This window comes from Serratia sp. DD3, assembly GCF_000496755.2.
Window position 1 is genome coordinate 1 of record NZ_AYKS02000091.1, and the last position, 57426, is coordinate 57426.

The following is a 57426-nucleotide window of genomic DNA, read 5'->3' on the forward strand; positions in this document are numbered from 1 at the left end:
ATTGTTAACAGCCAAAACTATCGTTTTTTCCATTACTTCGTAACTCCATTTGATACTTTAATGATGTTTTAACCTTTGCTCCGTGATGGTTCTCTGGCATCCCTTGGTGGAAACAGATATCGCACGCCATGTGGAGAGTTGGTCAAAATATAGACATCGGACTAGTGAGATTACCGCTATTATTGATGAAAAAAGAAACATAGTGAATAAGAATATTCCTAATAGCTTAGGGGCTATTGATCTTTAGTGGTGGATTATTAGGCGGCATGACGGACTGGTATAATTACTTTCGCCAAAAACTAACCATGACAGTACAATATGCCAATAACGATATCAACAGATGAATACTGGTCAACGCTAATCCACTTGGTGCTGAGAACAGGTCGCGTCTATAGCAAGCCAGAACCCAGAAATACGGTGGAAGGTATTTTGTATCGAATGCAGGTTGGCTGCCCTTGGCGTGATGTCCCAGACGCTTTTGGACATTGGCGTGCCATCTATCAGCGGTTTAACTTGTGGTCAAAGAAAGGCGTTCTTAATGCAGTTCTTTATCGAGCTTAGGCAATTGGCTGATTTAGAAGACGGTAGCGTCGTTAAAGCCCATCAGCATACTCCCCCAAAAACCAGACAACACCACCTGTTTGCTCAATGTTTTTCACTCTCCCCTCCATTCTCTCTCTGATTGGGTTCTCAACCTGAAAAAACATTGCGTAATCACTGCAGCTTAAGGTTAACTGAGTTTCCTAACCTCTTTCATCCTATCGAATTAAGCCGTATGTTGAGCAAAAAAAATCGTCATCTCCTGCCGTTAATCGGTGCTCTATTCACGTTATATATTGTTTGGGGATCAACCTATTTTGCCATACGGGTTGGGGTTGAAGGGTGGCCACCGTTGATGATGGCCGGTGTTCGCTTTCTGGTCGCCGGTTTTTTGCTGTTCGTTTTGCTGTTGCTGCGCGGTTACCCGTTGCCGACGCTGAAACAGTGGATGGCAGCGGCGGTTATCGGCATCCTGTTGCTGGCGGTAGGCAACGGGCTGGTCACCATTGCTCAGCACCAACAGGTTCCTTCAGGTATAGCTGCCGTAATGGTAGCAACGGTTCCGCTATTTACCCTGGGATTCAGTCTATTTTGGGGAATGCGTAATAGCAGACTCGAGTGGACCGGTATCGCGCTGGGTCTGCTGGGCATTGTACTGCTTAATACCGGGAACAATTTGGTGGGTAACCCTATGGGAGCGCTGTTGATCTTGCTGGCTTCCGCCAGTTGGGCCTTTGGTTCGCTGCTCAGCGCAAAAGTTTCTTTGCCCGCTGGCCCAATGGCGGGGGCTGCAGAGATGCTGGTTGCCGGGGTGGTACTGACCATTATCAGTCAATTGAGTGGTGAGCATCTGGATAAGATGCCCAGTTTCAGCGCTTTTATGGCTCTCAGCTATCTGATTGTTTTTGGTTCGATGCTGGCGATCAGCGCCTATATGTTTCTACTAAAAAACGTGCGCCCGGTGGTGGCCACCAGCTATGCCTATGTCAACCCGGTGGTCGCCGTGTTACTGGGTGTCGGTTTTGCTGGCGAATCGCTAACCCTTCGTGAATGGGTCGCCTTGGTCATCATTGTTGCAGCGGTGGTTTTGGTGACGCTGGGTAAATATCTGTTTCCCAAACCGGCAAAAACAGGACGAGTCAGTGAATAGTCTGGCTGTTGTTTGCCGGGGGAAATCGCTTATACTCAGTTTCGTTTATAGGGCCGCGGCTCAAATTATTTCCGGCGAAACAACCATGGCGAAACAACCATTATGTTGAAAAAAGTGTTGGTCATCGTTATCACTTTATGTGCCTTGGGTTCTCTAGGCGGCGTTTTCCTAGCTGGGTTGAATATATATACCCGCTCCACCGTACCACAGGAAAAAGTGGTAACCACTAGCGATCAGGCAAATACGGCTAACGGGAATACCGCGCACTGATGTTCCCGCTTGCTTGAATAATCAAGGCGAACAATTAATTAGGTTAGGGATATGAAAAAAACCATTTTGGCATTAACGTTACTGATATCTGTACCTGCTTTAGCTGAAGACGCTGCCACTATTAAGGATGGCGTAAAAGGTTTTGTCTCCGGTTTGGTATCTACGGGCAAAGACACATTAAGTGGTGTCAAAAGCGGCATTGATGATGGGCGAAAAACTGGTGAAAGCGTTGATAGTGCAACCATTATTACCGAAAAAGAAGGGTTGAATAAATTTATTGAGGCCTCGGTGCTCTCTGCAACCAAAGTCGGCGAAAAGGAGAGTAAAGAATACGAAGTGACCTTGGCGTTGCGTAATAAATCAGACAAACCAGTACGGCTGACTAACCTTAATGAAGCTAATTCATTAGTGTTACTCGATGCTAGTGGTTTTGCTTCGCTATTGAAAACGTCATTATCACCGAGTGCGGCTGAAGTAATGGTCCCTGCCAGTGCCGCGGTAAAAGTACGTTATACCTTCACTAATGTTGAAGATGCACCTGCTTTATTACGTCTTTATGGTGTCAATATCACAGTCCCTCAAGCTGATAAAAAGTAGTCGCTGGTGATTTAATTAGCGCAGAGCAGTTAACCCTCTACCTTGCCTTTTCAAGTTGCAGGGGCCACTGCAACTTGAACTCTGACTGGTATATGATGACACTCTCCTACTGCTTACTCATAGGCGCACACTAACCATGAACTCACCTTTTTTAGTCTCTGCACAATGGCTTGAGCAACATATTGACGATGAAAATCTGGCGATAGTGGATGTACGGATGTCTCCGGTAGGTCAGGTCCCCAAGAAGGATATGCTGGCTGAGTTTGAACGAGGCCATATTCCTGGTGCGGTTTATTTTGATATTGATGATGTGGCAGATAAAAACACCACCCTGCCACATATGCTCCCCAGCGCCGAGGATTTCAGTGCTGCGGTGAGCAAGCTGGGCATCAATGAACAACATACCATTGTGTTCTATGACGAAGGCAATCTGTTCTCTGCCCCACGTGGCTGGTGGACCTTCCGTAATTTTGGTGCGCCGAATGTTTTGGTGCTTGATGAAGGTTTGCAGGGGTGGCGCTCACGGGGTTATGCCCTGGAAACAGGTCCAGCACAGCCGGTACCCGCGCACTTTCATGCCCACTTTAACCCGGAAGCCGTAGTGAATATGCCGCAGGTGGAACAGGCAATAAATAGCGAATGGCAAATTCTGGATGCCCGCTCGGCTGCACGTTTTCACGCCCAAGCACCGGAACCGCGCCCCGGTCTGCACTCAGGTCATATTCCTGGCAGTATTAACGTTCCTTATGACGAACTGTTGGAAAAGGGGTGTTTTAAATCATTAGCAGCACTAGAAGCCACATTCCGCGCTAAAGGTGTTGATCTCCAGCGGCCAACCATCGTCAGTTGTGGCTCAGGTGTCACCGCAGCGGTATTGGCGCTGGGGTTGCAATCTCTGGGGACCAAGCAAGTCAAGTTGTACGATGGTGCCTGGAGCGAATGGGGCCAGTTAAGTGGCAAACAACCTATAGCCCAAGATTAACCGTGAGGGGCTAACGGCCCCTTCGAATCATTGCGGAGTTCGTGCCCACAAGACGCCCTCGGTTTAAGCGCCGCGAATACGCAAGGCTAACCCTTTCAGAAAGTAACGTAACATCTGATCACCGCACGGGCGGTAGTTTTTGTTATCCGGCTTGCGGAATAACGCACTCAATTCCGGTTTGGAGATCCGGAAATCAACGGCAGTAAAAATCTGGTGCAAATCAATATCTTTCAGTTCAAAGGCGACACGTAATTTTTTCAGTACCAGGTTATTGGTAATCGGCAGTTCTAATGCCGGCGCTGGAAATTTATCATCCTTGCCGCGTTTAAAAAACACCAAACCATTCAGGAAATGGGCCATGACTTCGTCCGGGCATTTTTCGAACCCCTCTTCACCCTCTTTAACCGTATAAGCCTTCATGGCTGCGGCGTCGACGTCAAAATCGTCCAGTTTGACGATTGCCGCCATTTTTACGTCATTCAACGCCAGTATGTAACGCACACTGCGCAGCACATCATTATTAATCATGGAATTACCTTTGGTGTTTCAATCAGGGAAGACATATCGCGTTGATAATATCCTTAACACAATACAAACTGCAAAATGGGTAGGGGCAAAGCAGTACATTTTGCTGGCACCGCAAGTATAGGGTGCCCGGAAGGGGTTCTCAATCTAATTTGCATGGACCAACCCACGTTGGTCCACCAGCATCAGCAATAAGTCGTTATACGATTATTTGTCGATCTGTTGCAGTGCAGCACGCATTCCGTGCTGCAGAATAGCCTGCAAGTCCTGCGTTATCGCAGCAGTAAGCCCAGGTACCTCATTCAGATCCTGCCCCCAGTGTGCTTTATCGGCCAGCACACTTTCCACTAACTGCACGAGTGTCAGTTTATGGCTGTTTACCCCACTCCACAGCGTTTCAAACTGTGTTAACCAATGGGCATCATCCTGCAACGGATAACTTCCCGCTGGCCGCTCACCACGATAAAAGGCAATCAGTGCCGCCAGGGCAAAAGTCAGGCGTTTTGGTAACTGCTCACTCTTGTGCTGACCGGCCAGTAACTGCGGCAGAATACGCGTGCGGAATTTGGTCATGCCATTAAGTGCGATGGATAACAGTTGGTGTTGAATAAACGGGTTACGGAAGCGGTTTTGTACGGCCTCAGCAAAAGGTTTCAGTTCCTCTTGTGGCAGGTCAAGCACCGGAACAATTTCCTCTGCAATCGTGCGTGCTACATAGCCACCTATTTGCTCATCGCTCATGGCCTCACCCACCGTATTCAAGCCGGCAAGAAATGCCACTGGCACCAATGCGGTATGCGCGCCATTAAGAATAGCGACCTTGCGCTCTTTATAGGGTTTGATGTCATCGACAATGTGAACATTAAGCGCCAATTGATCCAGATGTAGCTCTTTTGCCAACCATTGTGGGCCCTGAATCACGAACAGGTAGAAGTGCTCCGCAGTATCCAGGAAACTATCACGGTAGCCCAACTGCTGCTGCAACTGTTCTTCTTCACCGCGCGGGTAACCGGTAACAATGCGGTCAACTAGTGTGGAACAGAAGGTATTGCAGTTATTTAACCAATCGATGAATGAGTGCGGTAGCTGCCACTGCTGCGCATAACGCAGAACATACTCTTTCAGGGTTTCGCCGTTGTAGTCAATCAGCTCGCAAGGCAACACTACCCAGCCCTTATCTGCGGCACCGGAGAAATGGGTAAAGCGTTCAAACAGTAGACGTGTCAGCTTAGCCGGGAAACTGGTGGCGGGGGCATCGGTTAATTTATCTTCTGGCAGATACGTGATACCCGCTTCGGTGGTGTTGGAGAAGACAAAACGCATCGCCGGATCATGGGCTAACGCCAGAAAATCTTCGTATTGGCGATACACGTTCACTTCGCGATTAACCGAACGAATCAGGCGTGGTTCACAAACCGCCTCGCCACTCTCATTCAACCCACGAATAATCGTGGTATAGAGCCCATCCTGGGTATTTAAAGATGGCGGTTGATCACTGTCTATGGGGCGCACCACCACCACGCCTGCATTTAAGCCGGTATGCTGGTTTAACAAGTCAATTTGCCAATCGATAAAAGCGCGCAGGAAGTTACCTTCACCAAACTGGATAATACGATCAGGATATTGTGCCCCAGGGAATTCGCTACGGTTTAATGTTTTCATCTTTTGTCTTACTCCTTGCATCTGGTGGTGCCCATCGCGTTTGAAAGCGCAAACTGGGACTAAAGGTTCTTGGCTGTTGTTATCCGGTATAAAAGCAATTGGGGTTGAGCTCACGCAGGAATTTTGTGATGCAGCGCAAAATAAATGACTTTAAATGGGTTTTAAATAGATAAAAAGGCATAACAGCGGAAAAGAACCATGAGTCGAACGCAGAACCTGCGGCAAAATGTAGTGAATCAAATGATTGATAGCATCATCAATGGTCACCTCCACTCACCACTGCCCTCGCAGGCTACTCTGGCGGAAATGTATAACATCAGCCGTACCACGGTGCGTCACACCTTGGCCCATTTGCATCAGCGTGGCGTATTAGAAAAGGTCAATGGTGATTATGTGATCCTGCGGCGCCCCCTCGCGGAAGATGGCTTTGACTGCATCACCCACTCGCTGGATGAACAGACCCAACGCTTTGAACAGGCGTTTTACCAAATGATTAATCAAAGACAGTTACGTGCTGGGGACTCATTCACTGAATTGCAACTGGCTCGTCAGATTAACGTCAGCCCAGTGGTGGTGAGGGAATTTCTGCTGCGGTTCAGCCGTTATGACCTGATTGATAATGTCCGACGCGGGCAGTGGCGGATGAAAAAACTCGATCAACACTATGCCGAGCAACTGTTCGAACTGCGGCAAATGCTGGAAACCCACGCGCTATCGCGTTTTATCAATTTGCCGGTAGAGGATCCCCGTTGGTTACAGGCCAAAGAGCTGCTGATCCAACATCGGCAATTGCGTGACACCATCGCCACCGATTATCGCCAGTTCTCTCAATTGGACCGCAATTTCCACAGTCTGCTGCTCTCCGCTGCCAACAACCGATTTTTCAATCAGGCGATGGAGGTCATTTCGGTTATTTTTCATTTCCACTATCAATGGGATGAAACCGACCTCAAGCAACAGAATATCGTCTCGATGGAAGAGCATATGGCGATTCTCAGTGCGCTACTCTGCCGCAATGATCAAGTGGCAGCGCGAGAACTACTCCGCCATCTTGAAACCGCCAAACAGGCGATGATCCGCTCACTCAAGCTGGACCTCGCTTAAATGAGACCTGCTTTTTATCAATAAAAACCACTTGATTGCCGCATTTAATCCAACGCAAAAAAGTGTAACCCTAATGCGGCGTTAACTTGCCCCAAAGTGGCCAGTGTTACTTGATGGGCACGCAAGGTGCCGGCCTGCAGGATGCGCAGCAACTCAAATTATTTTGAGTCTATTTGGGGAAATACTTATCTGGTTAGGCTACTGCCAGCGACTATCAGTGTTGAACATCACAATCTGCTTCAAACTGGATCTCTGCGCTCGGCAGCGCGCTGATTAGTACGCCAAAGCTTCGGATATTCGATAATGTGGCATTATGATGAGCGCGGATCTGTAAACCACTGGCGTGCGGTTTATCATGGCTGGTATGCGCATCGGCTGCCAGCACCACCGGATAACCCAATCCGGCCGCCCGGCGGGTGGTGGTATCAACACAAAACTCGCTTGAATAGCCACAAATCACCAATTGACTTATTCCCCCAGCGATCAGCAATTTACCCAAATTAGTCGACAGAAAACTGTCCGGGGTGGTTTTATCTACCCGATAATCGCCCTTTGCTACGCTTAAATCGGCATGAATTTGCCAACCATGGCTACCGTAAGCCAGTTCCTGCTGAGGCGTTTGATGCTGAATAAAAATCACCGGTGCCTCTGCCTGCCGAGCGCGCTCAGTCAGTTGATTAATCCGTTCAATCACCTCAACCGCCTCTGCTGGCGGTGGCGTAAACAGGCCTTGCTGTACATCAATCACTAACAATGCTGATTTCATCACCACTCCATCTGATCCCTGAGGGTTGAATACTGGGCCCCTACCTTGAGTAAGGCGTTCATTCAGTAACTAAAACAGATATACTATACCCAAAATCATTCGAGTTGCGGATAGATGGCAACCTGAGTGACCACCGAGACAACGTAAAGTCGCAAACACAAACAGAACATTTACACCAGAGCCGAATTAGGATACAAGGCTGCATGAAAATTCCAAAACGACTCCAGCCATTGGTAGATGATGGCTTAATCGATGATGTCATCCGCCGTTTAAAAAGTGGCAAAGAAGCCGACGTATTTATCGTGCGTTGCGGTAATGAGATCCGCTGCGCCAAAGTGTACAAAGAAGCGGATAAACGTAACTTCAAACAAGCAGTAAACTATCAGGAAGGGCGTAAAGTACGAAACAGCCGTGACGCCCGCGCGATGAAAAAGGGCTCCAAATTTGGTCGCCAACAACAAGAAGAGTCCTGGCAGAATACCGAGGTAGATGCCTTGCACCTGTTGGCTAAAGCGGGCGTTCGTGTGCCACAGCCGGATATCTGTCTGGATGGGGTACTGCTGATGGAGTTGATCACCGACGAAGAGGGCCTGGTGGCACCGCGTCTCAGTGATGTTACGCTGACACCTGAGCAGGCACTGCATGACCATGCTTTAATGATGAACTACGCAGTACGGATGCTTTGTGCCGGTTTGGTACACGGGGATTTATCCGAATTCAACGTATTAATGGATAAAGACGGGCCGGTTATCATCGATCTACCGCAGGTGGTCGATGCCGCAGCCAACAACCATGCCCAAAGCATGTTCGCCCGTGATATCAACAATATGACGCAATATTATGGTCAGTATGCACCACAACTGCTTGGTACCCAGTACGCCAAAGAGATTTGGGCGCTCTATCAGGAAGGTAACCTGACACCAGCCTGTGTGCTGACAGGCAAATTCAGTGAAAGCAATAAACGCGCTGATGTCGGTTCCGTGCTGGAAGAGATCCAAGCCGCCAGCGATGAACATCAGCGGCAGTTACAAGCACGTCAAGAGGACTAATCTACCCGCCCCCCGATCTGCCACATCGGGGCCATAATTTAAAGCCAGCGCCTTACCCGCTGGCAATATGCCGGGTACTCTGCGCTAAAGCGCTGGGTGAGAAAACGCTCTTCTCGCGGAACCTGTACGTAGTCGAGATAAACAAAAAACAGCAACCACCCGAGCCAGACCAGCCAACTCCCCAAAACCAAGGCCCACGCCGCCAATAATAGTAGTTGCCCCAGATAGATTGGATTACGGCTAAAGCGGAAAATACCGTTAACTATCAGTACATTAACCTGCTGAAATTTTTGCGGATGTACGGTGGTATTGGCACGGTGAAAAGCCAAACTGGTGCTGAGCATCATGGCAAAGGAAAGCACAACCAACACCGTGGCCAAACTGAAAATAAAGGTGTTCCCCTGCCATCCCCCGCCGGACAACCAATGAATAATCCACATTCCTACTCCGCAAACCGCCAACACCACCGGTGGCAAAAGTAACCCGTTTAAGGACTTTGTTATTTTTAGTTTTGGCGTAACCATGATGATATTCTCGAAGTGGTTTGAAATCGTTTAATGGCTGTAATCTGAACAAATTTGAGTATATATTCAACATTGGCAACCAGGAAAAAATAATGAACAAGGATATTCCACAGTTTTGGCGTGACGAACGCCTGCCGTTTGTTGAAGCCCGAGCCATTGAAGATGGTCGTCGCATACATTATGCCATGCACAGCCATGAGTTTTTCTCTATTGGCGCGATTACTGCGGGCCATAGCCATTATCTCAACGGCGATCAACAACTGCAGGTTAAGACTGGCGATATGGTTATCATCAACCCGCAACAAGCTCATGGTTGTAACCCAATTAGCAATCAATGCTGGTCCTACATCATGTTTTATATCGACCCGCAATGGTTGGCAAAATTACAGCAAGAAAACAGTGAGGACAAAAGCCCGGGTTTTAGGCCTTTTGCTGATATTGTGAGCCATGATGCCACACTGTTTAATGGTCTGAATCAGTTATATCGCATTTTAACCACCCCAAGCTGTTGTCATCTGGAGAAACAAATTGCGCTAGTCGATTACTTTAGCAACTTGCTGCAACAATTAGGGGTTACGTCCCCTTCCCTGTTTGACCACTCGCCGAAGTTAGCAACAGCAGCCAGGTTTATCCGTCATCACTGTACAGAACCCCTGACACTGGAAGCCATCTGCCAGGCATCGGCGCTTTCCCCCTCTTACCTGATCCGCTCATTTAAAAAGCACTATGGTATGACCCCCCATGCTTATCTGGTTAATCAGCGTATTCAGTATGGTCATCGCTTACTGAAACATGGCTTGCCCATCGCAGCCGCAGCGCACAAAAGTGGTTTTGCCGATCAAGCGCACTTTCAACGAACGTTTAAACAGTTGTTAGCCGCCACACCCGGTCAATATCAAACCCCTTCAACCACCAAATAGCTGGCACTGAGTACCAACAACAGCGCCATCAGCCGGTTGAAGTACCGCACAATATGTGCACGCTGCAAGAAACGACTCAGCATGCTGCCTGCGCAAACCCAAATGGCAACTGAGGCATAACAAATCACAAAGTAGATCAGAGCAAACTGCCATAACAGGCCCTCGCCGCTATCACCAACAAATGCGCCCATACCTGCCGTTGCAGCCAACCAGGCTTTCGGGTTCAACCATTGCAACCCGGCACCATACCAATAAGACGGTCTCTTGGTGTGTTGGTCCTGTTGCCATTGCCCACTATCAACAGCAAGCTGGTAAGCCATATACAGCAAGAAAAGCACGCCAGCCCACAAAATCGCCGCAGTCAGCCCCGGCCACCGTATCAGTATCTGATTGAGCCCCAAGCCAACCAGTATCAGTAATAAGGTGAAACCCACTGTCGCACCGGTAACATGCCGCAAGCTGGCGTAAAAACCAACCTGGGCACCATTGGCGAAAGCCACAATATTAACTGGCCCTGGTGTAATGGACGTTGCCAAGGCAAAGGCGGCCATAGAGAAGTAAATTGTCATTGCTAAGTCCCTATATAATATTTTGTGAATCAAGTGACTGGAGGAAGGCTGATTGATAAGACGTTCCTCACGAATCAGCTCTACCTGTCGTTGGCTGATTGGATGGCCGGTGACAAATTTGAATAAACTGGGATACAGGGACTAGCCTGCCTGAGGAACAACCGCGCGTATTGAATAAAATTACCCAATATCAGTCACTTTTTACGCACCGAGGATAATGGAATAGGGGCTAGGTAAGAGGTCTGCTGACAGGATACTGAGACTACTGCAGTGCACAGTTTTCACGAAAGTTATGGTATTATTCTGCGCGATATTATTCTAATTTCGTAGGCATACCATGGCATACATTCCTAAAAACTATGCAAAACTCGAAGTCGGTTATCGTGAGAAAGCGCTGAAACTTTTCCCGTGGGTATGCGGGCGCTGTTCACGGGAGTTTGTTTATTCCAACCTGCGTGAGCTCACCGTGCATCACATCGATCATGACCACAGTAATAACCCAGAAGATGGCAGCAACTGGGAAATGTTGTGCCTGTACTGCCATGATCATGAGCATTCAAAATACACCGAAGCCGACCAGTATGGCTCTACGGTCATTGCCGGTGAGGATGCCCAGAAAGACATCGGCGTGGCAACCCACAATCCGTTCGCCAACCTCAAGGCAATGCTGAAAAAATAGTCTATTTTGGTTACTGGGGCAGAGCCGCCACTGACGTGGATTTGCCCCTGAATAACCACATGGCAAAAATCATCCGGCGCCGCATCACTATTGGCTGTTTTTGCGTAACTCCGTTACCGGTACCCCGCCAATTCCCCAGTTATCAGTATCGACCTCATCAATCACTACCACGGTGGTTTTCGGGTTTTTATTTAGCACATCAACCAGTAACTGGGTGACGCCGGCAATCAACTGCTGTTTCTGCTCGGCGGTAGCGCCTTCACGGGTAATTTTAATATTAACGTATGGCATATCGCCCTCTGGTTACGAATAAATTGAGCTGAATATTAGCGGTTAATGGATCTGGCCATGCGGGTATAAGTATGGCGTACCCCACGGATCGCTACACTGTAGGCAAAAATATTTTCCGGTAACGCCAAACCAAGATAGCCGGTATCGCCAATATGGTGCAGATCGGCACCAGCCATTTTACTCATCAGCGCAATTTGACGGATGGTTTGTACATCGGCCCCTTCCTGAGAGGTACCAATCGCGGTCATGGCCAATGCCCCTTGTTGCTGTGTAAAAGCAATCAATGCGGCTACCTTTTCCTGCGACATCCCAGGAATAGTACCCGGTGCAGGCAACAATACGATATCTGCACCGTTTTCAATAAACAGAGCAATATCATGCTCATTAATCAACTGGCTACCACTTTCCCGTACAATACCCGCCCCGTGCATCTTGCCGGTCACCAACAGCAGTTTATCGCCGACCTCATCATGGATCTGTTTCAACGCTTCCGCAATCGCCTGGTTACTGACCCCATTATTAGGATTACCAGTCAGCACCACCATGCGTGCACCAAGCTGATAGAGTTTACGTGCATTTTCCGCGGTAGCCGCCCGCCCCGCCGTCACCTGCCAGAATTCATTATGTGTACTGGCAAACGCCGGGTCGACTGCTTCCAGGTTGACACCAATCACCCGTCCCGTCAGACGCTGTAACTCACGCAACACCTCTTCTGGTGCCACTTCTTCAGGCAAACCGGCAATCTGTGGCTGGTTAACATCAAAAAGATTCAATAGCAGTATATCCGCCCCCTGGCTGGCTGCCAGTTCGGCATTGGTAATGCTACTCAACAACGGTTGAGTCACCGCAATGGCTTCACTCACCAGGATCCGCCCCTCGCTAGCGCGAATGGCATACAGCAGTTCCGCTTTGCTCATATTGGCCAATTCACTGGCGCTACAATCCAGATATCGTTTCATAATGTCTTTCCCAATAACCAACCCATTGAGTTCCAAATTTATATACTGCACTCAAATGAGGGTAAAGAAATCCCCCCGGTTAAAAAGAATACCTTCGAGCGCATATCATAAAGATATTCTAACCAAACCCATATTCAGCAACATTTCTGACGCCATTGAGAAAAAAGTGCGATAGGTTTCGAGAAGACCATCAAATTACCCAATAAGATAAGGAATAACCCAAGAACAATATTCCACCCCCACTGATATCCCTCATAAATCGTCGAAATAATCAACGCAACCAGTGGAAACAATAAAGTCGTGTAAGCGGCTGCACTGGCACCGATACGGCCAAGCAAACTGAAATAAGCAGCAAAAGCAATCACCGAACCAAAGATAGCCAAGTAAAAGAGTGAACCAAGATAACGAACCGAGAATTCCACCTGAAATGAAGCGCCTTGTAGCAGTGCGATTGCAGCCATCAGCAATGCGCCATAGGTCATGGCATAGGCATTGGTTGACAGGATATCCAACCCACGGCGTTGATGACGCACACTGATCATATTACCGAGTGAAAAGCCGTATGTGCCTAACGCACTCAAACCAATCCCGGTGAATAATTCTGGTGCCATCTGTGTGGACACCAGATCCTGCCAGGAGAGTGCGACAATTCCCATCATCCCCAATATTGCTGCGGGCAACAAGGTCGGACTTGGGCGCTGACGAAAGAAAAGTATACTGTTAAGCGCATTATACAAAACAGCCATGGAGAAGATGACTGACTCCAGTCCGCTACTGATATAAGCGGCGGCACGATAAAAACAGTAAAAATTTAAGCCAAACACACAAGCGCCTTGCAACAAACAAAACAGGTGGTCACGTAAACTAATAGCATGCAAACGACGCATCACCAGTAAAATTATCAGCATCACCGCAGCAGAAAGCTGAAAGCGGTAACTGATCGAAACAGGAATAGCGACCACACTTTGCTGTTGAAGGGTGATTGCAATCCATGTTGTTCCCCATATCAGTACCACCACAAGATATAACAGCGTATTCATCATTAACTCCGATTAATCATCCTGAGTCACAGTATTCACTTTTTACGATGTTGATACTTTCACCACCTTGCTGACGATGACATATTCTTGCGCTTTTTTTCGCAAAACAGTGAGGAAAGGTTGATAGCAGAGATGGCGATTCTTTAAACTGGAATCGTTTTTCTAGCAAGATGGAACGCCTATGGCTTATCAGGCATTTGAAACTCTGCGGCGACACAGAGCTCAGTTACATAACAGTGTTCAATTAGGGTCAGGTGTACAATTAGCCGCCTGGTCTAATCGTAATGATTGTGTTACCCAGGAAAGCGCTGATCACCACACGCTCAGTCTGTATGTCGCTGACGGTTATGAGTGCTATCAGAAAGTGCTCGGCGGCTGGCAAAATGGTGGTGGGCCTGATCATTTCTGTATCATGCCGCGACAGTATGAATCCACTTGGGATGTGCGCAGTGAGCTCTCTTTTGTGCACCTGTATTGTACTGACCTGCATTTGCGTCATTTGCTTGAGCAAACTTGGGATCGCAGCCCCGCATCCATCAATCTCGAACAGCGATCATTTGGTGAAGATGCGCGGATTACGTCACTGTTTCGTCAGTTTCTACTCAGTTATGACTGGCAGGATAACGCTAATCAACTGGTTCTGAGCAGCACCACCACCTTGTTGATGTCACATCTGCTCCAGCATTATAGCCACCTGCAGTGGGGTTTACCTGCAGTACGCGGGGGCTTGGCACCGATAGGCTTGAAACGTGTACATGAATATATCGATAACCATCTTGATCAACCCTTGTTGTTGGCAGATTTAGCCCAGCAGGCTGGGTTAAGTGAATTCCATTTTGCCCGCATGTTTAAACACAGTACCGGCTTGGCTCCACACCAATATGTAATGCGTAGGCGTTTACAGCAAGCAGAGAGATTACTACGCGAGACATCCATTTCACTGACACTGATTGCACAGGCGTGTGGTTTCAGTTCAGCCAGCCATTTCAGCCACCGATTTAAGGTGGCCTATGGTTATGCTCCGATGCAATTACGACAACAAGCACGTTAAATATTGCCGATTAAGCGCCCCACGGTGACTCATTAAACCTAACCATCGACAAACTTTTCGAAGCCTATAGCCAGTTCATTTAAGTTGCGGATAGGTCGTGGCATAACAAAGCCCCAGAAACCGGATCAACCCAGTGACTGGGACAGTTCAGATAGAGCAAAAATCCATCACATGACTTGATCTAGCCACACTTATCTTAGCCGGGATTGAGCTTCGCCAACCCCGACACGGCCATTTCCAGATAAGCACGTGGACAACCCAGATTGATACGGATAAACCCTTTGCCTTGTTCACCAAAGCCATAGCCCATGGAAGGTGCAATCCTCGCTTGCTGCCGAACCGCTAATTGTAAAGCCGTATCATCCAGGCCCAGGGCGCGGCAATCCAGCCAGGCCAGGTAAGTACCTTCAGCATTAACCATGCGGCACCAAGGCGCATCTTGCGCCAAAGCTTGTGCAAACCAGCGGCGGTTTTCAGCCAAATAAGCGAGCAAGGCATCAAGCCATGGCTCCCCCTGTTGATAAGCCGCTGTTGCCGCCGTCATCGACAGGGCATTAAAAACATCCAGACCATGGGCATTCAGGCGTTCAACAAATTGCGCCCGCAGCACAGGGTTCGGGATCAGAAAATTAGAGATCCGCAGCGATGATAAACCAAAGGTTTTACTGGCCGAAGTGGCAACAATCACTTGATCATGCCACTGCGGGTCCAAATGCAGCAACGAAGTAAAACGCGCATCAGGAAGCAATAAATCAGCCCAGATCTCATCAGAAATCACCGTCACCTGATGCTGGCGACATAGCTGCAGTAATTGTGTCAATTCCTGTGGGTTCCAACATCTGCCCGTGGGATTGTGAGGGTTACAAAGCACCAGTAATGGTGGTTTTTCCCTTACCAGCAATGCCGCCAGTTGGGCAAAGTCAAAGCGATAATAACCCTCCTGCAGTTGCAACGGATTCTCCAATACCCGGCGGCCATTGAGGGTAATCACCTTGCTAAAAGAGCCGTAATAGGGCCCCTGGAGTACAATACCGTCACCCGGTTGGCTCAGCATCTGGATCAACAAGGCAATGCCCGGCACCACCCCTTCGATAGAGGTAAACCACTGGCGTTCCAGCGCTAACTGATGGCGTCGGGCAAACCAGTCAATCGCGGCCTGATAATAGTCATCGTTACGTTCGCTATAACCAAATACCCCATGCTCAACACGAGTATGTAGTGCTTGTTGCACTTTTTCCGGACAGGGGAAATCAAAATCTGACACCCACATGGGTAACAAATCGGTTTCACTCAACTGCAGATAGTGCGCCATAAAATCCCATTTTACCGAACTGGTATTATGGCGGTTGATCACTTGGTTGAAATCAAGCTGTTTCACCGCGTACCTCCTGCTGGGCTTCCGGGGTAATTTTGGCAATGCCAAAACCGGTAAATCCATAAATCAGCGCAAAAAATACTGCGGCATAGCACTGTATCGCCCAAGGCAGCAGATCTAGGGTGCTCACCCCTAAGGTGGTTGCCATATAAACACCCGCAGCTGTCCAGGGGATCAGCGGCTCAATGACGGTACCGGCATCTTCTATGGTGCGCGACAAGTTCTTATTATCCAGCCCCATACGGCGATAGGCTTCTTTAAACAGCTCTGCTGGAATCAACAGCGCCAGTTTGCCATCACTGGTCGCCCCAGTGACCAACATGGTGGTTGCCACCGTTGCCGCAATCAATTGCCCGGTGGTATGAACCACTTTCAGCAACCGATTGATAACCACTGTCAATGCCCCGGTCAGGGTCAACGCGCCCGCAAAAGAAAAAGCACAAAAAACCAGCAAGATGGTGCTCATCATGGAGAACATGCCACCGCGGTTTAATAGGCGCGGCACATCGGCGATCACCGTGCTGATATCATGCCCCCGATCAGAGAACATCGACAGGTTAAAACCATCCATCAAGGCATTCATACCTTGCTTGAGGGTAAAGCCCTGCATCACCACCGCCAGGCCAATAGCTAGCGCGCAAGCGGCCAGCATCACCGGGATCACTGGTCGTTTGGTCACCGCCCCCCACAACACCAATACCGGCGGCAAAATCAGCAACAGGTTAAAGTGATATAAGCTGTCTAACCCATGAATAATATCCGTGACCCGCTGTGGTGTGGCCACTGTGCCCATCACACTGCTATGACCAGCAATCAGATAAACCACCGCTGCCAGCACAAAACTGGGGATGGTGGTGTACATCAAATGCTTGATGTGGGCATAGAGATCCGTTTCAGCAACAATGGCGGCAAAGTTGGTTGAATCGGATAACGGTGAGATTTTATCGCCAAAATAGGCACCTGAAACCACCGCTCCGGCCGCAGCCGCTAGCGGCACATCCAAACCGGCAGCTACCCCCATCAACGCAACGCCCACCGTCCCGGCGGATCCCCAAGAGGTGCCGGTACATACGGAGATCACGCTAGTCAGAAAGAAAGCGGCAATCAGGATATATTGCGGGCTGATCAACTTCAGACCCCAGTAGACCATATAAGGGATGGTCCCACTGATCATCCAGGTACCAATTAACCCTCCGACGCAAATCAGGATCATGATCACGGGCATCGCCTTGGCCAATTTGGAGACGATAGAATTGATAATGTCATCCCAGTGATACCCCTGCCAAAGTGCCAACCCGGCAGTCACAGCGGCAGAAAGCAGCAATAAGGGTTCAATGCGTAGTTCCCATACGCCATAACCGAAAATCAAAAACATCAACATGGCAACAATTGGCAGCAACGCCTGCCAAAGATTGAGCTCTTTCTTATTATCCATAATTTACCCCTGGTTCCGATTAAAGATGCACCAGCGTAATTGATCCCCTTTGGGCAAGGTGTGAGCTAGCGCTTCAAGCTATGTAAGCGGTTTCATGAGCATGCTAAATGTGATAGCGGCCACAGAATTACCACTAGACCAGGAATTATTGCCATTGCGCCACTGAATCTCTTAACACCAGTTCAGCAGAAAACAGATTGTTCTGCGGTGGGAGTTCTTGTTGTTGCTGACTCAGTAATGCCAGCCTGGCGGCCCGTCTGGCCATTCGTTCGATGGGGTAATGCATGGTGGTCAACGCAGGATAGAGATAACGCGCTAATACCACATCATCAAAACCAATAATGGAAAGTTGCTCTGGTAACCTGATATGACGCAGATGTAACGCCCGGATCATGCCAGCGGCCATCACATCATTAAACGTGACCACGGCGGTAAACTGCTGCCCACTGGAGAGTAGCTTTTCCGCTGCCAGTTCTCCCCCCTCCTCATCAAAAGGAACACTGATCACCCACTCAGCGGGGACATCAATCCCCATAGCTGTCATCGCATCACGGTAGCCCTGCAGGCGTAATTGCCGATCATCAATGGGTAAATCAGCCGTGACACAAGCGATACGCCGGTGCCCTTGTTGCAGCAAGTAGTGAGTGGAAGCCTGAGCGGCGCTGCGATTATCCAGCCAAACACAACGATTGGCGATGGCCGGGAAATAACGATTGATGATGATCAGGCCAGGAGTATGTGCCGCATAGCGCAATACATCGGCGTCACTCATGCGGGTAATATGCGCCACAATGGCCTCACACCCTTGGTTGATCAGAAAGTCCAGCCCCGCCTTTTCACGCTCCGCTTGATGGCCACCACTGCATACCATCAATTTCGCCCCCTCTTTACGAGCTATCTCTTCCACCCCGCGCGCCAAACGAGAAAAAAACGGGTCCGCCAGGTTGCCTGTCAGCAATCCCAACATATTGCCGCTGCGCTTCGCCAAAGCCAGCGCCGCCGCATTGCGGTGGTAGTTGAACTCACGCATTGCTTTCTCAACACGTTCACGGGTAACAGGTTCAACGTAAGCGGTGTTATTAATCACGCGGGAAACGGTAGCACTGGATACTCCTGCACGCCGCGCGACATCTTTCATTGTGGCCATAAATATTCCATAGTTATCTGGATTCATTCCTCTTGCGGGCAGAGAACACCTTGAATGAACCTCGAACCCTCTTTATGATAATGTGAATCATTGCCATTTAAGGTGCATTTGTGCAGATAAAAATTGGGAAATTGACGCTAGTGATGTTGTTAGCCTCAGTAGTAGGATGTAGCAATACACCACCGCTCAGCTCATCGAGAGCCGCTAAACCACCCGTAGCAGAACCCCAGAAGATGGCAATAACGATGAATAATTATACCGTAAACAAACTACAGTCCCTACTGGCCCTACATAATGCGCTTCCCCAGGCGGATAAAAGCCAGATGATCGCGTTACTCTCCCAGGCTTTTCTTGATACGCCTTATGTGGCTAACCAATTAATTGGCTCAGCCAGTACACCAGAACAATTGGTGATTGATTTCAGTGGATTGGATTGTTTTACCTATCTGGATTACGTTCAGGCACTGAGAACCGCCAGCAACGAGAACGAGTTGGTAGAAAATGTCATCCAGACACGCTATATCAACGGGCGTATCGATTTCCAGCATCGCAAACACTTCTTTACTGACTGGGCACAGACCGAGCATATATTGGCTAGCGATATCACCGCGCAGCTCAGCCCACATGCGGTGACGGTCAGTAAACACCTTAACCGCAAAGCGGATGGCAGCCTCTACCTGCCGGGCCTGCCAACCGTTGAACGCCCTATTAGCTATATTCCCAGCGAGTTTGTTGACGATAATGTCATTACCCAGCTACAAACGGGCGACTATATCGGTATCTATAGCAAACTACCGGGGCTGGATGTCACCCATACCGGGTTCTTTATTATCACCCAACACGGGCCGGTTCTGCGCAATGCCTCCTCAAGCAAAGAGAGCATGAAGGTGATGGACTCTCCTTTTGCCAGCTATGTCAGCCATACCCCCGGTATTGTGGTACTCCGCCCACACTAATCGATGCGGAAGAGATCGCCTCACCTTCTGATAGGCAATAAAAAAACCGCCGCAGCGGTTTTTTTATTGGTATCACGATCAGATTTTGCAACCCTCACAATCCGCCTCATCCTCAAGGATTTCGGGGACTTCTCTCTCTTTTTGCGCCGCTTTCTGTTCAGCTTTCGCTAATTCGGCATCAATATCAAAATCAAAAATATCATCACTCATCGTAATACCCTCAAGCTAACCCATTTAGGGGGCAATTATAACCAACATCCACTCGGACGCGATCCTTTCAATTCGCTACGGACAACGTTGCGGGCAGATTATCCCGCCTGTTTGGATACGCAAGAACGTAAACATCATAAAAATCGATCTCGCCCTTATTAGCGATAATTTCCTGCATCTGCATTTTTAATGCCATGCTGACAGCAGGTTCATTAAGCAGTTCCTGCACGGCTTGCGGCGACAACGCGCGGGTAAAGTACCACTCTCCGTTGTAGCAGACACGTAAATCCAATACACCAATATCTTCAAAACGGTAAACCGGCTTAATCTCAAACAACAACATGATAAACATCATCAGCACAAAAGCCGTGAAGCCAAAAAACGCCAGCAACCCCAAGTAAGGCACCGGGTACATAACGGCAACCACGGCCAAATAGCCAGCCAACATCGCAAAACACAGATAGCGGTGGTTACGAACAAACTCACTGTTAAAACGTGGCTTGCCGTCACGTCTCTCTTGCTGGTTAATCTGCTCGATTTCTTTCACCAAGATATTTTTGATCGTATCCATTGCGACCGCCTTATACATCAGTCCATCATTACTCTCGCCAATAGCTATCACGCTAACACAACGCCGGTTTAACAAGATAGTACAAAAACGATAACTTCATTAACCCGCTATAAACCGGCGACGCTATCGGCATCGGCATCTATCGCAATCTATCTAGGTGGGATTGTAAAGCAACAGGCAAGCTCTCAGCTTGAATGATTATGGCTATATCAAGCCCTATTCAGTTTCACTGTTCTTGGCCAAATTAGCATCTTTCTGGCGGCGATAATCACGCGCCGCTGGCGGGATTGGGGTCACTTTTCCGGTTTCAATCCAAGTGCGTAAACGGTTGGCATCAGCAAAGTGGGTATATTTACCAAAGGCATCCAACACCACTAATGAAACTGAACGGTTACCGATCATGGTCCGCATAACCAAGCAATGCCCGGCCTGATTGGTAAAACCAGTCTTAGTCAGCTGAATATTCCATTTGGGGTTGTTAATTAAATGGTTGGTATTTCTGAATGGTAAGCTGTAATCAGGATCTTTAAATGTCGCGGTCTGAGATGCGGTGGTACTCAACTGACCAATCAATGGGTATCTTTTACTCGCCAACAGTAATTTGGTCAGATCACGGGCGGTAGAAACATTATGCATCGACAAGCCTGTCGGCTCGACATAACGGGTATTGGTCATGCCTAACGCTTTAGCCTTGGCATTCATCGCTTTGATAAAGGCTTGATAGCCCCCCGGGTAGTGATGTGCCAGACTGGCGGCCGCGCGATTTTCTGACGACATCAATGTCAGCAGCAACATCTCTTTACGGCTTATCTGGCTACTTAAGCGCACACGGGAATGCACCCCTTTCATTTCCGGTGTTTGGCTGATATCCACTGACAGCATTTCATTAAGGGGTAAATGGGCATCCAGGGTCACCATTGCCGTCATCAACTTGGTGATCGAGGCAATCGGCACCACTTTATCGGGGTTACGGGCATAAATCACGTTATGGGTTTGCAAATCCAGCACCATGGCACTACCAGAAGCCAACTCCGGCTGGGTCGCGTGTGATGCACGAGCCTTCTCACTGGCCAGTGCTCGCGGCACTAGACCGGCTCCCATCTGCCAAGCAAGCAGAACTAGAATCAACACTCGGATTTTCACAGATATTTCTCTTTAATTAAAATCGCCACCAACTTATTGCTCTAAATTATAAATGCAGATCATTGAATTAGCACTGTGATTGTGAGCTACTATTTGTGACAAATTCTGTCATGGTATAAGACGTAAAAGCCGCAGATAAACGGCTCTGTAGCCTGACCACGTAAAAGTGACAGGGCTAATGGCCTGATAAGAGCGACGGTAAGGAACAAATATGGCTGATTTAGCCCAATACATTACACAATATGGTTACTGGGCACTGCTGATTGGCTGCCTACTCGAAGGGGAAACCATCACCATGTTAGGTGGTATGGCGGCACACAACGGGTTGTTACACCTGCCGCTGGTGATTGCCGTGGTAGCGATTGGAGGCTCCTTGGGCGATCAGTTACTCTATTTTGCCGGACGCCACTTTGGCGGTCGGGTGATTGCACGCATGAAGAACCAACAAGCACATATTGAACGTGCCCAAAAACTGATTGCCAGTCATCCGATCTTATTCGTGATTGGTGTCCGTTTTATGTATGGCTTTCGTATTATCGGCCCGGTGCTGATCGGTGCCAGTAAGCTCCGCCCCGCGCTCTTCATCCCGCTCAATATTCTGGGAGCGATAATATGGGCACATATTTTTGTGTTTATCGGCTATTTTGGTGGCCAGGCGATCAACCGTTTTCTCGGTGATACCGATAATAAACTGTACAGTCTGTTATTGTGCGCGTTGCTACTGGTTGCCTTTCTGGGGATCCGTCACTGGTGGCGCCGACGCCACCAGCGTTGAGGCTAAACCGTCTATGCGATTAGCGCTTATCTATCAGCCAGGGAACTAAAGCCTAATCCATTACGCTAAATTAATGGCAAATCGCTCGTGCAATATCCTGCGCATTTTTCAGTGTGCGTATTTCGGTAAACAGTTCGCTGGCTTCCTGATACTCCTTGCGCAGATAATTCACCCACTGCTTGATCCGTGCTACATGGTACAAGCCATGGCTGCCCGGATTTTCCAGCGCCAGATACTTTTGCAGTAACAGTGTGACCTGCGGCCAAGGCATCGGGGGATGATTATATTTAATCACCCGGCTTAGGTTGGGAATATTCAGCGCCCCGCGCCCCACCATCAGTGCATCACATCCACTGGCTTGCCGACATGCCTGTGCACTTGGGTGATCCCAAATTTCGCCGTTGGCAATCACCGGGATCGTCAGACGCTGGCGGATCTCGCCAATCTTCTGCCAGTTGATACGCTCGGCTTTATAGCCATCTTCCTTGGTACGACCATGTACAGTGATTTCGTCAGCACCCGCTTGTTGCACCGCGTCAGCGATTTCAAAGCAATGAGCGTCTGAATCCCAGCCTAAACGTACTTTTACCGTGACGGGCAGTTCCACAGGTACCGCTGCCCGGATGGCTTTGGCCCCTTGATAAATCAGTTCAGGATCTTTAAGCAAGGTGGCTCCACCGCCACTGCCATTGACATGTCTGGAGGGGCAACCACAATTTAAATCAATACCATAAGAGCCTAACTCAACCGCTAGAGCGGCATTTTCCGCCAACCACTCGGGGTATTGACCAAGCAGTTGTACGCGCACCGGCGTGCCTGATGCGGTGCGGCTGGCATGATACAGTTCTGGGCATAAGCGATAGAAGACTTTAGCCGGTAGACGTTGATCGACCACCCGCAAAAATTCGGTGATACAGAGGTCGTAATCGTTCACCTCGGTGAGTAATTCCCGTACCAGAGAGTCGAGTACTCCTTCCATCGGAGCCAATAAAACGCGCATACCATCCCCTGCTTTAAAAGAGGCGCAATAATACGGGGAAGAAGGCTGAGCAGGCAAGTGTAAACCTGTCATCAAGCTGCAGCGGTGTTGGCTGCAGCTTGAAAACGGTTATCATTCTGTAGGTTTGCGATTACCAGAGCGGCGCATAGGAGCACCTGAACGCGGTTTACCTTCACCTTGCGGGCGACCTTGACCACCACGATTTTCACGTTGCCCAGCACCACTACGCTGAGCACCAGCAGAACTGCGTGGAGTACCATTATGACCGCGTGGTGCACCGCCGCCTCTGGCCTGACGACCATTGATGATCGGCTCAGCTTTGATGCTAGGGTCTACTTCATAGCCCGGCAACGCAATACGTGGAATTTCACGCTTCAGCAAGCGTTCAATATCACGCAGAAGTTTGTGTTCATCCACACAGACCAGTGAGATAGCCTCACCCGTGCGTTCCGCTCGCCCAGTACGGCCAATACGGTGTACATAATCTTCCGGTACGTTAGGCAGTTCGTAGTTCACCACATGAGGCAACTGATCGATATCCAGGCCACGGGCAGCAATATCAGTGGCCACCAACACGCGAATCTTACCCGCTTTAAAATCTGCCAGTGCTCGGGTGCGAGCGCCTTGGCTTTTGTTGCCATGAATCGCCGCTGCGGTGATACCATCTTTATTCAATTGTTCAGCCAGATGGTTGGCGCCATGTTTGGTACGGTTAAATACCAATACCTGTTTCCAGTCACCTTGGCCAATCATCTGGGAGAGCAGTTCCCGCTTGCGCTTCTTATCGACAAAGTGAACGCTTTGTTCAATCTGCTCAGAAGCGGTATTACGGCGTGCCACTTCAACAGAGGCCGGGTTGTGCAACAATTTGCTGGCCAGTGCCTTAATCTCGTCAGAGAAGGTGGCAGAAAAGAGCAGATTCTGGCGCTTGACTGGCAGCTTGGCCAAGACACGGCGGATATCATGGATAAACCCCATATCCAGCATGCGGTCAGCTTCATCCAGCACCAGAATTTCAATTTTAGACAGGTCAACCGCGTTCTGGTGCTCCAGATCCAGCAGACGGCCCGGTGTTGCCACCAGAATATCGACACCACCACGCAGTTTCATCATCTGCGGGTTGATGCTCACCCCACCAAATACCACCAGCGAACGCAGGCGTAAGTGTTTGCTGTATGATTCAACATTCTCGCCAATCTGAGCGGCCAGCTCACGGGTTGGCGTCAGGATCAGCGCCCGTACCGGGCGGCGGCCTTTAGCCGGATGATCATGGCTGCTGAGTAACTGTAATAACGGCAGGGTAAAACCCGCAGTCTTACCGGTACCAGTCTGGGCGCTAGCCATCAGATCACGGCCTTGTAATACCACCGGGATAGCCTGGCGTTGAATAGGGGTAGGTTCACGGTAGCCCTGCTCTTCAACAGCGCGCAAAATTTCAGCACTTAAGCCGAGTGTTTCAAATGACATAGTAGAGAAAAACTCCAGATCCCCCCTAACCTAAACTAAAGTTCGGTGCAGTTTCCAGGGAGGATTAATCAGACGGGGCATAAGGAAGTGCGCACGCATGTTGTGCAGCCTATTTTCAGCATGACCTCGAGGAATTGGCACAAACTGCAGTGCACCAAGCGATGCAGTGTAACAGATATCCTGCAAGAAAAATAATTTTACCTAACAAATTGCCTGTTACCGTAGCAACGTCCGGTTGCGTAACAATAATTATCCCACCTATTTACAGGCTATCTCTTTAAGCATAAAGTTAATCATATGATTGATTAACTTTGACCGGTACGCTGATGTCATCAATAAAAAATCCCCCCTCAAGCAACTCGCCCCGTGGTGAACAGGCGCGCCAGCAGTTGATCAACGCCGCGATTGAAGTGTTTGGCGAGTATGGCCTCTCGGGTGCAACGACACGGGAAATTGCCCTGCGAGCTGGGCAAAACATCGCCGCAATCACCTATTACTTCAATTCCAAAGAAGGGTTATACCTCGCCGTCGCCCAATGGATTGCCGACTTTATTCAACAAAACTTTCGCCAACAAACGGAAGACGTAGAGCGCTTCTGGTTGCTCCCCCCAGAACAACGCCAACCGGAACATCATCTGTATCATCTCAAAGTGGGGTTACTGGCTTTCAGTACACTGATGACGCAACCACAAACCCTCAATATCAGCAAAATTATGTCTTATGAGCAGTTGTCCCCTACCGAGGCCTATCCACTGATCCACCAACAGGTGATCGCACCACTACACCATTCTTTGTGCCGCCTGTTGGCTGGCTGTACCGGTCTTGATCCGCACTCGACAAAAATAGTGCTGCATACCCATGCCTTGATTGGCGAGGTGCTGGTGTTTCGGGTCGCACGGGAAACCCTGCTACGCCAGGCAAATTGGCAACAGATAGGTGCAGAAGAGGCAACACAGATAGACGTTATGCTGGCCGAGCATATTGAGATCCTGGTGGATGGGTTGTACCAGCGTTACGGTGCAGACCCGCTGTTACACGTCACAACATAAACACTCTGGCAGGGCGTATTATGAACAAGAAGAGAATGACTATCCTCGGGGCGGCAGTGATTTTGATTGCCGCTGCAGCCTATGGATTCTGGTATTACCAACAGCAGCAAGCAAAACCGCTGACGCTGTATGGCAATGTCGATATTCGCACCGTTAACCTGGGTTTCCGCGTTAACGGGCGGTTAGCTACGCTGGCAGTGGATGAAGGGGACCCGGTACAGCCAGGGCAATTACTGGGCAAGTTGGATGATGCCCCTTATCGCAATGCCTTGCAGCAGGCACAGGCGAATGTGGACAGTGCCAGTGCTAACCTGGCGTTGTTGCAAGCGGGCTACCGTGATGAAGAAATAGCCCAGGTCCGTTCGCAGGTTGCCCAGTTGCTCGCCGCCTTTAGCTATGCCGACAGTTTCTACCAACGGCAACAGGGATTATGGGCGAAAAAGGCCACCTCGGCCGATGCACTGGAAGATGCACGCACCTCACGTAATCAGGCACAAGCCAATCTGCAAGCAGCAAAAGATAAACTGGCGCAATATCTCAAGGGTAATCGCCCACAACAGATTGATGAGGCCAAAGCCAACCTGGCTCAAGCCGAAGCAGCTTTAGCGCAGGCTCAGTTGAATCTACAGGATACTACCCTGCTATCCCCCTCAGCCGGTACTGTGATGACGCGGGCGGTAGAGCCTGGCACCATGCTCAATGCCGGGAGCACCGTATTGACGTTATCGCTAACGCACCCGGTATGGGTCCGCGCCTATATCAATGAAACCAGCCTGGGCAAAGCCGTTCCGGGCAGTGAAGTCTGGGTTTATACCGACGGCCAACCCAGCAAACCTTATCACGGCAAAATCGGCTTTGTTTCCCCTACGGCAGAATTTACCCCTAAAAGCGTAGAAACAGCGGATCTGCGCACTGATCTGGTGTATCGCCTACGGATCATCATTACCGATGCCGATGAGGCATTGCGCCAAGGGATGCCAGTTACCGTGCGTTTTTCACAACCGTAAGGAAGCGTGATGACACAGGGACAGACAATTGAACTGGAAGGGGTGGAAAAACGCTTCCCGTCACTGGAAAAACCAGCAGTAGCCAGCCTGACAGCCACTTTGCGCAGTGGTTCAGTCACTGGATTGGTTGGCCCGGACGGTGCGGGTAAAACCACCCTGCTGCGGATGCTGGCGGGCTTGCTAAAACCCAGCAGCGGTAAACTGACCGTTGCCGGGCTGGACCCTATTACTCAAGATCGTCAGTTACATGCCATTCTCGGTTATATGCCACAGAAATTTGGCTTGTATGAAGATCTGAGTGTGATGGAAAACCTGACACTCTACGCTGACCTGCGTGGCGTCACCGGCACTTTGCGCAAGCAAACTTTTGACCAGTTGCTGACATTTACTGATTTGACCCACTTTACCGAGCGGTTGGCGGGCAAACTTTCCGGCGGGATGAAACAGAAGCTGGGGTTAGCCTGTACCCTGGTGGGGCAACCGCAGGTGTTGCTGCTGGATGAACCGGGCGTGGGTGTTGACCCGATTTCTCGCCGTGAATTGTGGCGTATGGTGCATGAGTTGGCCAACGACGGCATGTTAATCCTCTGGAGCACCTCTTACCTGGATGAAGCCGAACAGTGCCGAGACGTGTTGTTGATGAACCAAGGGAAACTACTGTTCAGTGGCGCACCACAAGAACTGACCCAGCGTATGGCCGGGCGCACAATATTAATTGCCGCCCCAACTGGCAGCCACCGCGCCCTATTGCAACGGGCCGTCTGTTTACCCGCTGTCAGCGATGGGGTGATCCAGGGGAAGTATCTGCGGCTGATCGTTAAACCTGGGCAGCAGCACCAGCCTATTTTACAAGCATTGGCGATCCCCAACGCAGAATTAAATGAAACCGAACCCCGCTTTGAAGATGCATTTATCGATCTGCTGGGTGGCGGCCCAAACAGTCAATCCGCATTGGCAGAGATCATGCCTACAGTGGCGGGTAACCATTCAGAAACAGTGATTGAAGCGCAGGAGCTGACCAAAAAATTTGGTAACTTCATCGCCACCGACCAGGTGAATTTTAAAGTAAAGCGTGGTGAAATATTTGGTCTGCTCGGCCCTAACGGCGCAGGTAAATCCACCACCTTTAAAATGATGTGTGGCTTGCTGGTCCCCAGCTCAGGTAAAGCCCTGGTGCTAGGTCTGGATTTGAAAACCAGCTCAGGTAAGGCGCGGCAGCATCTCGGTTATATGGCGCAAAAATTTTCGCTGTACGGTAACCTCACCGTGGCACAAAACCTGAAGTTCTTCTCCGGTGTCTACGGGCTGAGTGGCCAGCAACAGCGGGATAAAATCAACGCCATGTCGGCAGCATTCAACTTTGGTCCGATCCTCAAACAAACACCTGATTCATTACCCCTGGGGTTTAAACAGCGCCTGGCCTTGGCCTGCGCCCTGATGCACGAACCGGATATTCTATTTCTTGATGAACCCACCTCGGGTGTTGATCCACTGACCCGGCGTGAATTTTGGCTGCATATTAATGGCATGGTGGATAAAGGCGTCACCGTGATGGTCACCACCCACTTTATGGATGAGGCTGAATACTGTGACCGCATTGGGTTGGTCTATCACGGCAAAATTATCGCCGCTGGCACACCTGACGCTCTAAAACAGCAGGTCGCCAGCACTGATAACCCCAACCCCTCAATGGAACAGACGTTCATCACCCTGGTGCAAGATTATGATCAGGAGGCAACCGCATGAATAATCAAAGCGCTTTTTCCTGGCGACGTTTGCGCGCCCTGTGCCTCAAAGAAACCCGGCAAATATTGCGCGATCCCAGTAGCGGGCTGATTGCCGTTGTTATTCCCTTGATGCTGTTATTTATCTTTGGCTATGGTATCAACCTGGATTCCAGCAAATTACGGCTGGGGATCCTGATGGAACAACAAAGTGCTGATGCCCGTGATCTGGCGAATGCCTTTGCCGGGTCACCCTATATTCAACCGACGATCAGCGATAACCGACAACAGTTAATTCAAATGATGCAGGCGGGCACTATCCGTGGCCTAGTGGTGATCCCCAACGATTTTGCCGAGCATCTGGCACGCCCCACTGACCCAGCACCGCTACAAGTTATTACTGATGGTAGTCGGCCAACTTTGTACAAGGATATACCCAGGGGGTCTGGCAAATCTGGCAGCAGCAACGCGCCAGTGATCAAGGGCAGACTACCCAGCCGCTGATCGATATTCAGATGCGTTTCTGGTTTAACCCGGCGGCCATTAGCCAGCACTTTATTATTCCCGGCGCCATTACCATTATTATGACGGTGATCGGGGCAATTCTGACTTCACTGGTTATTGCCCGCGAATGGGAACGCGGCACCATGGAAGCGTTGCTTTCAACTCAGGTGACGCGCAGTGAACTGCTACTCTCCAAACTAGTGCCTTACTATTTTCTAGGAATGGGTGCCATGGTGCTGTGCATGGTGGTGGCGGTGTTTGTGCTGGGGGTGCCATTCCGCGGGTCACTGCTGATGTTGTTCCTGATCAGCAGTCTGTTTCTGGCCAGCACGCTCGGCATGGGGTTATTAATCTCCACCATTACCCGCAACCAGTTTAATGCTGCCATGGTGGCCTTGAATGCCGCTTTTCTACCTTCAATTATGCTCTCCGGCTTTATTTTCGAGATCGACAGTATGCCTGCAGTGGTGCGCATGGTGACCTACATCATTCCTGCTCGTTACTTTGTCAGCACACTGCAAACGCTGTTCCTGGCAGGCAATATCACCACGGTATTGATGATTAATCTGCTGTTTTTGATCGCCTCTGCCACGGTGTTTATCGGCCTGACAGCCTGGAAAACCCGGCGGCGGTTAGATTAAGGAGAATGAGAGCTATGTTTCACCGTCTGTGGACGTTGATCGTCAAAGAAATGCAATCACTGCTACGCGACCCGCAAACACGGGCCATTCTGGTGATGCCTGTGCTGCTGCAGGTGTTGTTATTCCCCTTCGCCGCCACGCTGGAAGTGACTAATGCCACTATCGCCGTCTACAGTGAAGACAGTGGCCCTCACTCCATTGAACTGACTCAGCGCTTAGCCAAAACCCAAGCCTTTTCTCAGGTTTTGTTGCTACGTAATCCTCAGCAGATCAGAACCACCATCGACAACCAACAGGCCCTGTTGCTGGTGCGTTTTCCTGCGGATTTCTCGCGCAACATCGCCAATGGCCATTCAGCATCACTGCAGTTGATCCTGGATGGGCGTAACTCGAACAGTGCGCAAATTGCTGCTAACTATGTGCAGCAGATTGTGCAAAATTATCAGAATGAATTGCTCGGTTCACAGCTCAAACCCAATAACAGCGAATTGGTGGTGCGTAACTGGTACAACCCGAATCTGAATTACAAATGGTTCGTGGTACCTTCATTAATCGCCATGATCACCACCATTGGCGTGATGATCGTTACTTCACTGTCAGTGGCGCGCGAACGTGAGCAAGGTACATTGGAGCAGTTGCTGGTTTCCCCGTTAACCACCTGGCAGATTTTTATCGGCAAAGCAGTACCCGCACTGGTTGTGGCCACCTTCCAGGCTTCTATCGTGCTGCTTATTGGGATCTTTGCCTACCAAATCCCGTTCGCTGGTTCACTACTGCTGTTTTACGCCACTATGCTGATTTACGGGCTTTCACTGGTGGGGTTTGGGCTGCTGATTTCTTCACTGTGTGCCACACAACAGCAGGCATTTATCGGGGTGTTTGTCTTTATGATGCCAGCCATACTGCTTTCCGGTTATGTCTCGCCGGTTGAGAATATGCCCATTTGGCTGCAACATTTCACCTGGGTAAACCCTATCCGGCACTTTACCGACATCACCAAACAGATCTATCTGAAAGATGCCAGCTTTTCCATTATCTGGCATAGCTTATGGCCACTTTTGGTGATCACCGCCACCACTGGCAGCGGTGCCTACGCCCTGTTCCGGCGCAAAATTACGTAACACAGGTGCATTAGCGACAAGCGCAACAAGATTTAAAGCATAGAGGGAATAACGGGGGCTTAATGCTGGCTCCAGTCCTCAATAGTCAGCCCCGGAACTCGCTCAAATTCACGCTTATTATTGGTCACCAGGATAGCCCCCACGGCCAGTGCATGCCCGGCAATCGCAGTGTCATTGGGCCCAATCGGCTTTCCCGCTGCTGCCAATACGGTCTTGACCTCCGTGGTGGCATCAACGGCAGCCTGGTCCCACGGCAGCACCGCATCAAGGCGGGCACAAAAGGCATCAACCAGTTTTATATGCCTAGGAGACGCTTTTTTGCCGATAGCACCAAAGCGCATTTCAGCATAGGTAATGGCCGATACCACAATGCGGTGACGCCGCAGCACCGTCTGTTCAAGACGTTGCAAAAGTAACTTCGGTTGCTCGCGCATGATAAAAGAGCAAATGTTGGTATCCAACATGTAGGTTCTACTCATAACACAATGCGTCCTTCGTCACTGATAATATCCTCACGATCCGCCATAAAGTCTGAGTCGGCGATTTCTTTCTGCGACAACGAACTCCAGGTCGGTCTGACAGGTCGTAAGATAATAGCGTCCCCTTCCCGGATAATCTCCAACTCGTTAACGCCTTCAAAATCCAGATCGCGGGGAAGACGAATAGCTCGGTTATTACCATTTCTAAATACAGATACTGTTCGCATTTTCTTCTCCTGCCCAGTTGAGCGTTATTATCATTGATTGCATGATCTAGATGCAGATGCCTGACATATGCATAGGTAAAGTATATGCTGATAATTGACCGATGTACACCTAGGACTGGTTGAAAAGGTAACAACGGGAATTATGCGGTTAGGACGACTGGCGGCACTGGCAGGAGGAGATAAAAGGATAAGGCGCTGCGTGCAGCGCCTTCGGTGATCATTAGCGGCGATTGCCGAAAATACGCAATAACATCAGGAACAGGTTGATAAAATCCAGGTACAAGGTTAATGCACCCACAATGGAGTACTTACGGAAGTTATCTCTATCATCCGGATTCAACTGTTCACCCAACGCTTTCAATTTTTGCGTGTCATAAGCCGTCAGGCCGACAAAGATCAACACGCCAATATAGGTGACCGCCCACATCAATGCAGGGCTTTTCAGCCAGATATTAACCAAGGAAGCCAGAATAATGCCGATCAACCCCATAAACAGCATGCTGCCCAAACCGCTCAGATCACGCTTAGTGGTATAGCCATATAGGCTCATGGCACCAAACATACCGGCGGTGACTACAAACGTTACTGCTATCGACTCGCCGGTATATTGCAACAGAATCATCGACAATGTTAACCCGGTTAATGCCGAGTAGAGCATAAACAGCCCGGTAGCCATGGACCCACTCAAGCGATTAACCATGCCGGAAATAACAAACACCAACCCGAGTTGCGCGATAACCAGACCAAAGAAAGTGAGCTGACTTGAAAAGATAAAACTGATAATTGCTGGCGTACTTGCTGCATACCAAGCAACAAACGCCGTTAACAGCAAACCACAGGTCATCCAGCCATAGACTTGCGCCATATAAGCCTGAATGCCACTGTTGGCACGTTCAACAATTGAACCATTACGTGGATATCGGTCCATGACGGTTACCTTTAAAGTTAAGCCAAGTTATGGGGAATATCCCCGGTCATTGATAAGCGTATCACAGAAATTGCAACACTAAACCAGCATCAGTCAGGTATATTTTGCTTATGGCACACTCAATTACCAGCGCTTGGCAGCCTGTTGATCGGAGTCACGGGCTTCTACCCAGCGCTCACCCTGCCCGGTCGCTTCACGTTTCCAGAAAGGTGCACGCGTTTTCAAATAATCCATAATAAACTCAGCAGCATCAAACGCTTCACTACGGTGTGCGCCACTCACCCCAACAAACACAATTTCATCGCCGGGGAACAGATCACCTACACGGTGGATTACCGTTACTCGCTGCAATGACCAGCGAGAACGAGCTTGAGCCACAATCTCGCCAAGCGCCTTTTCTGTCATGCCAGGGTAATGTTCCAGCGACAAAGCGCTCACCTGATCGCCGAGGTTATGATTACGCACCTTGCCCGTAAAAGTGACAACGGCACCGTCATCATTACATTCGGCCAACCATGGGTACTCTTCGCCGACACTAAAGGGTGCCGCGCCCACACGAATACGCGTATTGTCCATTGTTAACCCCCGGTAACCGGCGGGAAGAAAGCCACTTCATCCCCAGCTTTCAACGGGTGTTCCGGGCCCACCAGCGACTGATTAACCGCCGTTAATAATTTGCCAGGCTCAAGGGCCAAAGCCCAACGCTCACCACGTTCACATAACGACTGGCGCAGGTCTTCCACCGTAGTGTATTGCGCAGGTACACTCAGCGTACTGGTGCCCACCAGTTCCCGGACCTGAGCAAAAAACAGTATGTTAATCATGCTCCCGCCTTAAAATCACCGGATTTACCGCCACTTTTCGTCAGCAACCGCACCGGGCCAATCACCATGTCTTTTTGCACCGCTTTGCACATATCATAGATAGTCAACGCCGCTACAGATGCCGCCGTCAGCGCTTCCATTTCTACCCCGGTTTTCCCGGTCAAACGGCAGCAGGTTTCAATACGCACACGATTAAACTCCACCTGGGCCTCAAGCTGGACCTCGACCTTACTCAACATCAGCGGATGACACAGGGGGATCAGTTCCCAGGTACGCTTCGCTGCCTGAATGGCGGCAATACGGGCGGTAGCAAATACGTCCCCTTTATGGTGGCGTCCATCAACAATCATCGCCAGCGTGGCGGCCTGCATTTCAACATAGGCCTCGGCACGGGCTTCGCGCACCGTCTCCGCTTTGGCTGAAACGTCCACCATATGCGCTTCACCAGCAGCATTAATATGTGTTAACTGCGTCATAAATTACTTCTTCAAATGGGGTAAAAAATTACATGGGCGATGGCGTGCGTCCAACTGCTCGGCAATGATGCGTTGCCAAGCAGTACGGCAGGCACGAGTGGAACCCGGCATGGCGAAAATTACCGTCTGATTGGCCATCCCCGCCAATGCACGCGACTGAATCGCCGCAGTGCCAATCTCTTCAAATGAGAGCGTGCGGAACAGTTCGCCAAACCCTTCTACCTGGCGATCAAACAGGGGCAATAACGCCTCGGGGGTATTGTCGCCCCCCGTAAAGCCAGTGCCGCCATTGATCAACACCACCTGCACTTCGTCGCTGGCAATCCACACACTCACCAGCGCACGGATCTGATAGATATTGTCTTTCACCAAGGCACGCGTCACCACATGATGCCCCGCCTGTTCTGCGGCTTCCTGTAGATATTGACCGGAGGTATCTTCCGCTTCAGTGCGGCGGTCGGTAACGGTGAGAATGGCAATGTTTGCCGGAATGAATTCACTACTGACCTGGCTCATGGCGAGTTTGCTCCCCTAACGTAAATACGCTGCATGTTAAATCAACTTGAGCTTAGGTGGCGTTCAACCGCCAATAAACGATAAATTTGGTGTGATACCGCTGTTACCCTGATGCAGGAAGTGACTCTGTTTTTTGGCTTGCAAACCACTGTGAATACGCATTTTCAACTGAGTCAGTTGGCTGTCATCGGCCAACAAATCACGCAGCGGTATACCTTGTTCACCAAATAAGCACAAATGTAGATTGCCAATGGCTGAAACCCGCAGGCGGTTACAGGTAGTACAGAAATCTTTTTCATAGGGCATGATCAAGCCAATTTCACCCTGATAATCGGGATGGCTAAAGACCTGAGCTGGGCCATCATGAGTGCCCCTTGGCTGTTGCTGCCATCCCTGTTGCTGCAGTTGCTGGCGGATGATAGCGCCGGAAATATGGCGCTGGCGGAACAACTGGCTACCTTCGCCGGTTTCCATTAATTCAATAAACCGCAGTTGGATTGGCCGATGTTTGATCCAAGCAAGGAAACTGGCCAACTTTTGGTGATTAATATCGCGCATCAGCACGGTATTCACTTTTACCCGCTGGTAACCCGCTGCAAAGGCGGCATCAATGCCATCCATCACCTGGCGAAACTTGTCCTGACCGGTAATTGCCTGGAACTGACGCGGGTCAAGGCTATCAACACTGACATTAATTGCCGTGAGGCCGGCATCACGCCAACTCGCCACATCACGCGCCAAACGGTAACCATTGGTAGTTACCGCCAAGGTGCGAATTGCCGGGTTTTCACGCACAGCAGCGATGATCTCGGTAAAATCACGGCGTAAAGAGGGTTCGCCCCCTGTCAGGCGGACTTTTTCAGTCCCCAACTCAGCGAATACACGGCTGACACGGCGGATTTCATCTAAAGAGAGGAATGTTTTCGGGCTACCACTGGGTTTATAACCCTCGGGCAAGCAGTAAGTGCAACGAAAGTTGCATACATCGGTGATCGACAGACGCAAATAGTAAAATTTGCGCTCAAAAGCATCTATAAGTTGCGGTACCATAACACCTTCCAAATACGGGAGATGCGAGCGTTTCCACTCTGCACCCTGGTGGCTGACATCGCCACGGCCAAGATACCTTATTGCGTGTAAAACAACTTAGGTAGCAAGGCTAGGAGTTTGAGTTCCCTTCCATTCACTGCAAATATAACTGGAACGAAACCGTGGTTTTTTCAGGATTCTAGCGCTAAACAGCGGTGATACCAATGAGTAATTTCGATATATAGCTGTTTACACAACGCTTTTTTAGCGTCCCAAACACTGATAATCATCATAACCGGTTGTTAGCAGGATGAATTGACCGGAATCACGCAAATCGCACTCTAGATCGTGTTTTGCAGCCAAATCCGCTACCCTATGCAGGTTGTTTCTCTCCCCAGAGCTAAGGAGTTTTATGCGTAACCGTACCCTCGCTGATCTTGACAGAGTCGTGGCACTCGGTGGTGGTCATGGTCTTGGCCGTGTCATGTCAGCGTTGTCGTCATTAGGCTCCCGCTTAACCGGTATCGTCACCACCACGGATAATGGCGGGTCCACTGGTCGTATCCGTCGTTCTGAAGGGGGGATTGCCTGGGGAGATACGCGTAACTGCCTCAATCAACTGATTACCGAGCCGAGTATCGCGTCAGCCATGTTTGAGTATCGTTTCAGTGGTAATGGCGAATTGGCTGGTCATAACCTAGGGAATTTGATGCTAAAATCCCTCGATCACCTTAGCGTGCGTCCATTGGAGGCGATTAATCTGGTGCGCAACCTGTTAAGGGTGGATGCCGCGTTAATCCCCATGTCAGAGCAACCGGTAGATCTCATGGCCAATGACCATGAAGGCCACCCAGTGTATGGTGAAGTCAATATTGACCAACTGACTCAGATGCCACAAGAGTTACTGCTCTCCCCCCCGGTACATGCCACACGCGAAGCGGTAGAAGCCATCGCGCAAGCAGATTTGATCCTGATTGGCCCCGGTAGTTTTCTCACCAGCCTGATGCCGCTATTGCTGCTTGATGAACTGACACAAGCCTTACGGCGCAGTAGTGCCAATATGGTCTACATCGGTAATCTGGGGCGGGAACTCAGTGTGGCTGCCGCTGCCCTGAAACTGCAAGATAAACTGGCACTGATGGAAGAGAAAATTGGCCGTAAAATGATTGACGCGGTGGTGGTTGGCCCAGCAGTGAATACCGACCACGTTCAAGACCGCATTGTCATCAAGCAGCCTCTGGAAGCCAGCGATATCCCTTACCGCCATGATCGCCAATTACTGCGCCAGGCGCTGGATCAGGTTTTAGTGCAACTGGCGGCTCGCCGTTAATCTCCGGGTAGCAGGGCGAACTGCTACCTGCTACCTGCTACCTGCTACCTGCTACCGGCGTCAAGCTGGCAAGCTGGCAAGCAAAATCACGACAGCGCAATAAATTGCGCGCGCAACTGGTGAATTTCATCACGCAGTGCGGCAGCTTGTTCGAACTCCAGGTTCTGTGCATGGGTATACATGCGGGCTTCCAGCACCTGAATTTGTTGTTCCAACGCTTTTGGTGTGAGATGTTGATATTGCGCACTGCTCTCTGCCGCCTTGTTTTTCCCTTTGTGCTTGCCCCGTGTACTGGGCTGCCCCAACTGTAAAATATCGCCAATTTTTTTGTTCAATCCGGTTGGCACAATGCCATTGGCTTGGTTGTGGGCTTGCTGTTTGACGCGCCGACGCTCTGTTTCGCCAATCGCTTTCGCCATGGAGTCAGTTATTCTGTCACCGTAAAGGATCGCCTTACCATTAAGATTACGTGCCGCACGGCCGATGGTCTGAATCAAAGAACGTTCAGAACGCAGGAACCCTTCTTTATCCGCATCCAGGATCGCCACCAATGACACTTCGGGCATGTCCAGCCCTTCCCTCAACAGGTTGATGCCCACCAGCACATCAAACTCCCCCAAACGCAAATCACGAATAATTTCTACACGTTCCACCGTATCAATATCCGAATGCAGGTAACGTACGCGCTCACCGTGCTCTTCAAGATAGTCGGTTAAATCTTCCGCCATCCGCTTGGTGAGTGTGGTGACCAGCACCCGTTCATTGACAGCAGCACGCAGACGAATTTCTGAAAGCAGATCGTCAACCTGAGTCGTAACCGGGCGAACTTCCACCACGGGATCGAGCAACCCGGTCGGGCGCACCACTTGATCGATAATGTCACCGCCGGATTTTTCCAGCTCATATTTACCCGGGGTCGCAGAAACATAGATTGTCTGTGGTGCCAGCGCTTCAAACTCTTCGAAACGAAGTGGCCGGTTATCCAGTGCTGAAGGCAAGCGAAAACCATATTCCACCAAGGTCTCTTTGCGTGAGCGATCGCCTTTGTACATGCCGCCAATTTGCGGAATAGTGACGTGAGATTCGTCCACCACCAGTAAGCCGTCTGCGGGTAGGTAGTCGAACAGCGTGGGGGGAGGATCACCTTCTCCCCGCCCAGAGAGATAACGTGAATAGTTTTCAATACCCGAGCAATAGCCCAATTCGTTCATCATCTCCAAATCAAACTGGGTACGTTGCGATAAACGCTGCTCTTCCAGCAGTTTGTTATTCGCCAGCAACACCTTGCGCCGCTGTGCTAATTCCAGTTTGATCTCCTCCATGGCCTGCACAATGCGTTCCCGGGGGGTAACATAGTGAGATTTGGGGTAGATGGTGAAACGGGGTACGGTTTGTTCAACCTGACCGGTGAGCGGGTCAAACAGTGACAGACGTTCGACCTCGTCATCGAACAACTCCACCCGCAAAGCCAGCTCATCGGATTCCGCAGGGAATATATCAATCACTTCCCCACGCACCCGGAAGGTGGCTCGCTGGAAAGCCTGATCATTACGGGTATATTGCAATTCCGCCAGCCGCCGCAGAATCGATCGTTGATCGATGATCATCCCTTTGGTGAGGTGCAGCATCATCTTCAGATAAAGATCCGGATCCCCCAGGCCGTAGATCGCAGAAACCGAGGCCACCACCACCACGTCACGCCGCTCCAGCAGCGCTTTGGTGGCCGACAGGCGCATTTGCTCAATATGTTCGTTTACCGAGGCATCCTTCTCGATAAAGGTATCAGAACTCGGTACGTAAGCTTCCGGCTGATAGTAATCGTAGTAGGAGACAAAATACTCCACTGCATTCTCGGGGAAAAACTCTTTCATCTCACCATAGAGCTGCGCCGCCAGCGTCTTGTTCGGTGCCAGCACCATGGTGGGGCGGTTGAGGTCCGCTATCACATTGGCAATGGTGAACGTTTTGCCCGAACCGGTTACCCCCAGCAACGTCTGGTGTGCCAAGCCATCTTCCAGCCCCATTTCCAGCTTGCGGATCGCTTCCGGCTGATCACCGGCTGGTTTGAATTCTGAATGCAGTTTGAAATGTTTGCTCATATCCCCTTCATCTTTCAATTTGCCAAGGCCACAACATGCCGCCAGGAATCAGCTGTCACTTACCCATATTACTGGATATAAAAACAGCCTCCAACACATTTATCTTTAAGTGCATTCCAGTCACTGACAAGGTAGGAACTTTCTGATTGTCAATCGTCATGTTATCCCCAGAACATATCATAAATTAACATTTCTACTACAAGGCAACGTAAAATCACTCGCGGCACTCCCCTCCGTCAACAAGTGTCTTGATTTTAGTTAATTTGTTGATATTAAATACTTTTAATTAAAAGCCGAGAATAACGGCAACCTTGTTGAAACCCGCGCCCCTGCTCTATTTACACTACTTTTCTAGCTATAATGCACATGGTTATCCACAGGAATAGTGGATAACTCGCAGTACCCCATAAGGGGCGGGAGTTAGGCAAAGGACACTTTTCCGTTTGCAGTGGCATTGCAGTCATTTTTTTAGTTACTTTTTCAAAAAAATTTCGCATCGCTTATAACAATTAATGCTAAAAAAGTGCATAAAAAAAATGATATTTCGGACTGTTGACAAAGTCCCTTTTTAGCTTAAGCGGACAGGGTTTTACAGTACATCGGATAAACGGTCACTGACTCACTCGGCAAGCTGTGTCAAGTCAAGATATTGCGCTAGTCGCTGTTGCTCAATCTGCGGTAAATGGGGAATTTCCCCCAACAACGGGGCTGGCAACATACGGCAAAGCGTCGCAAGATACTCCTGATGGCGTTTTCCCGGTTTAATGACCTGATTGGCTATCCAACCTGCCAGGGGTAGCCCCGCTTGCTGAACGGCCTGAGCGGTAAGCACTGCATGGTTGATACAACCCAGTTTGATCCCAACCACCAGAATCACCGACAAGCGTTCCTGGCGCACCCAATCGGCAAGCGTATAGCGTTCGCAAAGTGGGGTAAACCATCCCCCGGCCCCTTCCACCAGCAACCACTCGGCCTGTTGTTCAAGGTGACGTAAACCACTAGAAAGTCGAGCCAGAGAGATGGGGATCCCTTCATGTTGGCTGGCAATATGGGGTGAGGTTGCCTCAGCAAAGGTGTATGGATTCACATCGGTATAATCCAGCGCCATACTGCTGTTTCTCTGCAGAGCCAATGCATCACTATTACGCCACCCCTCAGCGGTCATTTCACTGCCTGAAGCCACTGGCTTATAACCAGCACAGCAAAACCCTGCCGCCTGAGCCGCCTGTAACAGAGCACTGCTGGCGACCGTTTTCCCCACTTCCGTATCCGTTCCCGTCACAAACCAACGTTTAATCACGATAAATGACTCCATAAACCAGATGATAACTGAGAGGGTACTGCCCCTGTTGGCAGGAGTAAGCCGCTTGCAATGCCGCTAAACGCTGGCGAGAAAGCAACCCGCTATCACGGCCCTGATGTAAATGGGTGGCACCAATCCCCTTCAATGAGCGCATCAGTGTCATAACATCAGGGTAATGCAGGGTTTGCCAGGCAGGTTGCAGCTCATGACGATAGTGCTGACAAGCAGCACTAATCTGTGCGACAGGCAGGAAATCATTCACATGGCGTTCACCATCAACCTGCTGCCAGGCAGCCGCCAATTCATGTAATGTGCCCTGTGCCAAGGTAGCGAATAAAATCACCCCACCCGGCCGTGTCACCCGGTACAGTTCCGCCAATACCTGAGGCAGAGAGCTGCACCACTGCACCACCAGGCTGCTAAAACAGATATCCACAGAGGCATCTGGCAGCGGGACATTCTCGATATCCCCCAGTAAGTAGTGATCAGCCACCTGCTGCTGGCGGGCAAAAGCCAACATACCCGGCGCCAGATCCAGCGCAGTCACCTGCTTACCCAAGTTGCGCCAACGACGGCTGAAATAACCGGTGCCACAGCCAGCATCCAATACCGATTGGCCAGGGTGATGAGCCGCCATCGCGATTAAGCGTTCTCCTACCTCCCGTTGTAACACGGCCGCCACATCATAACTTTTTGCTGCCCGGCTGAAGGCCGCGGCCACCGCCTGCTTGTTCACCCCCTCAAACACAGATGTCATGTAACACCTCTAGCAAACGTTCGATATCTTCTGTTTGGTGCGCCGCAGTCAGTGTAATGCGCAAGCGCGCGCTACCCGGTGGCACTGTTGGCGGACGGATAGCGCTAACCCAAATCCCCTGCTCACGCAGACGTTGGGCCAAAACCAGCGTTTGCTGGTTATCCCCCACCACTAACGGTTGAATTGCGGTGTCTGAGTCCGTTAACTTCAGTGGCAGGCTGGCAACCCCGGCGCGAAAGCGTTGGATATGGCGCTGTAATTGAGCCCGTAACTCGTCCCCCTGTTGGACACAATGTAATGCGGCCTGCAAGGCACAAGCCTGGGCCGGGGGCATCGCCGTGCTATAAATCAGATGGCGTGCAAATTGCAGCAAGTATTCTGCCAAGGGTTCATCACATAACACCGCCGCACCACTGACACCAAAGGCTTTGCCAAAAGTGACCACCAAGATCTCCGGGCGTACCCCCTGCTGCCAGCAACTACCGCGCCCTTGTGCACCACGCACGCCAATACCGTGCGCATCGTCCACCATCAGCCAGCCCCCCGCCTGGTGGGTTAAGTGCTGTAATTCCGCCAGCGGTGCGCTGTCACCATCCATACTGAAGATCCCTTCGGTGATCACCAGTTGTTGGCCTGTACAGGCTTTTTGCAGTAACGAGGCTAGCGAGTGTGGCTGGTTATGATGAAAACGCCGCAATTGTGCGGGTGAGTGCATCGCCGCTTCTAACAGTGAGGCATGGCTGAGTCTGTCGGCTAACAGGCAATCGCCAGCCTGCATTAAGGCCGCCAGGACCGCCTGATTAGCGGCATAACCGGAGATAAACAGCAAAGCGCGTGGATACCCCAGCCACTGGGCCAGTTGCTGCTCTAATTCATGGTGAGCCTGGCTAAACCCGGTCACATGCCCAGAGCCGCCACTCCCCACACCATAGTGCACCGCACCCTGCTGCCAAGCGGCAATCACCTCAGCATGTTGGCTGAGCCCAAGGTAATCATTACTGGAAAAGTTGAGATACTGCTGACCGTTGCATTGCAGGTAGCGCCCATTACCGCCCTGATTGACCTGCCGTTGTCGATAAGCGGCATGCTGCCGCCGCTCATTCAGCGCCTGTTCAATACGTTGTTGCCAGCTCATCAGCGTGCCGCGTTGTAAAATTCGGCGGTATCGGCGCTGAGCAGTTGTTCTGCCAAGATCTGCTGCTGTTGCTTGTCACCCTGCTCAATGGAGGTTTGCTGCGGGTTAAGCCCCAATTTGCGGAACAACTGCCGATCTTTATCTTCTTCTGGATTGGGCGTGGTGAGTAATTTACAGCCATAGAAGATGGAGTTGGCCCCAGCCATAAAGCACATAGCCTGAGTCTGTTCACTCATCTGCTCACGACCCGCTGACAGGCGGACATAAGAGCTGGGCATCATAATCCGCGCAATAGCGATAGTGCGGATAAAATCAAAGGGATCGACATCGTCGTTATCCGCCAGTGGTGTCCCCTTCACTTTCACCAACATGTTGATTGGCACGCTCTCAGGTGGGGTTGGCAAATTAGCTAACTGCACCAGCAACCCGGCGCGGTCAGCGACGGTTTCCCCCAAGCCGACAATGCCGCCGGAACAGACTTTGATCCCGGCATTACGCACGGTGTCGAGGGTATCCAGGCGCTCCTGGTAGCTGCGCGTGGTGATGATGCTGGAGTAAAATTCTGGCGAGGTGTCAAGATTATGGTTGTAGTAATCCAACCCGGCGTCAGCCAAGCGCTCGGCCTGACTAGGGTCTAGGGTACCCAGCGTCATACAGGTTTCCATCCCCATGGCTTTTACCCCCTGTACCATCTGCTGCAGATAAGGCATATCACGCTCGTGCGGGTTCTTCCAGGCGGCACCCATGCAGAAACGGCTTGACCCGGCTGCTTTGGCCTGACGCGCCGATGCCAAAACCTGCTCCACCTGCATCAACCGTTCAGTCTCCAGGCCGGTTTTATAACGCGAACTTTGCGGGCAGTATTTACAATCTTCCGGACAAGCGCCGGTTTTTATCGATAGCAGTGTACTTACTTGGACTTGTTGTGGGTCAAAATGTTGGCGGTGAACGGTTTGTGCTTGGTATAGCAATTCCAGCAGCGGTTTATCAAACAGGGCTTGGGCTAGCCCCACGGTCCAGTGGATACGATCGGCCATTGACTGCAACTCCCAATATGAAAAGTGTCGCCAGTGTAAATATTGCGGCTATACTGTCAACCATTCTATTTATTTTTGGTTTACGGTTAATGTCTCTCTCCCCCTGCGATATTGAATTTGATCGACGCCATATCTGGCACCCCTACACCTCCATGACTAAGCCGCTGCCCTGCTACCCGATTACCGCCGCCAGTGGCGTGGAATTGCAACTGGCCGATGGCCGGCAACTGGTGGATGGCATGTCTTCATGGTGGGCCGCCATTCACGGTTACAATCATCCGCAACTCAATCAGGCCGCAACACAGCAGTTGCAGAAAATGTCACATGTGATGTTCGGGGGTATTACCCATCCCGCTGCCATTGCCCTGTGCCGTAAATTGCTGGCGATGACACCCGACGCGCTGCAATGTGTATTTCTGGCTGATTCAGGTTCCGTGGCGGTGGAAGTGGCGCTGAAAATGGCGCTGCAATATTGGCAGGCCCGTGGAGAGCGGCGACAACGTATTTTGACCCTACGCCAGGGCTATCATGGTGATACCTTTGGCGCGATGTCGGTATGCGACCCAGATAATTCCATGCATAGCCTGTATCAGGGGTATCTTGCACCGCATCTGTTTGCCACCGCGCCTCAATGTCGCTTCGACGCCCCCTGGGACGAGCAGGACATCGCGCCATTTAATACCCTGCTAGAGCAACATGCGGGAGAGATTGCTGCGGTGATCCTCGAACCTATCGTTCAAGGGGCGGGGGGGATGCGTATCTATCACCCTAACTATGTTAAACGCGTGCGTGAACTGTGCGACCAGCACCAGATTTTGTTAATAGCTGATGAGATTGCCACCGGGTTTGGCCGTACCGGCAAGCTGTTTGCCTGTGAACATGCGGATGTCGTGCCTGATATTCTCTGTTTGGGCAAAGCGCTGACTGGGGGATATATGACCCTTTCTGCTACCCTCACCACCCGCCATGTGGCAGAAACCATCAGTGAAGGTGCCGCAGGCTGTTTTATGCATGGCCCAACCTTTATGGGAAATCCTCTGGCCTGTGCGGTTGCCTGCGCCAGCCTGACACTGCTCGAGGATAATCTTTGGCAACAGCAAGTGCGTGACATTCAAAACCAGCTAAAGCAGCAGCTACTCCCTCTCACAGCTCTGCCCAAGGTGGCGGATGTCCGGGTGCTCGGTGCTATTGGCGTGGTAGAAATGCGCCAGCCAGTGGATGTAGCGGCGCTACAACGTGGTTTTGTCGAGCGAGGTGTGTGGATCCGGCCATTCGGCAAACTGATTTACCTGATGCCGCCTTATATCATCACCCCAGAACAACTTTCGCGTCTAACTGCAGCCATTGCGGCCGCGGTGGCGTGAGAAAATGTGAGTATAGAACCGCACCGTGATCGGCATAATGATTGCGGTGCGCAGGATTACCCTCTGAATAAAGCACAATTTTTGCGCATTGCAGTTTTGACCACAGCCAAAGTTAATTCTATAATATTGTGAATTAAGAGCAAAAAAGCCACATAAGGCACAATATATTGGATTTAAGCCTAAGAAAACCCGATGAGATCGTTAAGCGGATCTGTGAGCGTCTGCGCACTGAGCGGTTAGCGCTACAGATGACGCAGGCTGATGTCGCGGCACGCGCCGGTATTAGCAGCAATACCGTGTCTAATCTTGAGGCAGGGCGCAATGTCGGGTTCGAAAATCTAGTCCGTGTAGCGATGGTTCTTGGGCGCAGCCAGGAACTCGAAGCCTTGTTCCTACCAAAATTGGACAGCCTTGAAGATATTTTCCGCTACGAAAACAGCGCGAAACGTCATCGTGTCAAGAGGAGGTTCGACAATGCTTGAGCAAGTCAATGTCTACTACAATGGCTGGGGTGAACATTGGCACTGGGGCTCGCTGGTTTCGACGACAGTGATCACCGGCCGCCCACTGATTCTGTTTGAATACAGCCAGGAAGCGAAGCAGAAAGGGTTGGAACTGTCGTCTTTTAAGCTACCATTGGCAGGAACGCCGTTACGCAGAGACTTTCCGCCCCACCAGTTGGGGCTACCCGGACCCGTCTATGATGCTCTCCCTGACGGTTGGGGGATGCTGCTGATGGATCGTTTGTTCAAACGCCGTGGCCTCAATGCAGCACGTATCGGGCCACTGGAGCGGCTGACTTACATTGGCAACCATGCCATGGGGGCCATGTCATTCGAGCCTGTCGCACCCGAGGGGCTGGAGATGGAAGGGGATATCTCCATTGATCGACTTGCGGCAGAAGTGCAAGAAGTCCTCAAGGGTGAAGGTGGGGCATTCCTGCAAAAATTACTGTTGGTAGGCGGCTCTCCACAAGGTGCCAGACCCAAGGCTTTGGTCTATCGCGACCCCCAAACCGGCACTTTTACCACTACGTCTACGCCAGGCTTTGAAGCTTGGTTGATCAAATTTCCTGCTCAACAAGAACATCCCGAAGTCTGTGCCATAGAGATGGTCTATGCCGAATGCTTACGCCTGTGTGGCATTCAGACGCCTGAGACGCACTATTTCAGCCTGCCCAATGGGTTAGCGGCCTTCGCGACCAAACGCTTTGATCGGCATGGGGCTTTGCGCGTGCCTATGCAAAGTCTTGCCGCCTTTACTGGTGCTGATTTCACCACACCAGGGTCGTTAGATTACGTTAATTTCTTGCGGGCCACCCAAATGTGCACTAATGATGTGCGGGAGAAAGCACTCGCATTTGAGCGTGTGGTTTTCAATGTGGTGTTCAACAACCGAGACGATCATCCCAAGAATTTTTCCTATCTTATGTCACCCTCTGGTGAGTGGAAATTGGCACCAGCGTATGACGTCACGTTCTGTGAAGGCCCAGGGGGGTATCATCAGATGGATGTGATGGGCGAAGCACTGGAAATTCACCGTGAGGCTATGCTCCGGCTTGCCGAAGAAGCCGAGATGCCAGCCAATATAGCGAGTACCCTGATTGACCGATTTTGCGATGTGGCGGGCCAGTTTGCCACTTTAGCCAAGCAGATGTATCCCCAAGCGATCACCCCAGGCACGTTACAAACTATCCAGCAGCGAATCGATGAGAATATCAACTTGCTTGGTCGCTAAAAACCACTGACTTGGCTGTATATTCTTGCCGCAAAACAATCTAGGCTCATTGACTTAAAGAACGATATGGGAGAGTGGTTATGACGTTTCGTTTATACAGTAATGATCTGCAGAATGGGGCCAAAATGCCTGAACTACAGGTATTTAACGGCATGGGCTACCAAGGGGGTAACCTCTCCCCTCACCTGACTTGGGATGGCGTACCCGCGGGTACCAAAAGCTTTGCTATCACCGTATTTGATCCCGATGCCCCTACCGGCTCTGGCTGGTGGCACTGGGTGGTGGCCAACATTCCGGCAACCGTAACCGAACTGCCGCAGGGTGCCGGTTCTGGCAAACCTGGGCTACCCAAGGGAGCGATACAGACCCGTACCGATTTTGGTAAAGCCGGTTACGGTGGTGCGGCTCCGCCACAAGGAGAAAGTCATCGTTATCATTTCACTGTTCACGCACTGGATGTGGAAAGTATCCCGGTGGATGAAGAAGCCAGTGGCGCCATGGTCGGCTTCAATATTCACTTCCATAGCCTTGGCAAAGCGACACTGACCGTGACCTACTGTTGATCCATCGCCCAGGGCAGGCACCAAGGCCTGCTCTGGTCTTGCTATAGATCAGTGAGCCAGCACACTCACCCACATTGGGCCTTGCCCTACCGGGTAACGCCCCAGAGCCGATAACTGCCCCTGATGCGGATCAATGCCATAAACCGTGATATGACCTGATTTCTGCCCTGCAGCAATCAAAAAATGGCCGCGGTGGTCGATATTAAAACCACGGGGCTGTTGTTCCGTTGCCTGATGTCCAACTAAGGTAATGTTATCCCCTTGCGGCGAAACGGCGAAAATCGTCAGGATACTGGCGGTACGATCACAGGTATATAGGAAGCGGCCATTAGGCGTGAGATGAATATCCGCCCCCCAACGAGTACCGTTGAAATCAGCAGGCATCATATCCAGGGTTTGCACTAGGGTGTAAGGGCCCCCATGCTCACCACAGGCCAAAACATCAACAGTGCTATCCAGTTCATTGAGACAATAAGCGAACTGACCATTAGGATGGAATGCCATATGACGTGGCCCAGCACCAACCGCAGTGGCAACCGCCTCCGGAGTCTCAGGGGTCAATACGCCGTCCTGATGCAGATTAAAAAGACGAATACGATCTTCTTTCAAGCAGGGGATCAATAGCCGTTGATTAGTCGAGTCAATATTGGCTGAGTGCGGGGCGGTCAAACCATCAACCTGCTGGATGGGAGCTCCCACTACACCATCATGACCTATGGGACTGACGGTGACGCAGTTGTCGTTATAGGAAGCAGAAAACAGGTAACGGCCTTGCAAATCGGTGGCGATATGGGTCGGGCTGCCAGGTAATGGGGCCATCCCCGCCTCCTGCAGTTTACCAGCAGCATCAATACGGTAACTGACGATACCCAATGCCGGGCGTACCCCAATATACAGGTGGCTATTATCCGGGTGAATGGCCATCGGTTGCCCCTGCCCTGGTACATCCACCGTCTGCTCTAACGTCAACGCGCCCTGAGAGTCTAACTGCCAAACATGGATCTGCTGGCTTTCCGGGCTAGCGACATAAACGATTTGCTTCATTTGCTTTCCTTAATGAGAAAGAGTAACCGATTGTGTTCTTTAGCTTACCTGACATCGTTGACATGACAACCCCCGTCTAACACCGGGTTTTGTCAAACCGCCGTTAGGTGTACCATCGGTATTATCGCTTTACTTACCTCATGGGGTCACGATGAACTACCGTATTATTGCCCTCGATTTAGACGGCACACTGCTAGATAAGCAGAAACGCATTTTGCCACAATCACTGGCTGCCTTGGCGCAAGCCCGTGCCGCCGGCGTCAAGGTGGTGGTGGTCACGGGTCGCCATCATGTTGCCATTCACCCGTTCTATCAGGAATTGCAACTCGATACCCCGGCTATTTGCTGTAACGGCACCTACCTGTACGATTTCCAGCAAAAAAAAGTGCTAACTGCCGACCCCATGCCGAAGGAGCAGGCCCGGCAAGTATTACAACGGCTGAAACAGAGTGATATTCACGGCCTGCTCTATGTTGATGATGCCATGCTGTATCAAACCCCCAGTGGTCATGTGCTGCGCACCCAAACCTGGGCGAAAAGTTTACCGGAAGCACAACGCCCTACCTTGTTGCACGTCAATAGTCTGCAGCAAGCGGCTGATGACGCGCAGTCCATCTGGAAATTTGCCGTCTCACACGGAGATATCTCTGTACTGCGCCAGTTTGCCGAAACGGTGGAGAACGAGTTGGGGCTAGCTTGTGAATGGTCATGGCACGATCAGGTAGACATCGCCAAAAACGGTAACAGCAAAGGTAAACGGCTGCAACAGTGGGTGGAATCACAAGGATTAAAGATGGAGCAGGTGGTTGCCTTTGGCGACAACTACAATGATTTAAGTATGCTTGAAGCCGTCGGGCTCGGTGTTGCCATGGGTAACGCAGATGACGCAGTCAAAGAACGCGCTGATTTGGTGATCGCCGACCACTTACAACCGGGTATTGCAGAGGTGATCCGTACCCGAGTTCTGAGTTAATCCGCAAAACGGAGAAGTGTGTTGCCCCCTTCTCCGTCTGCTTTCAACTCCCTTCACGGCTCATGGATACGCTCTTGACCTGCGCATAAAGCCATTGACCGGGTTTGATGGTCAAATCGTCACGTGCCCAAGGAGTAATACGTGCCCAGAGAATATGCTCCCCGATGGCTAGCTTCACCTCAACCTGGCCATCCACATCCAGGCATTCCAGCACTTTAGCCGGTAAAATATTGCGAATGCTGCTATTGGTGGGGGGTTGTAGAACCAATGAGACATCGGCAGCGTTGATGCGAATACGCAACCGGGTACCGATGGGGAGATCAATAGCACTAACCCACAGCAGTTGATCACCGAGCGCCAAGGCACTCATTGCATAATGTTCATGCCGCTTGATGACACTCACGCTCAGCACGCTACTCTGGTCTTCACGCTGCAACCAAGGGCGCAAGGCACTGCTGGCCCAGACTTCCTCCACCCCACCCACTGCACGTACCTGGCCATTATCCAACACCATGACTTGCTGCGCTAAGCGTAAGATTTCATCCATGCTATGGCTAACGTAGAGGATCGGGATATTCACCTGTTTTGCCAACCGTTCCAGATAGGGTAACAACTCGCGTTTGCGCGGTATATCGAGAGATGCCAAAGGCTCATCCATCAACAGCAATTGCGGTGCGCTAAGCAACGCCCGGCCAATCGCTACCCGCTGTTTTTCTCCGCCGGAAAGTGTCAACGGCAAGCGGTTAAGTAATGGTTCAATCCCCAGCAAGGCGACAATATCATCAAACTGACCGCGACTGCTGGCTGCCATACCGTATTGCAGGTTGCCACGTACTCGATAGTGCGGGAACAGGCGTGCATCCTGGAACACATAACCTATGCGCCGTTTTTCCGGTGCAAGACAGACTCCGTTGGTGGTATCGAGCAGAGTATGTCCATTAAGAACAATGCGCCCCTGTTGTACCGGCGTCAAACCAGCGATCGCATTAATTAATGAGGTTTTACCCGCTCCAGAAAGCCCAAAGATGGCAGTAATCCCTTGAGCGGGCAGATTAGCCTGTATCTTGAGATTAAGTGCACCCAGTTGCTGGCAAAAATCCAGTTCTAACATCTATAGCCCCATACGCTTGCGGCCCCAACGGGCCAGCCATTCCGAGGTCATCAAAGCAGCCATCGCCAGCACAATAGCAATCACGCATAAACGGGCAGCCGCCGCTTCAGCACCAGGTGTTTCTATCAAGGTATACATCGCCAGCGGGATAGTCCGAGTTTCACCAGGAATATTGGAAACAAAGGTGATAGTGGCACCAAACTCACCCAAAGAGCGCGCAAACGCCAGCACCACCCCGACGATCACCCCCGGCAAGGAGAGCGGTAACGTGATGGTAAAAAAAACCCGCCAAGGATTGGCCCCCAGGGTGCGGGCGGCTTGTTCCAGGCGAATATCCACCGCTTCAAGCGCCAAACGAATGGCGCGCACCATCAGCGGAAAGGCCACCACAGCCGACGCCAGAGCCGCACCACGCCAACTGAAGCTAAAGCTGAAACCAAACCATTGGTACAGCCATTCACCAATAAACCCACGTCGCCCCATGGCGATCAGCAACAGGTAACCCACCACCACTGGCGGCAGAACTAAAGGCAAATGAACAATACTGTCCAACAAGGATTTACCCGGGAAGTGACAACGCACTAAAACCCAGGCCATCAGAATGCCCAGCGGCAAACTGCAGATCACCGCCAAGCTAGAGACTTTCAGGCTGAGCTCAATGGCCTGCCATTCATATTCGCTTAATATCATTTACGCGCTGTAAATCCGAAACGTTCAAAAATAGCCGTGGCTTGCGGCCCCTTGAGATACTCATAAAAAGCGGTAACAGCGGGTGTCTGGCGCTGTTTGACTATTGCCATCGGATACTCAACAGGTTGATGGCTCTGTTCAGGGAAGATCCCCACCACTTTCACCTTATCGCTGGCGACAGCATCAGAACCGTAGACAATGCCCAACGGCGCTTCCCCCCGTTCAACCAGCACCATCGCACTACGCACATTATTCCCTCGGGCTAATTGAGGCTCTAACGCCTCCCAGGCTCCCAGATGTTGCAGCGCTTGTTTGGCGTAGATACCGGCCGGGACGTGATCAGGGTCACCCACCGCTAAACGGCTACCGTTTAACAATTTAAGCCAATCGGTTTGCGGGTTGATGTCGATTTTATCTTGCTTGGCGGACTTAGCGGCAATCAGCACCAGTTCATTACCGAGTAGCGTGTAGCGCGTCTCGGCGACCATCAACTGTTTGCCGATGGCGTAATCCATCCATTGCTGATCAGCGGCGATAAATATATCCGCGGGTGCGCCTTGTTGAATCTGGCGCGCCAGGGTCGAAGAGGAAGCAAACGAAGAGACCACCTCAACCCCTTGTGTTTTCTGATACTCGGTGGCGATCTCTTGCAGCGCATTGGTTAACGAGGCCGCGGCAAAAACGGTGATTTTCTCTGCCGCCACCGCCGGCATAGTCAGACCAGAAGCCAGCGTGATACCTGTAATCCACTTGATCCATTGCTGTTTCATGGTTGATTTTCCCATCGGTTAATCTCATCGTTATGTAAATGATGATATAGCGATAGACCCAGAATTGTCATGAGGTTTATGGGTAAAACGAGAGGTATCGCGAAGTTAAACGTAAAAACCCCGCCAACATCATAAGCGGGGAGAGGAGATTAGCGGTGATCTTCTTTAGGATGACCCAATTTGGAGAAGACGTTGAACACCTCACCCAAGGCATAGATGAGCCCCAAAATAACGGCCATCACCACCGGCACCATGACCACAGCAAACACCAGACTTTTCAATAACTCTAACATGGGGACCTCACTTAACAGCCTTGCAAACAGTGCTACAAAGGTTACTGTAAACCAAAATGGTCAAAAACGCGCTTATTTTAACGACTCCCAGGGCAGGATAAGCAGCTAAACGTGCTCTGTTGGCAGTGTTGAGCAAATCAGCGACAATAGACAGGTTGTCATCAGGCGACCCATTGGAGTTCACTATGCAGGCCGAGATCCTTCTCACCTTGAAGCTTAAGCAAAAACTGTTCGCAGACCCACGCCGTATCGCCCTGCTCAAACAAGTGGTACAGACTGGCTCGATCAGTCAAGGGGCCAAACTGGCCGGGATCAGCTACAAAAGCGCCTGGGATGCCATTAATGAAATGAACCAACTGGCGGAGCAAACCGTGGTGGAACGAGCCACAGGCGGCAAGGGGGGGGGCGGCGCACAGGTGACACACTATGGGCACCGTTTGATCCAGCTTTATGACTTGCTAGGTCAGATCCAGCAAAAAGCCTTTGATGTGTTGCAACAGGATAATTTGCCGCTGGATAGCCTACTGGCAGCCATTGCCCGTTTCTCGCTGCAAACCAGCGCTCGCAACCAGTTTTTCGCTACGGTGATTGAACGCGACCATCGACAGGTCCAGCAAGCTATCCACCTGCTGCTGGCAGACGGCCACACCCGACTGACTGCCGCCGTGACACAGCAAAGTGCCGAACGGTTGCAATTGACCCCGGGCAAAGAGGTACTGGCGCTGATTAAAGCACCTTGGGTAAAAATCAGTACTGACGCTGCGTTGCACGGTTTGGCAGACAATGTTCTGCCTGGCACGGTGGCCAATATTCAACCGGGCAATGATCACAGTGAAGTGTTGCTCACCCTCACCGGGGGAGAAACGCTCTGCGCCACAATCAGCAACCAAGAGTTAGCCCAATTGAAACTGCGCCAAGGGATGGCAGTCCATGCGCTGTTCAATGCCGACCGCGTTATTGTCGCTACGTTGTGTTAGCCGCTATGGTGTGTTAGCCGCTACGTAGCGTTAGTCGCTATGTTGCGTTAACGGCAATATCACGTTGCATTATTGCCGATTGACATCTCTTTCTGATGCGAATATTTCTAAAGCTAATCAATACCCAATAGAGAATAAATGATGTCCTCGTTGCAAATTTCGCAAGCTTTATTCCGGTTAAGCGACACTCGCACTTTATCCTTGCCTCAACTGAATATTCAGTCAGGTGACTGCTGGGCTTTTGTCGGTGCTAATGGCAGCGGGAAGTCAGCCCTGGCGCGGGCGCTGGCTGGTGATCTGACCTTACTGAACGGGGCATACCGCCATGATTTCCGCAATGTGGTACGGATCTCCTTCGAGCAATTACAAAAACTGGTCAGTGATGAATGGCAGCGCAACAATACCGACCTGTTAAGCCCCGATGAGGACGACACTGGTCGCACTACCGCAGAAATCATTCAGGAGGATATTCAGGATGATCAGCGCTGCACACAACTTGCCGCACAGTTTGGCATCGCACCGCTGTTGGCGCGCCGCTTCAAATACCTCTCTACCGGCGAAACACGCAAAACGTTATTATGCCGTGCTCTGATGCCAGCCCCTGATTTATTAATTCTTGATGAACCTTTTGATGGATTGGATAACCAGTCACGTGCCCAGCTTGCCACCTTGCTAGGAGAACTAGCCCAACAGGGGGTGACGCTGGTGCTGGTCCTTAACCGCTTTGATGAAATCCCGAATTTTATTCAACAAGTAGGGGTATTGGCAGATTGTACCTTGACCAGCCAAGGGCCACGGGAACAGGTGATGGCTGACGCGCTGGTGGCCCAATTGGCACACAGCGAAAATCTCAGCAACCTTTCGTTGCCTGAAACCGAAGATCCCACCCTGAATATTCCCCTGCCAACAACCAACCCATTGATTGTCTTGCGTGATGGTATCGTCAGCTATAATGATCGCCCCATTCTCCATCGCCTCAGTTGGCAGGTTAATCCCGGCGAACACTGGCAGATCGTCGGCCCCAATGGAGCCGGTAAATCGACACTGCTCAGCCTGATTACCGGTGACCACCCTCAAGGTTATAGCAACGACCTGACGCTATTTGGCCGTCGGCGTGGCAGTGGCGAAACCATTTGGGAAATCAAACGCCATATTGGATATGTCAGTAGCAGCCTGCATCTGGATTATCGTGTCAGCGCCAGTGTACGTAACGTTATCCTATCGGGCTTCTTTGATTCCATTGGTATTTATCAAGCCGCATCCGAACGCCAACAACAGTTGACCTCACAGTGGTTACAGTTACTTGGATTCAATGAGGCATTGGGTAATGCGCCTTTCCATACACTCTCCTGGGGGCAACAGCGGTTAACCTTGATTGCTCGCGCACTGGTTAAACACCCGGCGTTGTTGATCCTGGATGAACCTTTGCAAGGTCTAGACCCGCTTAACCGCCAACTGGTCCGGCGCTTTATTGATGTGCTGATCCAGCAAGGGACGACTCAGTTGCTATTTGTTTCCCACCATAGTGAGGATGCACCGGAGTGTATCACCCACCGCTTGACCTTTATTCCAGATGGTGAAGGTTATCGCTATCAGCAAGAGGTCCTGATTGATAGCTATGCAAATGCCAGCAACAGCTAGTGGCAACGACCATCAATTAAGGGAGTAATAAGCATTGTTTAGACTCAGGGCTTTGCATCTGCAGGCTTGTGCTACTATCCCTTGTATGTCTGTAGTGAATCAAGTTACTGGCACTGAGTGTCATAGGCTTATTTTTAGGAATAGCGATTATGTGGGGTGTACTTTCAGCTTCGTTGTTTTTTCTGCCATTTAATCGGCTGATTGCCTTTGTCCTGTTGGTGGCAGCGATAGGAATTGGGGTTCACCACCAGATCCTCACCCCAACCAGTCTGGGTTGCCTGGCGATAATCGCCATCGGTATCTGGCTTCGACAACACTATCGCCAACAGCGCATGGTTTCTGTTGTACTCGAACTCTTTTTAGTGGCTTGCTCACTCGCCCTGTTTTATCACCTGATGCCTGGATTCAATAACCCCTTGATGGTGGAAAAGGCAAAACTGGGGCCACTGAGTTCTACTTATTCTCTGTACTACAACTTCGACAAGGCACTGGTGCCCTTCCTGCTAATGGCCTGCTTGCCAACGCTGTTCAATACTGACCAGCCAGACCGAGTTGTGGGTGTCAGTGCCTGGGTGGTCCTGGCGTTGTCTATCCCGGCGCTGCTGCTATTGGCGGTAGCTCTGGGTGGGCTGAAAATTGAACTGCATATGCCGCCGTGGATCCTGGCCTTTATCATGGCTAATCTGTTTTTTGTCTCTCTGGCTGAAGAAGCCCTGTTTCGTGGCTATTTACAACAACGTTGCAGCCGCTGGTTAGGCGCCTACCCGGCGCTGATCATCACCGCGTTACTGTTTGGCGCTGCACACTTTGCCGCCGGTTGGCTTATGGTGGTGTTTGCCACATTGGCTGGGTTGATCTATGGCCTAGCCTGGATGTGGAGTGGACGTCTATGGGTACCGGTACTTTTCCATTTTGCGCTTAATCTGACCCATCTCCTGTTTTTTACTTACCCCCTCTATCAGCACCCATAATCAGAACTGGCTGGCGGATATCTCGCTGGCCACTGACTCGGAGTGGAAGCGCTACCAAATATCTGTTCAAGCTAACGTGATAATAGCGTTAACTCAGCGAGTGCAAGGCGTGTAAACGCTCTCTTTTTTAGTGTTAGATCACCTTTTATCAGCGCTAATTATGCTATCTTTACGCCATCTTTTTTAACCTAAACCAGACGATAACTCATCATACCGAATGTGAAAGCGATTACATTCAATCTGATGAGTGATTAAAAGGATCGTTATGAACTGTTTTAACCCGATTGATCATCCGCACCGTCGTTTTAATCCGCTCACTGGCCAATGGGTATTGGTTTCACCGCACCGGGCCAAGCGTCCATGGCAAGGCCAGCAGGAATCCGCAATGGCGCAAACATTGCCAGCCCATGACCCAGACTGTTTTCTTTGCCCGGGCAATACTCGAGTCACAGGCGATAAAAATCCTGACTACCTAGGCACCTACGTATTTACCAATGACTTTGCTGCCCTGATGCAAGACACCCCTGCAGCCCCAGAAAGCCATGATCCGCTGCTGCGTTGTCAAAGTGCACGTGGTACCAGCCGCGTGATCTGTTTTTCTCCCGATCACAGTAAAACGCTGCCGCAGTTGACCATTCCTGAGCTAGAACAGGTGGTCGCTACCTGGCAACAGCAGACTGCTGATTTAGGGCGCAGCTACCCATGGGTACAAGTTTTTGAAAACAAAGGGGCCACCATGGGGTGCTCTAATCCTCATCCACATGGACAAGTCTGGGCTAACAGTTTCCTACCCAATGAAGCTGAGCGTGAAGACCAACTACAGCAGGAGTACTTCACTCAGCATCACTCCCCGATGCTGTTCGACTATGTCCAGCGTGAACAAGCCGATGGTAGCCGCACAGTGGTGGAAACTGAGCACTGGCTAGCCGTAGTGCCTTACTGGGCTGCCTGGCCATTTGAAACCCTGTTGCTACCAAAAGCAGCCGTACAACGGCTTAGCGAACTCTCGGCAGCACAAAGCAGCGATCTGGCTATCGCGCTGAAGAAACTCACCAGCCGTTATGACAATCTGTTTCAGTGCTCTTTTCCTTATTCTATGGGTTGGCATGGAGCCCCGTTCAATCATGCCGATACCCGCCACTGGCAATTGCACGCCCACTTCTACCCACCGTTATTGCGCAGTGCAACAGTACGGAAATTTATGGTGGGTTATGAAATGCTGGCGGAAACCCAGCGTGACTTGACGGCAGAACAGGCCGCAGAACATTTGCGCGCAGTCAGTGATGTCCATTTTCAATCTGTCGGAGCCTAATAATGAGTTTGAAAAAACATACCCACGACCTTTTTAACCAGCATTTTGGCTATGCCCCTACGCTGACGATTCAGGCTCCAGGTCGGGTCAACCTGATTGGTGAACACACTGACTATAATGACGGTTTCGTTCTCCCTTGTGCGATCGATTACCAGACGGTGATCAGTGCGGCACCACGCCATGATCGCCAAATCCGTGTGTTAGCTGCCGACTATCAAAATCAGCAGGATCAATTTTCGCTGGATAGCCCGATCATCAAACATCCTGACCTCCGTTGGGCTGACTATGTACGCGGTGTAGTAAAACATCTGCAAACACGTAATACCGAGTTTGCGGGTGCCGACCTGGTCATTAGCGGCAATGTACCGCAGGGGGCCGGGCTAAGTTCATCAGCATCATTGGAAGTCGCCGTTGGTCAGGCATTGCAAGCACTTTATCAGTTACCGCTGGATGGTGTTGCCTTAGCGCTTAATGGCCAAGAGGCGGAAAACCAGTTTGTCGGCTGTAATTGCGGCATTATGGATCAGTTGATTTCGGCACTGGGCAAGCAAGACCATGCCCTGTTGATCGACTGCCGCTCACTGGAAACTCAGGCGGTATCAATGCCAGCCGAGGTGGCCGTTGTCATTATCAATTCCAACGTCAAACGGGGGTTGGTGGACAGTGAATACAACACGCGGCGCAAACAATGTGAGGAAGCAGCCCGTTTCTTTGGTGTTAAGGCGCTACGCGATGTCACTTCAGCACAATTTTTAGCAGCTCAGCATCAACTGGATCCTACCGTCGCCAAACGTGCGCGCCATGTGATCAATGAAAACGAGCGTACCTTGGCGGCTGCTGCCGCATTAACCGCCGGTAACCTGAGCTTGATGGGGACACTAATGGCTGAATCGCACGCTTCAATGCGTGATGATTTTGAAATCACGGTACCGCCAATCGATACCTTGGTGACAATCGTGAAACAGGTGATTGGTGACCGTGGTGGGGTACGTATGACCGGTGGCGGTTTTGGCGGCTGCATTGTGGCACTGATGCCC

The 57426-nt window shown here is 50.7% G+C and carries 59 protein-coding genes, 2 pseudogenes and 1 riboswitch (1 of these 62 only partly in view); of the genes and pseudogenes, 27 read left to right on the forward strand and 34 right to left on the reverse strand.

Annotated features, from left to right (window positions below; genetic code table 11):
* Positions 1-318: 318 nt before the first annotated feature.
* The 4 genes and pseudogenes from IO95_RS24340 to sseA all read left to right on the forward strand — a co-directional run.
* Positions 319-610, forward strand: a pseudogene (locus IO95_RS24340) (transposase); the annotation flags it as partial.
* 165 nt (positions 611-775) lie between these two features.
* Positions 776-1690: a drug/metabolite exporter YedA gene (gene yedA, locus IO95_RS18185; RefSeq protein WP_037386480.1), complete on the forward strand. Its 915-nt coding sequence runs from the start codon at positions 776-778 to the stop codon at positions 1688-1690.
* Positions 1691-2011: 321 nt separating this feature from the next.
* Positions 2012-2557 carry a hypothetical protein gene (locus tag IO95_RS18195; protein ID WP_023492065.1) on the forward strand — a complete coding sequence of 182 codons (546 nt, stop codon included), beginning with the start codon at positions 2012-2014 and terminating at the stop codon, positions 2555-2557.
* Positions 2558-2693: 136 nt separating this feature from the next.
* Complete coding sequence (sseA, locus tag IO95_RS18200) at positions 2694-3539, forward strand: 3-mercaptopyruvate sulfurtransferase (RefSeq protein ID WP_023492066.1); 846 nt, start codon at positions 2694-2696, stop codon at positions 3537-3539.
* 63 nt (positions 3540-3602) lie between these two features.
* Here sseA and IO95_RS18205 read toward each other — a convergent pair whose 3' ends face one another.
* The gene (locus IO95_RS18205; RefSeq protein ID WP_023492067.1) at positions 3603-4067 is read right to left on the reverse strand and encodes a DUF1456 family protein; all 465 of its coding nucleotides are present in this window, start codon (positions 4065-4067) and stop codon (positions 3603-3605) included.
* 204 nt (positions 4068-4271) lie between these two features.
* Positions 4272-5726: a tagaturonate reductase gene (locus tag IO95_RS18210; RefSeq protein ID WP_023492068.1), complete on the reverse strand. Its 1455-nt coding sequence runs from the start codon at positions 5724-5726 to the stop codon at positions 4272-4274.
* 198 nt (positions 5727-5924) lie between these two features.
* Here IO95_RS18210 and IO95_RS18215 point away from each other — a divergent pair, with 198 nt between their 5' ends.
* On the forward strand, positions 5925-6830 hold the full coding sequence (locus IO95_RS18215) for a GntR family transcriptional regulator (protein ID WP_023492069.1): 906 nt from the start codon (positions 5925-5927) through the stop codon (positions 6828-6830).
* Between the two features lie 214 nt (positions 6831-7044).
* Here IO95_RS18215 and IO95_RS18220 read toward each other — a convergent pair whose 3' ends face one another.
* Positions 7045-7596, reverse strand: coding sequence for a cysteine hydrolase family protein (locus tag IO95_RS18220; protein ID WP_023492070.1), 552 nt, complete (start codon positions 7594-7596; stop codon positions 7045-7047).
* Positions 7597-7799: 203 nt separating this feature from the next.
* Here IO95_RS18220 and IO95_RS18225 point away from each other — a divergent pair, with 203 nt between their 5' ends.
* A complete protein-coding gene (locus IO95_RS18225; RefSeq protein ID WP_023492071.1) occupies positions 7800-8645 on the forward strand; it encodes a PA4780 family RIO1-like protein kinase in 846 nt (281 codons plus the stop codon).
* A 38-nt stretch (positions 8646-8683) separates the two neighbouring features.
* On the opposite strand, the gene IO95_RS18230 is transcribed toward IO95_RS18225, so the two are convergent.
* Complete coding sequence (locus IO95_RS18230; protein WP_023492072.1) at positions 8684-9085, reverse strand: isoprenylcysteine carboxylmethyltransferase family protein; 402 nt, start codon at positions 9083-9085, stop codon at positions 8684-8686.
* A gap of 176 nt (positions 9086-9261) precedes the next feature.
* Here IO95_RS18230 and IO95_RS18235 point away from each other — a divergent pair, with 176 nt between their 5' ends.
* Positions 9262-10089, forward strand: coding sequence for an AraC family transcriptional regulator (locus tag IO95_RS18235; RefSeq protein WP_023492074.1), 828 nt, complete (start codon positions 9262-9264; stop codon positions 10087-10089).
* On the opposite strand, the gene IO95_RS18240 is transcribed toward IO95_RS18235, so the two are convergent.
* Positions 10065-10658 carry a LysE family translocator gene (locus tag IO95_RS18240; RefSeq protein ID WP_023492075.1) on the reverse strand — a complete coding sequence of 198 codons (594 nt, stop codon included), beginning with the start codon at positions 10656-10658 and terminating at the stop codon, positions 10065-10067. The genes IO95_RS18235 and IO95_RS18240 overlap by 25 nt on opposite strands.
* A gap of 337 nt (positions 10659-10995) precedes the next feature.
* Here IO95_RS18240 and yajD point away from each other — a divergent pair, with 337 nt between their 5' ends.
* Positions 10996-11337: an HNH nuclease YajD gene (gene yajD / locus IO95_RS18245; RefSeq protein ID WP_023492077.1), complete on the forward strand. Its 342-nt coding sequence runs from the start codon at positions 10996-10998 to the stop codon at positions 11335-11337.
* An 87-nt stretch (positions 11338-11424) separates the two neighbouring features.
* On the opposite strand, the gene IO95_RS18250 is transcribed toward yajD, so the two are convergent.
* The 3 genes from IO95_RS18250 to IO95_RS18260 form a co-directional block, all read right to left on the reverse strand.
* A complete protein-coding gene (locus IO95_RS18250; protein ID WP_023492078.1) occupies positions 11425-11628 on the reverse strand; it encodes a 2-hydroxymuconate tautomerase family protein in 204 nt (67 codons plus the stop codon).
* Positions 11629-11663: 35 nt separating this feature from the next.
* Positions 11664-12587: a dihydrodipicolinate synthase gene (locus IO95_RS18255; protein ID WP_023492079.1), complete on the reverse strand. Its 924-nt coding sequence runs from the start codon at positions 12585-12587 to the stop codon at positions 11664-11666.
* Between the two features lie 134 nt (positions 12588-12721).
* Positions 12722-13627, reverse strand: coding sequence for a DMT family transporter (locus IO95_RS18260; RefSeq protein ID WP_037386484.1), 906 nt, complete (start codon positions 13625-13627; stop codon positions 12722-12724).
* A 181-nt stretch (positions 13628-13808) separates the two neighbouring features.
* On the opposite strand from IO95_RS18260, the gene IO95_RS18265 reads away from it, so the two are divergent.
* Complete coding sequence (locus IO95_RS18265) at positions 13809-14678, forward strand: AraC family transcriptional regulator (RefSeq protein WP_023490088.1); 870 nt, start codon at positions 13809-13811, stop codon at positions 14676-14678.
* 196 nt (positions 14679-14874) lie between these two features.
* Here IO95_RS18265 and IO95_RS18270 read toward each other — a convergent pair whose 3' ends face one another.
* The 3 genes from IO95_RS18270 to IO95_RS18280 all read right to left on the reverse strand — a co-directional run bounded on the left by IO95_RS18270 (position 14875) and on the right by IO95_RS18280 (position 18635).
* The gene (locus IO95_RS18270) at positions 14875-16056 is read right to left on the reverse strand and encodes a MalY/PatB family protein (RefSeq protein ID WP_023490089.1); all 1182 of its coding nucleotides are present in this window, start codon (positions 16054-16056) and stop codon (positions 14875-14877) included.
* The gene (gene nhaC, locus IO95_RS18275) at positions 16043-17488 is read right to left on the reverse strand and encodes a Na+/H+ antiporter NhaC (RefSeq protein WP_023490090.1); all 1446 of its coding nucleotides are present in this window, start codon (positions 17486-17488) and stop codon (positions 16043-16045) included. Before nhaC ends, IO95_RS18270 begins: the two co-directional genes overlap by 14 nt.
* A gap of 145 nt (positions 17489-17633) precedes the next feature.
* The gene (locus tag IO95_RS18280) at positions 17634-18635 is read right to left on the reverse strand and encodes a LacI family DNA-binding transcriptional regulator (RefSeq protein WP_023490091.1); all 1002 of its coding nucleotides are present in this window, start codon (positions 18633-18635) and stop codon (positions 17634-17636) included.
* Positions 18636-18757: 122 nt separating this feature from the next.
* Here IO95_RS18280 and IO95_RS18285 point away from each other — a divergent pair, with 122 nt between their 5' ends.
* The gene (locus IO95_RS18285) at positions 18758-19591 is read left to right on the forward strand and encodes a DUF1460 domain-containing protein (RefSeq protein ID WP_037386511.1); all 834 of its coding nucleotides are present in this window, start codon (positions 18758-18760) and stop codon (positions 19589-19591) included.
* Positions 19592-19669: 78 nt separating this feature from the next.
* On the opposite strand, the gene IO95_RS26345 is transcribed toward IO95_RS18285, so the two are convergent.
* The 3 genes from IO95_RS26345 to pbpG form a co-directional block, all read right to left on the reverse strand.
* Complete coding sequence (locus tag IO95_RS26345; protein ID WP_023490093.1) at positions 19670-19801, reverse strand: hypothetical protein; 132 nt, start codon at positions 19799-19801, stop codon at positions 19670-19672.
* Between the two features lie 67 nt (positions 19802-19868).
* Positions 19869-20372, reverse strand: a complete 504-nt coding sequence (locus IO95_RS18290) for a YlaC family protein (protein ID WP_023490094.1) — start codon at positions 20370-20372, stop codon at positions 19869-19871.
* A 216-nt stretch (positions 20373-20588) separates the two neighbouring features.
* Positions 20589-21521 carry a D-alanyl-D-alanine endopeptidase gene (gene pbpG, locus IO95_RS18295; protein WP_037386486.1) on the reverse strand — a complete coding sequence of 311 codons (933 nt, stop codon included), beginning with the start codon at positions 21519-21521 and terminating at the stop codon, positions 20589-20591.
* Between the two features lie 205 nt (positions 21522-21726).
* Here pbpG and IO95_RS18300 point away from each other — a divergent pair, with 205 nt between their 5' ends.
* Entirely contained in the window at positions 21727-22290 is a 564-nt protein-coding gene (locus IO95_RS18300; protein ID WP_023490096.1) for a DedA family protein, read from the forward strand.
* A gap of 70 nt (positions 22291-22360) precedes the next feature.
* Here the strand turns inward: IO95_RS18300 and dusC are convergent, their stop codons facing one another.
* Both dusC and rhlE read right to left on the reverse strand, forming a co-directional pair.
* Positions 22361-23290, reverse strand: a complete 930-nt coding sequence (gene dusC / locus IO95_RS18305) for a tRNA dihydrouridine(16) synthase DusC (RefSeq protein WP_023490097.1) — start codon at positions 23288-23290, stop codon at positions 22361-22363.
* A 111-nt stretch (positions 23291-23401) separates the two neighbouring features.
* On the reverse strand, positions 23402-24757 hold the full coding sequence (rhlE, locus tag IO95_RS18310; protein ID WP_023490098.1) for an ATP-dependent RNA helicase RhlE: 1356 nt from the start codon (positions 24755-24757) through the stop codon (positions 23402-23404).
* A gap of 326 nt (positions 24758-25083) precedes the next feature.
* On the opposite strand from rhlE, the gene cecR reads away from it, so the two are divergent.
* From cecR to IO95_RS18335, 5 genes and pseudogenes are all read left to right on the forward strand, one after another.
* A complete protein-coding gene (gene cecR / locus IO95_RS18315) occupies positions 25084-25806 on the forward strand; it encodes a transcriptional regulator CecR (protein WP_023490099.1) in 723 nt (240 codons plus the stop codon).
* Positions 25807-25826: 20 nt separating this feature from the next.
* Positions 25827-26813, forward strand: coding sequence for a secretion protein HlyD (gene hlyD, locus IO95_RS18320; protein ID WP_023490100.1), 987 nt, complete (start codon positions 25827-25829; stop codon positions 26811-26813).
* Positions 26814-26822: 9 nt separating this feature from the next.
* The gene (locus tag IO95_RS18325; RefSeq protein ID WP_023490101.1) at positions 26823-28559 is read left to right on the forward strand and encodes an ATP-binding cassette domain-containing protein; all 1737 of its coding nucleotides are present in this window, start codon (positions 26823-26825) and stop codon (positions 28557-28559) included.
* Positions 28556-29682 (forward strand): annotated as a pseudogene (locus IO95_RS18330) (ABC transporter permease). The gene IO95_RS18325 and the pseudogene IO95_RS18330 overlap by 4 nt, the downstream one beginning before the upstream one ends.
* A 14-nt stretch (positions 29683-29696) precedes the next feature.
* Positions 29697-30803, forward strand: a complete 1107-nt coding sequence (locus IO95_RS18335; RefSeq protein WP_023490104.1) for an ABC transporter permease — start codon at positions 29697-29699, stop codon at positions 30801-30803.
* A 59-nt stretch (positions 30804-30862) separates the two neighbouring features.
* Here IO95_RS18335 and IO95_RS18340 read toward each other — a convergent pair whose 3' ends face one another.
* The 8 genes from IO95_RS18340 to moaA form a co-directional block, all read right to left on the reverse strand.
* The gene (locus IO95_RS18340) at positions 30863-31282 is read right to left on the reverse strand and encodes a type II toxin-antitoxin system VapC family toxin (RefSeq protein WP_023490105.1); all 420 of its coding nucleotides are present in this window, start codon (positions 31280-31282) and stop codon (positions 30863-30865) included.
* Positions 31279-31509 (reverse strand): type II toxin-antitoxin system VapB family antitoxin, encoded by a 231-nt coding sequence (gene vapB, locus IO95_RS18345; protein ID WP_023490106.1) that lies wholly within the window; start codon positions 31507-31509, stop codon positions 31279-31281. Before vapB ends, IO95_RS18340 begins: the two co-directional genes overlap by 4 nt.
* A 220-nt stretch (positions 31510-31729) precedes the next feature.
* The gene (locus tag IO95_RS18350) at positions 31730-32437 is read right to left on the reverse strand and encodes a Bax inhibitor-1/YccA family protein (RefSeq protein WP_037386489.1); all 708 of its coding nucleotides are present in this window, start codon (positions 32435-32437) and stop codon (positions 31730-31732) included.
* A gap of 123 nt (positions 32438-32560) precedes the next feature.
* Positions 32561-33013, reverse strand: a complete 453-nt coding sequence (moaE, locus tag IO95_RS18355; RefSeq protein ID WP_023489228.1) for a molybdopterin synthase catalytic subunit MoaE — start codon at positions 33011-33013, stop codon at positions 32561-32563.
* Between the two features lie 2 nt (positions 33014-33015).
* Positions 33016-33261, reverse strand: coding sequence for a molybdopterin synthase sulfur carrier subunit (moaD, locus tag IO95_RS18360; protein WP_023489227.1), 246 nt, complete (start codon positions 33259-33261; stop codon positions 33016-33018).
* On the reverse strand, positions 33258-33737 hold the full coding sequence (gene moaC, locus IO95_RS18365) for a cyclic pyranopterin monophosphate synthase MoaC (protein ID WP_023489226.1): 480 nt from the start codon (positions 33735-33737) through the stop codon (positions 33258-33260). The genes moaD and moaC overlap by 4 nt, the downstream gene beginning before the upstream one ends.
* A gap of 3 nt (positions 33738-33740) precedes the next feature.
* Complete coding sequence (gene moaB / locus IO95_RS18370) at positions 33741-34253, reverse strand: molybdenum cofactor biosynthesis protein B (protein WP_023489225.1); 513 nt, start codon at positions 34251-34253, stop codon at positions 33741-33743.
* Positions 34254-34316: 63 nt separating this feature from the next.
* Positions 34317-35303, reverse strand: a complete 987-nt coding sequence (moaA, locus tag IO95_RS18375; protein WP_023489224.1) for a GTP 3',8-cyclase MoaA — start codon at positions 35301-35303, stop codon at positions 34317-34319.
* A riboswitch (molybdenum cofactor riboswitch) is annotated at positions 35290-35431 on the reverse strand. Its footprint overlaps the gene before it by 14 nt.
* 263 nt (positions 35432-35694) lie before the next feature.
* Here moaA and yvcK point away from each other — a divergent pair.
* Positions 35695-36612, forward strand: a complete 918-nt coding sequence (gene yvcK / locus IO95_RS18380; RefSeq protein WP_023489223.1) for a uridine diphosphate-N-acetylglucosamine-binding protein YvcK — start codon at positions 35695-35697, stop codon at positions 36610-36612.
* An 86-nt stretch (positions 36613-36698) separates the two neighbouring features.
* Here yvcK and uvrB read toward each other — a convergent pair whose 3' ends face one another.
* The 5 genes from uvrB to bioB form a co-directional block, all read right to left on the reverse strand.
* Positions 36699-38711, reverse strand: coding sequence for an excinuclease ABC subunit UvrB (gene uvrB / locus IO95_RS18385; RefSeq protein WP_023489222.1), 2013 nt, complete (start codon positions 38709-38711; stop codon positions 36699-36701).
* A 619-nt stretch (positions 38712-39330) separates the two neighbouring features.
* A complete protein-coding gene (gene bioD, locus IO95_RS18390; protein ID WP_023489221.1) occupies positions 39331-40011 on the reverse strand; it encodes a dethiobiotin synthase in 681 nt (226 codons plus the stop codon).
* Positions 40004-40771 (reverse strand): malonyl-ACP O-methyltransferase BioC, encoded by a 768-nt coding sequence (gene bioC / locus IO95_RS18395; protein WP_023489220.1) that lies wholly within the window; start codon positions 40769-40771, stop codon positions 40004-40006. The genes bioD and bioC overlap by 8 nt, the downstream gene beginning before the upstream one ends.
* Positions 40755-41906, reverse strand: coding sequence for an 8-amino-7-oxononanoate synthase (gene bioF / locus IO95_RS18400; protein WP_023489219.1), 1152 nt, complete (start codon positions 41904-41906; stop codon positions 40755-40757). Before bioF ends, bioC begins: the two co-directional genes overlap by 17 nt.
* Positions 41906-42943 (reverse strand): biotin synthase BioB, encoded by a 1038-nt coding sequence (bioB, locus tag IO95_RS18405; RefSeq protein ID WP_023489218.1) that lies wholly within the window; start codon positions 42941-42943, stop codon positions 41906-41908. The genes bioF and bioB overlap by 1 nt, the downstream gene beginning before the upstream one ends.
* 89 nt (positions 42944-43032) lie before the next feature.
* On the opposite strand from bioB, the gene bioA reads away from it, so the two are divergent.
* From bioA to IO95_RS18425, 4 genes are all read left to right on the forward strand, one after another.
* Positions 43033-44307 (forward strand): adenosylmethionine--8-amino-7-oxononanoate transaminase, encoded by a 1275-nt coding sequence (bioA, locus tag IO95_RS18410; protein WP_037386513.1) that lies wholly within the window; start codon positions 43033-43035, stop codon positions 44305-44307.
* A 164-nt stretch (positions 44308-44471) separates the two neighbouring features.
* Positions 44472-44789: a helix-turn-helix domain-containing protein gene (locus IO95_RS18415; RefSeq protein WP_037386494.1), complete on the forward strand. Its 318-nt coding sequence runs from the start codon at positions 44472-44474 to the stop codon at positions 44787-44789.
* Positions 44782-46044, forward strand: a complete 1263-nt coding sequence (locus IO95_RS18420; RefSeq protein ID WP_023489215.1) for a type II toxin-antitoxin system HipA family toxin — start codon at positions 44782-44784, stop codon at positions 46042-46044. The genes IO95_RS18415 and IO95_RS18420 overlap by 8 nt, the downstream gene beginning before the upstream one ends.
* Before the next feature lie 80 nt (positions 46045-46124).
* The gene (locus IO95_RS18425; protein ID WP_023489214.1) at positions 46125-46607 is read left to right on the forward strand and encodes a kinase inhibitor; all 483 of its coding nucleotides are present in this window, start codon (positions 46125-46127) and stop codon (positions 46605-46607) included.
* Between the two features lie 48 nt (positions 46608-46655).
* Here IO95_RS18425 and pgl read toward each other — a convergent pair whose 3' ends face one another.
* Positions 46656-47651, reverse strand: coding sequence for a 6-phosphogluconolactonase (gene pgl, locus IO95_RS18430; protein ID WP_023489213.1), 996 nt, complete (start codon positions 47649-47651; stop codon positions 46656-46658).
* A 151-nt stretch (positions 47652-47802) separates the two neighbouring features.
* Here pgl and IO95_RS18435 point away from each other — a divergent pair, with 151 nt between their 5' ends.
* Complete coding sequence (locus IO95_RS18435) at positions 47803-48624, forward strand: pyridoxal phosphatase (RefSeq protein WP_023489212.1); 822 nt, start codon at positions 47803-47805, stop codon at positions 48622-48624.
* Positions 48625-48667: 43 nt separating this feature from the next.
* On the opposite strand, the gene modC is transcribed toward IO95_RS18435, so the two are convergent.
* The 4 genes from modC to IO95_RS24345 form a co-directional block, all read right to left on the reverse strand.
* Complete coding sequence (gene modC / locus IO95_RS18440) at positions 48668-49735, reverse strand: molybdenum ABC transporter ATP-binding protein ModC (RefSeq protein ID WP_023489211.1); 1068 nt, start codon at positions 49733-49735, stop codon at positions 48668-48670.
* Positions 49736-50425, reverse strand: a complete 690-nt coding sequence (gene modB / locus IO95_RS18445) for a molybdate ABC transporter permease subunit (protein WP_023489210.1) — start codon at positions 50423-50425, stop codon at positions 49736-49738.
* Positions 50422-51195: a molybdate ABC transporter substrate-binding protein gene (modA, locus tag IO95_RS18450; RefSeq protein WP_023489209.1), complete on the reverse strand. Its 774-nt coding sequence runs from the start codon at positions 51193-51195 to the stop codon at positions 50422-50424. The genes modB and modA overlap by 4 nt, the downstream gene beginning before the upstream one ends.
* A gap of 149 nt (positions 51196-51344) precedes the next feature.
* Positions 51345-51488, reverse strand: coding sequence for an AcrZ family multidrug efflux pump-associated protein (locus IO95_RS24345; RefSeq protein ID WP_023489208.1), 144 nt, complete (start codon positions 51486-51488; stop codon positions 51345-51347).
* Positions 51489-51673: 185 nt separating this feature from the next.
* On the opposite strand from IO95_RS24345, the gene modE reads away from it, so the two are divergent.
* From modE to galK, 5 genes are all read left to right on the forward strand, one after another.
* Complete coding sequence (gene modE, locus IO95_RS18460) at positions 51674-52465, forward strand: molybdenum-dependent transcriptional regulator (protein ID WP_023489207.1); 792 nt, start codon at positions 51674-51676, stop codon at positions 52463-52465.
* A 141-nt stretch (positions 52466-52606) separates the two neighbouring features.
* Entirely contained in the window at positions 52607-54106 is a 1500-nt protein-coding gene (gene modF / locus IO95_RS18465; RefSeq protein ID WP_037386515.1) for a molybdate ABC transporter ATP-binding protein ModF, read from the forward strand.
* A gap of 149 nt (positions 54107-54255) precedes the next feature.
* The gene (locus tag IO95_RS18470; protein ID WP_023489205.1) at positions 54256-55077 is read left to right on the forward strand and encodes a CPBP family intramembrane glutamic endopeptidase; all 822 of its coding nucleotides are present in this window, start codon (positions 54256-54258) and stop codon (positions 55075-55077) included.
* A gap of 265 nt (positions 55078-55342) precedes the next feature.
* Positions 55343-56389, forward strand: coding sequence for a galactose-1-phosphate uridylyltransferase (gene galT, locus IO95_RS18475; protein WP_037386499.1), 1047 nt, complete (start codon positions 55343-55345; stop codon positions 56387-56389).
* Between the two features lie 2 nt (positions 56390-56391).
* Positions 56392-57426: the 5' portion of a galactokinase gene (galK, locus tag IO95_RS18480; RefSeq protein WP_023489203.1), read on the forward strand. It continues 117 nt past the right edge of the window; only the first 1035 of its 1152 coding nucleotides appear in the window; its start codon is at positions 56392-56394; the stop codon falls past the right edge of the window.

Coding starts and splice junctions, on each gene's coding strand:
- IO95_RS18435 (WP_023489212.1), top strand. CDS start 47,803: ATGAACTACCGTATTATTGCCCTCGATTTAGACGGCACACTGCTAGAT.
- IO95_RS18195 (WP_023492065.1), top strand. CDS start 2,012: ATGAAAAAAACCATTTTGGCATTAACGTTACTGATATCTGTACCTGCT.
- moaA (WP_023489224.1), bottom strand. CDS start 35,303: ATGGTACCGCAACTTATAGATGCTTTTGAGCGCAAATTTTACTATTTG.
- bioC (WP_023489220.1), bottom strand. CDS start 40,771: ATGACATCTGTGTTTGAGGGGGTGAACAAGCAGGCGGTGGCCGCGGCC.
- IO95_RS18205 (WP_023492067.1), bottom strand. CDS start 4,067: ATGATTAATAATGATGTGCTGCGCAGTGTGCGTTACATACTGGCGTTG.
- rhlE (WP_023490098.1), bottom strand. CDS start 24,757: ATGTCATTTGAAACACTCGGCTTAAGTGCTGAAATTTTGCGCGCTGTT.
- IO95_RS18265 (WP_023490088.1), top strand. CDS start 13,809: ATGGCTTATCAGGCATTTGAAACTCTGCGGCGACACAGAGCTCAGTTA.
- IO95_RS18260 (WP_037386484.1), bottom strand. CDS start 13,627: ATGAATACGCTGTTATATCTTGTGGTGGTACTGATATGGGGAACAACA.
- IO95_RS18325 (WP_023490101.1), top strand. CDS start 26,823: ATGACACAGGGACAGACAATTGAACTGGAAGGGGTGGAAAAACGCTTC.
- yedA (WP_037386480.1), top strand. CDS start 776: ATGTTGAGCAAAAAAAATCGTCATCTCCTGCCGTTAATCGGTGCTCTA.
- galT (WP_037386499.1), top strand. CDS start 55,343: ATGAACTGTTTTAACCCGATTGATCATCCGCACCGTCGTTTTAATCCG.
- hlyD (WP_023490100.1), top strand. CDS start 25,827: ATGAACAAGAAGAGAATGACTATCCTCGGGGCGGCAGTGATTTTGATT.
- IO95_RS18340 (WP_023490105.1), bottom strand. CDS start 31,282: ATGAGTAGAACCTACATGTTGGATACCAACATTTGCTCTTTTATCATG.
- IO95_RS18240 (WP_023492075.1), bottom strand. CDS start 10,658: ATGACAATTTACTTCTCTATGGCCGCCTTTGCCTTGGCAACGTCCATT.
- IO95_RS18225 (WP_023492071.1), top strand. CDS start 7,800: ATGAAAATTCCAAAACGACTCCAGCCATTGGTAGATGATGGCTTAATC.
- IO95_RS18470 (WP_023489205.1), top strand. CDS start 54,256: ATGTGGGGTGTACTTTCAGCTTCGTTGTTTTTTCTGCCATTTAATCGG.
- IO95_RS18210 (WP_023492068.1), bottom strand. CDS start 5,726: ATGAAAACATTAAACCGTAGCGAATTCCCTGGGGCACAATATCCTGAT.
- IO95_RS18280 (WP_023490091.1), bottom strand. CDS start 18,635: ATGGCCACAATGAAAGATGTCGCGCGGCGTGCAGGAGTATCCAGTGCT.
- modF (WP_037386515.1), top strand. CDS start 52,607: ATGTCCTCGTTGCAAATTTCGCAAGCTTTATTCCGGTTAAGCGACACT.
- pgl (WP_023489213.1), bottom strand. CDS start 47,651: ATGAAGCAAATCGTTTATGTCGCTAGCCCGGAAAGCCAGCAGATCCAT.
- dusC (WP_023490097.1), bottom strand. CDS start 23,290: ATGCGCGTTTTATTGGCTCCGATGGAAGGAGTACTCGACTCTCTGGTA.
- IO95_RS18215 (WP_023492069.1), top strand. CDS start 5,925: ATGAGTCGAACGCAGAACCTGCGGCAAAATGTAGTGAATCAAATGATT.
- modC (WP_023489211.1), bottom strand. CDS start 49,735: ATGTTAGAACTGGATTTTTGCCAGCAACTGGGTGCACTTAATCTCAAG.
- vapB (WP_023490106.1), bottom strand. CDS start 31,509: ATGCGAACAGTATCTGTATTTAGAAATGGTAATAACCGAGCTATTCGT.
- moaE (WP_023489228.1), bottom strand. CDS start 33,013: ATGGACAATACGCGTATTCGTGTGGGCGCGGCACCCTTTAGTGTCGGC.
- modE (WP_023489207.1), top strand. CDS start 51,674: ATGCAGGCCGAGATCCTTCTCACCTTGAAGCTTAAGCAAAAACTGTTC.
- cecR (WP_023490099.1), top strand. CDS start 25,084: ATGTCATCAATAAAAAATCCCCCCTCAAGCAACTCGCCCCGTGGTGAA.
- modB (WP_023489210.1), bottom strand. CDS start 50,425: ATGATATTAAGCGAATATGAATGGCAGGCCATTGAGCTCAGCCTGAAA.
- modA (WP_023489209.1), bottom strand. CDS start 51,195: ATGAAACAGCAATGGATCAAGTGGATTACAGGTATCACGCTGGCTTCT.
- IO95_RS18290 (WP_023490094.1), bottom strand. CDS start 20,372: ATGGATACGATCAAAAATATCTTGGTGAAAGAAATCGAGCAGATTAAC.
- IO95_RS18335 (WP_023490104.1), top strand. CDS start 29,697: ATGTTTCACCGTCTGTGGACGTTGATCGTCAAAGAAATGCAATCACTG.
- IO95_RS18230 (WP_023492072.1), bottom strand. CDS start 9,085: ATGTGGATTATTCATTGGTTGTCCGGCGGGGGATGGCAGGGGAACACC.
- IO95_RS18235 (WP_023492074.1), top strand. CDS start 9,262: ATGAACAAGGATATTCCACAGTTTTGGCGTGACGAACGCCTGCCGTTT.
- moaD (WP_023489227.1), bottom strand. CDS start 33,261: ATGATTAACATACTGTTTTTTGCTCAGGTCCGGGAACTGGTGGGCACC.
- IO95_RS18250 (WP_023492078.1), bottom strand. CDS start 11,628: ATGCCATACGTTAATATTAAAATTACCCGTGAAGGCGCTACCGCCGAG.
- IO95_RS18420 (WP_023489215.1), top strand. CDS start 44,782: ATGCTTGAGCAAGTCAATGTCTACTACAATGGCTGGGGTGAACATTGG.
- IO95_RS26345 (WP_023490093.1), bottom strand. CDS start 19,801: ATGAGTGATGATATTTTTGATTTTGATATTGATGCCGAATTAGCGAAA.
- uvrB (WP_023489222.1), bottom strand. CDS start 38,711: ATGAGCAAACATTTCAAACTGCATTCAGAATTCAAACCAGCCGGTGAT.
- IO95_RS18255 (WP_023492079.1), bottom strand. CDS start 12,587: ATGAAACGATATCTGGATTGTAGCGCCAGTGAATTGGCCAATATGAGC.
- yajD (WP_023492077.1), top strand. CDS start 10,996: ATGGCATACATTCCTAAAAACTATGCAAAACTCGAAGTCGGTTATCGT.
- yvcK (WP_023489223.1), top strand. CDS start 35,695: ATGCGTAACCGTACCCTCGCTGATCTTGACAGAGTCGTGGCACTCGGT.
- bioF (WP_023489219.1), bottom strand. CDS start 41,906: ATGAGCTGGCAACAACGTATTGAACAGGCGCTGAATGAGCGGCGGCAG.
- sseA (WP_023492066.1), top strand. CDS start 2,694: ATGAACTCACCTTTTTTAGTCTCTGCACAATGGCTTGAGCAACATATT.
- IO95_RS18220 (WP_023492070.1), bottom strand. CDS start 7,596: ATGAAATCAGCATTGTTAGTGATTGATGTACAGCAAGGCCTGTTTACG.
- nhaC (WP_023490090.1), bottom strand. CDS start 17,488: ATGGATAATAAGAAAGAGCTCAATCTTTGGCAGGCGTTGCTGCCAATT.
- moaB (WP_023489225.1), bottom strand. CDS start 34,253: ATGAGCCAGGTCAGTAGTGAATTCATTCCGGCAAACATTGCCATTCTC.
- bioB (WP_023489218.1), bottom strand. CDS start 42,943: ATGGCCGATCGTATCCACTGGACCGTGGGGCTAGCCCAAGCCCTGTTT.
- moaC (WP_023489226.1), bottom strand. CDS start 33,737: ATGACGCAGTTAACACATATTAATGCTGCTGGTGAAGCGCATATGGTG.
- IO95_RS18425 (WP_023489214.1), top strand. CDS start 46,125: ATGACGTTTCGTTTATACAGTAATGATCTGCAGAATGGGGCCAAAATG.
- IO95_RS18350 (WP_037386489.1), bottom strand. CDS start 32,437: ATGGACCGATATCCACGTAATGGTTCAATTGTTGAACGTGCCAACAGT.
- bioA (WP_037386513.1), top strand. CDS start 43,033: ATGTCTCTCTCCCCCTGCGATATTGAATTTGATCGACGCCATATCTGG.
- IO95_RS18300 (WP_023490096.1), top strand. CDS start 21,727: ATGGCTGATTTAGCCCAATACATTACACAATATGGTTACTGGGCACTG.
- IO95_RS24345 (WP_023489208.1), bottom strand. CDS start 51,488: ATGTTAGAGTTATTGAAAAGTCTGGTGTTTGCTGTGGTCATGGTGCCG.